A 55783-nucleotide genomic window follows, 5' to 3' on the forward strand; every position below is an offset into this window, starting at 1 on the left:
ACTCAGAACGTCCGGGAACCCTTGTCGGCGGGCTTGATATCCCTGCCGAGCCGTCGCTCCGGCGGAACGTCCTGGACGTCGCACAGGGCAAGCCAGACGTCGCGGGGGCTGTAGCCCGCTGCCAAGGCGTCGTCTGCCGTCCGTCCGCCGACGCCGGCCAATACAAGGGAGCTGCTGAGGACCCGGGAGTAGCCAGCCCCGAATTCATCGTCCATCAGCCGCCAGAAGTCACTGATCCGCACCAATAGAGTCTCTCATGGGAGCGGACTCTAGAATGGTTGTCATGAGCAACACTCCCGACGACGCGCCAGAGATGGTGGAGGTTGGCGACAACGTCGACGCCGCCCTCCAGCAGGTGGAACACCAGCTGAGCATGTTCTGGCGACGCGCACGATCGCTGTCCCACCAGTTGTCCCGCCAGGTCCATCCCGACATGGAACCAGCCGCCTACGGACTGCTGACGATCATCCGGAAAGAGGGGCCAATCCGCCTCACGGAGCTCGCCTCGTGCATCGGCGTCGGGAAGCCATCGGTGAGCCGCCAGATCGCGTTCCTGGAAAGCATCGGCATGGTCTACAAAGAGGCCGACCCTCAGGATGGCCGCGCACAATCCATCCGGCTCACCCCCAAGGGCGAAGAAAAGATGCACCAGGTCCAGGACGCACGCCGGCAGGTGTTCCGGGAACGCCTGGGTGAATGGCCGCTGGAAGAAATCCAGACGCTTGCTGACTACATTGAACGGCTCAACGCCGCGTATGGCGAAGGTATCGGCAAGGACTGACCTCGCCAGGCCACAAAAGCCCAAGAAGGAGGGCCTCCAGCTGGAGGCCCTCCTTCTTTACTTCAGGTCCTCCTAGCGGGCTCCGGAGAGCATGCCCTGGGTGAAGTCGTCGTTCAGTTCGGCGCTGAGCTCGCGATCGAGATCGCGGCCATAGCGCTGGGCGAATTCCTGCGGGACGGTGTCCGGAACAGCGACGCCTTCGGCGACGGCAACCCGGTCACTGACCTCGCGGAGCATGCCGGACAACGGAACGTCCAGGGCCGAGCAGATCGAGGACAGCAGCTCTGAGGATGCTTCCTTCTGGCCGCGTTCAACTTCGCTCAGGTAGCCAAGGGAAACGCGGGCGCTGTGCGAGACTTCGCGGAGCGTACGGCCCTGGCGCTGGCGGACATCGCGCAGGACATCACCAATTTCGTGACGCAGTACAACCATTTTGCGCTCCTTCTGTTCGCTCGGTGCCTTCTCGGCCAAGCCCACATCCTTCCAGCGGACAACGCCGTTTATGGATACGGGCTGCTTAACCATCTGTATCGCCTTGCTCCCTCGTGAGGCCGGTTCACCTTGCGGGTGCACCGGTTGTTTTTTACATCCTAGGCGCCCCGGCCATTCCGGGGCGACACAATGTAACAACTATTGGGCCGCTGTTTTTGTTCCCGGCTACTTTACGTGCGGTAAGTCGGCATGGACAAGGCACTCCAACAAGCGCTCCAGTGCGGCCGCGGTCGCCTGCGCACGGATACTTGGGCGATCTCCCCGAAAGGAGTAGGCATGGGCCGCAGCTCCGCCCTGCGTGGCGACGCCAATGAAGACGGTGCCAACCGGCTTCCCGTCATGCGGCAAAGGTCCCGCAACCCCCGTCGTGGAGACCCCGACGTCGGCCCCGCACGCGCGCCTGGCACCGTCGGCCATGGCCGCCGCCACTCCGGCGTCGACGGATCCGACGGCGGACAGCAACTCCTCGGAGACTCCCAGGATTCCGGCCTTGACGGCATTCTGATAGGCGACCACCCCGCCCTGGAGCATGCCTGACGCGCCGGGAGTATCGGCGAGGGTGGCGGCAACCATTCCGGCTGTCAGGGATTCTGCGGTAGCCACGGTAACGCCCCGCTCGATGGCGAGGGCGACGGCGGACGCAGCCGCCTCATCAGCGGTGGGGCTCATGCGCGCTTGCCCGCCGAGCGAAGCTTTGCGGCTTCGATCACATATTCGGCGCCGGTCCACACTGTAATGGCGAGTGCGACGATCATGACCCAGAAGGCCACGCTGACGAGCCACGGCGCGAAGGAATTCAGCGGCAGGATGTAGAGGAAGATCGCGACGGTCTGGATGACGGTCTTTAGCTTGCCGCCCCGCGAGGCCGGCATCACGCCATAGCGGATGACGAAGAAGCGCAAGGCGGTGATGCCCCATTCGCGCACGAGGATGAGGATCGTGATCCACCACGGCAGCTCCCCCAGCGCCGAGAGGAGAACGAGAGCCGATCCGATCAGCAGCTTGTCGGCAATCGGGTCCGCGATCTTGCCGAAGTTGGTGACGAGGTTGCGGCTCCGGGCGATGTCGCCGTCGAGCTTGTCCGTATAGATCGCCACAGCGAAGGCCACAACGGCGGCCCAGCGCCAAATGCCGTGCTGGCTGTTGTCCGCCAAGAGGAACCACACGAAGAACGGGACGAGGACAATTCGAAGCATCGTCAGGATGTTGGGCAGGTTCCAGATATCGGAGCTGCTGGAACCGGCTTTGCTGCCGTCGGATGTAGTCACCCCTCTAGGCTACCGTCCGGTCAATGACCAGGCGTCTTCACCGCCGTCGTCCTCGTCGTCGAGGCCATCTGCTCCGTCGTGGTACTCCGTGGCCTGCTTGCGGCGTTCGAGATCGGCGGCGACCAAGTCCTCGGCGTAGCCGCCGACGGCGATGTTCGCGTTCGCGTTGTCGCTCAGCGCCGCGGTGTGCGCGTCGGGGATAGCCGGAGCATCCTGCCCCTTCATGGCTGCCAGCACGGGAGCGAGGTCGTCGGGCTTGACCAGGACATCGCGGGCCTTGGAACCTTCGGACGGGCCCACGACGCCGCGCGACTCGAGCAGGTCCATGAGGCGGCCGGCCTTGGCGAAGCCGACGCGGAGCTTGCGCTGCAGCATCGAGGTTGAACCGAACTGCGTGGTGACCACCAGTTCGGTGGCCTGGAGCAGGACCTCGAGGTCGTCTCCGATGTCGTCGTCGATCTGCTTCTTCTGCGCCTCGGGTGCGACGTCGTCACGGTAGACAGCCTTGAGTTGGCCCTTGACGTGTTCCACCACGCGGTGGATTTCGGACTCGGTGACCCATGCGCCCTGCACGCGCATCGCCTTGGAAGCGCCCATCGGCAGGAAGAGGGCGTCACCCTGGCCAATGAGTTTTTCCGCGCCGGGCTGGTCCAGGACCACGCGGGAGTCGGTGACGGAGGACGTTGCGAACGCCATACGCGAAGGGACGTTGGCCTTGATCAGGCCGGTGACGACGTCAACGGACGGACGCTGGGTGGCGAGGACCAGGTGGATGCCGGCAGCACGGGCCAGTTGGGTGATGCGGACAATCGAGTCTTCGACGTCGCGCGGGGCCACCATCATGAGGTCGGCGAGCTCGTCCACGATCACCAGCAAGTACGGGTACGGCTTGATGACGCGCTTGGAGTCGACCGGCGGCAGAACCTTGCCGGCGCGGACCGCCTTGTTGAAGTCGTCGATGTGCTTGAAGCCGTAGTTGGCGAGGTCGTCGTAGCGGGCGTCCATTTCGCGCACCACCCACTGAAGTGCCTCGGCGGCCTTTTTGGGGTTGGTGATGATGGGCGTGATGAGGTGCGGAACGCCCTCATACGCGGTCAGTTCCACGCGCTTGGGGTCCACCATGACCATGCGGACCTCATCGGGTGTGGCACGCATCAGGATCGACGTGATCATGGAGTTCACGAACGACGACTTACCGGCACCTGTGGCACCGGCCACGAGCAAGTGCGGCATTTTGGCGAGGTTCGCGACGACGTAGCCGCCCTCGACGTCCTTGCCGACGCCCATCACCATGGGGTGGTCTGTCCGCCTGGCGTTCTGGCTGCGCAGGACATCGCCGAGGGACACGGTCTCGCGGTCCGTGTTGGGGATCTCGATGCCGATGGCCGACTTGCCCGGAATAGGGCTGAGGATACGGACATCACTCGATGCCACGGCGTAGGAGATGTTCTTGGACAAGGCAGTGACGCGCTCCACTTTGGTGCCGGGAGCAAGTTCGATCTCGTAGCGGGTCACGGTGGGTCCACGGCTGAATCCGGTGACAGTGGCGTCCACGTTGAACTGCTGCATCGTGTCCGTCAAGGCGGCCACGACGGCGTCGTTCGCTTCCGTGCGTTCCTTCGGGATGGAGCCCGGAGTCAGGTTGTCGGAGGACGGCAGCGTGTACGTGACGTCCCCGGCGAGCGAAAGTTGTTCGGTGCGCTGCGGGATCGGCGTCGGGGGCGGTGGTGGACTGACCGGTGCCGAAGGCACGATGACCGGTGGAACGGCGGCGGCCGGCGCGACCAAGGGGATCGCTTCGGTGGCGTTGTCCGCAACCGCCTTCGCGCTTCCGAGTCCCTGTGCACTTCCAAGACCTTGCGCGGCTTTGATCTTCTCGACGGCGATTTCAGCCTGGGTCGGCCTGCGCACGCCCGGCGGCACGGCGGGCCCGCCCTTCGCGGGAGGGGCATCGTCGTCGACGATTGCGTGCTCGAAGGCTTCGTCGCCCACATAACCCTCGAGTGTGGGGTCGTCGTCGTGGTCCTTGCCGAAGAAGCGCTTGCGGCGCTTCTTCTTTGGCTCCACGGCCGCCTCGTTTTCGTAAAGGTAGCTGCGGTCGTGGGAATCGTCGTGCTGCGCGCCGCCATCCACGAGATCGACGCCCATGAGGTGCTCGTAGGCGCCCCGGATACGCCGGGGAATGGAGCCGAAGGGCGTGGCCGTGACAATCAGGAGGGAGACGAACGCCAAGGCACCGTAGACCATGACTGGTACGGCGGGGTGGATGGCGGCAAGAGGCGATGCTGCGAGGAAACCGAGCATCCCGCCCGCACGCCGGAGGCCATCGAAGCCGTCGGCGACGGTCGGCTGGCCCCCGATGATGTGGGCCAAACCGGTGCCGGCGAACGTCATGATGAGGAAACCGATGCCCACGCGGTTGTTGCCGCGGCTGTCCCATGGCTGCCGGAAGAGCCGGAAGGCGCAGACGAAAAGCATGAGCGGCAGGAGCAGGGACACCCAACCGAAGGTTCCGTTCACGATGCTGTAGACAACGTCCGGGAACCAGCCTTTGAAGCCCCACCAGGCGAAGGTTGCGATGAAGACACCGAGAGCCAGGTTGAAGAGGGCGGCGCCGTCCCGGCGGTCGGCGGGATCAAGGTCACTGACGTCATGGCCGATCCGGCGGACCCCCGCACCCACGACGTGCCCGATTCCCAGCCAGACACCGGCAAGCACACGCAGGATCCAGGGCTGTTGGGGTTCGACGACGGCGGCCTGCTTGCCGCGGGCCGCGCCTGTGCCGCTCCTGCCGGTCTTGGCCGGGGTCCGGCCGCTGCCCGAGCCGCTGGTTTTGCTGTTGGAGCTGCCTCTAGGCGCGGAGGTAGTACGAGTCGCCATATCGGCCACGCTACCCCAAGCCGTCCGGAAAGCCGCGGATTTCAGGGGAACGGAGGAGCCATGTTGCCCCTGTAGAACAATCCGCGGACCTGGTTCCGCGGCGGGCTGGCCTTCAAACACGAACGGCCCGGTTCGCTTGAACCGGGCCGTTCGGAGTCTTCTCCGTCCGGGCTATGCTTCCAGAACCAACGGGATGATCATGGGGCGCCGGCGAAGCTTGCGGTTGACCCACGTGCCGATCACGCGGCGCACGACTTGCTGGAGCTGGTGGTTGGTGTGGTCCGCGTGGTGGAGCACCGCGTCTTCGAGGGCAGCATTGATCTTGGGGATGATTTCGTCGAACACGGAATCGTCTTCGGCCACGCCGCGGGCGTGGATTTCCGGGCCCGAGACGATCTTGCCGGTGGTCCGGTTGATCACGGTGATGACCGAGATGAAGCCCTCGTCGCCGAGGATCCTGCGGTCCTTGAGGTCGGCGTCGGTGATTTCACCCACGCTGGAGCCGTCCACATAGACGAAGCCCACTTCCACCTGGCCAACAACATTCGCTTTGTGGTCCCTGACGTCGATGACTGTGCCGTTGTCGCTGAGGATGACGCGGTCCGAGGGCACGCCGGAGTCCTCCGCCAGGTTGCCGTTGGCGATGAGGTGACGGGTTTCGCCGTGCACAGGCATAGCGTTCAGGGGCTTGAGGATGTTGTAGCAGTAGAGCAGTTCGCCCGCAGCGGCGTGTCCGGAGACATGCACTTTGGCGTTGCCCTTGTGCACGACGTCGGCGCCGAGCTTGAGCAACCCGTTGATGATCCGGTAGACCGCGTTCTCGTTGCCGGGGATGAGGCTCGAGGCCAGAATAACGGTGTCGCCCTGGCCCACCACCACGCGGTGGTCACCGTTGGCCATCCGGGACAGTGCCGCCATGGGTTCGCCCTGCGAGCCCGTGGACATGAGGACCACGCGGTGGTCCGGCAGGTTGTCGATGTTCTTGATGTCCACGAGGATTCCCGGCGGGACGTCAAGGTAGCCCAGTTTCGCGGCGATAGCCATGTTGCGCACCATGGACCGGCCCACGAAGGCGACATTGCGGCCATGCTGGGCGGCGGCGTCGAGCACTTGCTGCACCCGGTGCACGTGCGAGGAGAAGGAGGCAACGATGATCCGCTTCTTGGCCTGGCCGAACAAACGGTCCAAGGTGGGGCCGATCTCCTTTTCCGCCGTGGTGAAGCCGGGAACATCCGCGTTGGTGGAGTCGGCCATGAACAGGTCCACCCCTTCTTCACCCAGGCGGGCGAAGTGGCGCAGGTCCGTGATGCGGCCATCGAGGGGCAACTGGTCCATCTTGAAGTCGCCCGTGTGCAGGACGTTGCCGCCGGCAGTGCGGATGAAGACGGCCAAGGCATCCGGAATGGAGTGGTTGACGGCAACGAATTCGCATTCGAAGGGGCCGAACTGCTCCACCTGCCCTTCGGCGACCGTCAGCGTGTACGGCTTGATCCGGTGTTCCTGGAGCTTGGCCTCGACGAGGGCAAGCGTCAGCTGGGAACCGACCAACGGCAGGTCCGCGCGCAGGCGCAGAAGATACGGCACAGCGCCGATGTGGTCTTCGTGGCCGTGCGTCAGGACGATGGCAACTACGTCGTCCAGCCTGTCCTCGATGTACGAGAAATCGGGCAGGATCAGGTCGACACCCGGCTGTGTCTCTTCAGGGAAGAGCACGCCGCAGTCAACCACCAGCAGCTTGCCGTTGATTTCGAAAACGGCCATGTTGCGGCCGATCTCCCCCAGCCCGCCGAGGGGCACAATCCGGAGTGTTCCCTGCGGAAGTTTGGGCGGGGTGACAAGTCCGGGAAGGGCGGTTTGGGTCATAATGCGCTACTTTCCGGCGGAATCGTTCTAGACAGTGAAGTCCATTCCAGCTTCCGCCAAGTCCTCGCGGATGATTGCGATCTCGGCGGCGTCCGGCTCCACGAGGGGCAAACGGACAACCGAGTTGGGCAGGACTCCCTGCCATTTAAGAATTTGTTTGGCGGCGACGGCGCCTTGGACCCGGGTCATGGTTGCGCGGATCACGGGCTCGAGTTCGAAGTTGATCTTGCGTGCCGTGCCAAGGTCGTTCGAGTTGATGGCGTCGATCAGCTCACGGAAGCGGCGGGTGACAACGTGGGTGGTGACGCCAATCAGGCCCACCGCACCCATGGCCATCCACTGGAGGGTCAGTCCGTCGTCCCCCGAGTAGAAAAGAAGGTCGGTTTCCGCCATGACGCGTGTGGCCGCGGCGAAATCGGCCTTGGCATCCTTGACCGCAACGATGTTGGGGTGGGAGGCAAGGCCGATCATGGTCTCCGGCGCGATCTGGATGGAGGAACGCCCGGGAATGTCATAGAGCATGACAGGAAGCTCGGTGGCGGACGCAATGGCCTCGAAGTGGGCCCGGACGCCAGCCTGGCTCGGCTTGTTGTAGTACGGGGTGACGAGCAGGAGTCCGTCGACGCCGAGCTTCGCGGCTTCCTGGGAGAGGTGCACCGAGTGCGCGGTGTCATTGGTTCCCGTGCCCGCGATGATTGCCGCGCGACCGCCCACGGCTTCCTTCACGGCGCGGAACATGCCGAGGTTTTCCTCGTCGGTGAGCGTGGACGTCTCCCCCGTTGTTCCGGTGACCACCAGGCCATCGCAGCCGTCGTCAACAAGCTTGACTGCCAGTTCCGCTGCCTGCTTGTAGTCAACTTCGCCGTCCTTGGTGAACGGGGTGACCATGGCGGTCAGAAGGGTACCGAGAGCAGGAACGTTCGCACGAGAGTCAGACATATGAAAAACGTTACCCTGTCAGCTGCGGGTTAGGAGAATGGGGCCCGCGTGATTGTCGTCAAATTCAACGAAATGGGAGCACGGCCTCAGGCCGAAGCGTCGCTGTGGCGCCCGGGCGTCGCTGGCCTCTCCGGCGAGCAATACCGGGCAACCGCGGACTCCCGCAAGCGGTCCGCCCACGCTCCCAGCCGCTGTGCTGCCCGCACATAGTCGAACAATTCAACGGGGGTCAGCGATTCAACGTCGGTCTCCGCGAGCCGCCTGGCAAGTTCGGCGCCCGGTTGCTGTTCGCCCAGAACGGTTCCCTCTCGGCGCCACTGCACATCTTCAGGGGGTTCCCCTGCGACAAGCTGCCGGAAGAGGAAATCGACGACGCCCGGGCTCATCGCCTTCATGGGCCCATCCAGGCCTTGGGGATAGCCATTCGGCCGCTTCGAAGGATCGTTCATGCAGCCATGGTATTCGAACATATATTCGAATACAAGGTGTTCTCTCCGAGGGGCCGGCCGCTACCGCTCCGCTGCGGTGGGCTCAGCGCGGAAGAGTCGCACGGCGTCGCGCATGGATTCCCGCGCGCGCTTGCGGTCGCCGGCGGCATCGTAGGCGCAGCTGAGCCGGAACCAGGAACGCCAGTCCTCGGGGGCGGCCTCGGCCTCCACGCGGTACTTTTCAAACTCGGCGTCCGCGGCTGCACGCACGATGCGGCCTCCCGGCGTGCGCGGCAGGTTGTCCACCGGCAGCCCGCCTTCGGCTTCGAGCACCTTCGCCATCTTTTCCGTGCGCGCACCGAAAACAAGCTCGCGGATCAATGCCCACGCTCCAATGATCGGAAGCACCAGGTAGGCGGCTCCGATTCCCTTGGCGACCAGGTTCGCGTCACTGAGCAGCAGGATCGAGCGCTCGAAGGTAACCACGAGGTAGAGAACCAGCAACAGGGTGACGGCACCCACCCAGATCTTGGTGCGGTTCTCCTTGAATGCTTTCCAGAGCGAGCCCATGCGCCTACAGCCCCAGATCCAAATAGCCGTCCAGGCCGACGGTCAGCCCGGGGTGGGACGCCACATTGCGCAGTCCCAGCAGCACACCGGGCATGAAGGACGCCCGGTCGAAGGAATCGTGGCGGATGGTCAGTTGCTCTCCCGGGCCGCCGAGGAGCACTTCCTGATGCGCCACGAGTCCACGCAAACGGACGCTGTGGACGCGGACACCGTCCACGTCGCAACCGCGGGCACCGTCGAGGGCCGTGTTCGTGGCATCCGGGCTGGCCGGGACGCCGGCTTCTTCGCGGGCGGCGGCAATGAGCTGGGCGGTGCGGACGGCGGTGCCCGAAGGCGCGTCCACCTTGTTCGGGTGGTGCAGCTCGATGATTTCCACCGATTCGAAATACTTGGAAGCCTTGGCGGCGAAGGCCGAGGCAAGGACGGAGCCGAGGGCGAAGTTGGGGGCGATCAGGACGCCGGATTCCGGGTTCGCCGCAAGCAGGCCGCGCAAGGCCGCGAGCCGTGCAGCGTCCCAGCCGGTGGTGCCGACAACAGCGTGCATGCCGTGTTCGACGGCGAAGCGGACGTTCGCTTCGGTGCTGTCCGGAACGGTCAGGTCGACGACATACTTCGCACCGGCGTCGAGCAGGGTATCAAGGGAATCGCCGCGGCCGAGCGCCGCGACGAGCTTCATGTCGGCGGCTGCCTCCACCGCCTTGACGGCTTCGATACCCATGCGGCCCTGGGCGCCCAGAACGGCGACAGCAAGTTGTTCGGTCATGCCCTTAACCCTACCGGGCGGCGCGCCGGGTTTTTCGCCCCAACGTGGGGTCGCCGGGAAGCTACTCCCCTGCCCCGACCCACTCGACCGTGCCGTCGCTGAAGAACTGTTCCTTCCAGATGGGCACTTGCGCTTTGATCCTGTCCACGAGCTCCGAGCACACTGCGAAAGCCTGTCCTCTGTGTGCAGCAGCAACGGCGCAGACGAGCGCAGGTTCGCCAATCTCCAGCAGGCCGATCCTGTGCGCTGCCCAGATCCGTACAGGCTGGGCTGCCTCCCCCGAGTGCTCGGCCACGAGCTTCGCGACGACGTCGGCCATGACCTGGTGCGCCGTGGGGTGGGCGCTGTAGCTGAGCCTGTCGACGGGTTTACCGCCGTCGTGGTTCCGGACCACGCCGCTGAAGCTCACTACCGCTCCCGCCGTGTCCGATTCAACCGCCGCTATGGCCTGGTCGACGGAAATCGGCTCCGCGCTGAGGATCGCGCTGATGACTTCGAAGTCGGTTTCAGTGGTCATGGCTTCCCTCCAACTGATCGCATAGGTGGGCGATGACAGGATCAAGGACAGCAAGGCCGTCCATTACGCCCTTCGGTGAGCCCGGCAGGTTCACGATGAACGTCTTGCCGGCTGTACCTGCATGGCCCCGGCTCAACATCGCCATGGGGGTCTTGGCGGCACCGGCGCGCCGGATGCCTTCCATGAGCCCCGGTATTTCTCGGTCAAGCAAAGGCAAGGTGACTTCCGGAGTGCGGTCATCGGGGCTCAGACCGGTACCGCCGCTCGTAATGACGACGGCGGGTTCCAGGGTCAGCAGCGCCCGGATGGCGGCACCGACCGGCTCCCCATCCGGCACTACCATGACGGGGAAGGTCTCGTAGCCGTGTTCGACCAGCCAGTCCAGGATCACGGGGCCGCTCTTGTCCTCATAGATTCCTGCCGCGGCACGGTTGGAGGCGATGACCACGCCGGCCTTCCGCGGCCCACGGACGGGTTCGCAGGCGTTCATGCGCGCTCTCCTTCGCCGGGCGCGCCGGACGGGGCGGGAACGGCCCAGTCGCCGCTCTTTCCGCCGCTCTTGGCCAGCACCTGGATGCCGCTGATAACTGCGTGCTTGTCCACTGCCTTGATCATGTCGTAGACGCTCAAGGCGGCCACCGATGCCGCAGTCAACGCTTCCATTTCCACGCCCGTGACGCCCCTGGTCTTCACCGTTGCCAGGACAACCACCGTGTCCGGGCCAAGTTCGAAGTCCACGGTGACCTTGGAAATCGGCAGCGGGTGGCACAGCGGGATGAGTTCGGGCGTCTTCTTGGCTGCCATGATGCCCGCAACGCGCGCTACCGCGAGGGCGTCGCCTTTCGGAAGCTCACCGGCGCCGAGCAAGGAAAGCACCTCGGCGGTGCTGTGGACGGTGGCCGTGGCGGTCGCCTCCCGTGTGGTCACGGCCTTCCCGGAGACGTCGACCATTTGGGCTGTACCATCTTGGCGCAAATGCGTAAGGGCGCCGCCGACCATGCCGGCGGGTTCTGGAGTGTCGTTCACAACATCCATACTTCCACTTCCGCCCCGGCGTCGAGTTCCGTGACGGCCGCAGGCACCTGGACCAGCGCGTTCGAGTTGGCCAGCGCATGGATGAGATGGGAGCCGGCACCGCCCTCCAGCCGGACTGTTCCCCCCGGAAGCAGCGTTCCGCGGCGGACCTGGTGTTTTCCGGCGGGCGAAGTCAAAGACTCCGTAAGGCGGGCCTGCAGGCTGGGCCGCAAGGCGGGGCTTCCGACCACGGCGGCGAGCGCCGGGCGAAGGAACATTTCGAAGGACACGAGGCAGCTCACGGGATTGCCCGGGAATCCCAGGAAGGGCACGCCGTCGAACATTCCGATCCCCTGGGGGCCACCGGGTTGCATGGCCACCGACACGAATTCGACGGCGTGGCCCATCATCGCCTGCCGGACCACTTCGTAGGCTCCTTTGCTGACGCCCCCGGTGCTGACGATGAGATCGACGGTCCCGCTCCGGCCGCGGAGGAGCGCCAACAGCTCGGCGGGATCGTCGCCGCTGATTCCCGTCCGTGTGACGTGGAGGCCGGACTGCAGCATGGCGGCTTCGAGCAGGGTTCCGTTGGAATCGTAGATCTTGCCTGCCGGCAGGGACGTGCCGGGTTCCACGACTTCGTCGCCCGTGGTCACCAGGAGCACGCGCACCGGCGTGCGGACCTCGACGGCGGTCATCCCCAAGGCGGCGAGCAGCCCCAATTGCCCGGGCCCGAGGGCAGTTCCGGCGCGCAAGGCGACGGTTCCCGCGGTGATGTCGCTCCCGGCGTCGCGGACGAACGTTCCCGGCTCGGTGGTGGGAAGACGGACAGTTGCTGGCACGCCGGGGACGGGAAAGACATCTGGCAGGGCCTGTTCGATAGGCACGACGGCGTCGGCCCCCTCGGGCATCATGGCGCCCGTCATGATCGGGGCTGCGGTGCCCGGGATGAGTCGGACCGGTGCCGCGCCGGCCGGGACCGGGTCCACGACCGTCAGCTCCGCACCGGCGTCGCTCCCTGCGTGGGGGGCAAGGTCGGCTGAGCGGACGGCGAACCCGTCCATCTGGGAGTTGGCGAACGGCGGCAGGCTGAGCGGGGCCAGGACATCGGCGGCAAGTACCCGGCCGAGCGCCCCCATCAGCGGAAGCTCCTCGGTGCCCTTCGTTTCCGCGAGGCCGGACAGCAGCTCCTGGACGGCTTGGCGGTGTGCTGCGACGGATCGTGCCACGAGGGTTCCTCCCGGATTGGTTCGCTCAGACTTTCACAGCCTAATGTCAGTTGGCGATGACATGGATGGTGTGGAACCCCGTGGCGCCGTCCGGGGCGACGGGAGTTTGGGCTTCGGGCTGCGGCGTACCCGTGGCATCGGTGGCACGGACCTGGACTTCATGGTTCCCGGAGCCCAGCTCAAGGCCCAGCTGCCATTGGTACCACGTATCCGACGAGATCCCCGGCGCGAGCTTGGCTTCCTGCCACTTGCCGCGGTCGACGCGCAGCTCCACCCGGGAAACGCCGCGGTGTTGAGCCCACGCGACACCGCCGAACTGGACCGTTCCAGCCTTTACTGAGCGGCCGTCCCGGGGCACGTCGATGCGCGACTGGGTCTTGATGGGACCGTGGTCGCTCCAACCGCGAGGGACCCAGTAGCCCTGATCGTCGGCGAAACGCGTCACCTTCAGTTCGGTCAGCCATTTGGTGGCCGAAACATAGCCGTAGAGGCCCGGGACGACCATCCGGACGGGGAAGCCATGCTCCAGCGGCAGGGGTTCGCCGTTCATTCCGACGGCGAGGATCGCGTCCCGGTTGTCGGTGAGCGCCTCGAGGGGGGTTCCGGCGGTCCAGCCGTCAGTGCTGCGGGAGAGCACCATGTCCGCACCAGGCTTCGGTCCGGCCATGGCGAGGAGTTCGCGGACCGGCCAGCCCAGCCAGAGGGCGTTGCCGATCAGGTCTCCGCCGACTTCATTGGATACGCAAGCGATGGTCACGTGACGCTCGATCATCGGTTTCGTCACCAGGGTGGCGAAATCCAAGGTGACTTCGCGTTCCACCAGGCCAGTCACCTTGAGGGTCCAGTCCGGCGGATTCACGGCAGGCGGGATCAGCGCGGTGTCGATCCGGTAGAAGTCGGGGTTCGGCGTGACGAGCGGCTGCAGGCCCGCCAAGGTGAGGGCGGCACCGTCGGGAACCTTTTGCGGGGGCGTCACCGGGGCAGGAAGCGCCACCCCGCGGCGGAAATCGGATGCCACCGTTCCCGCCCTCCGCACGAGGGTCGTGACGATCCCCGCCGCCGCCGCTGCTATCGCGGTTCCACCCAGCAATTGCATAAAGCTTCGGCGCGCCAAGGGCATGTCGCTTGCAACGGGCACGGGTCGCCAGGTTTCCAGCCGCTGGATCAGGAGCCGGAGGAAAAGCATGGTGACGATCGTGGCCACGACGGGGGCAATTGCGGCTGTCGGCGCGGCTTGGGCACGGGTCAGCACTGCAGCCAGCCCCGCAGCTCCAGCGAGCAAGGCGAGCGCCAGCCCCGCTCCTTTTCGCCGATACTCCAGAAGTCCTGCTACCGCGGCGAGGACCAAGGTCACCAGGGCGATGCTGACAATCAGGGCAAGTTTGTCGGCGGTGCCGAAAAGGTTGACGGCCAGTTCCTTGGCCCAACCCGGCACGGCGTCGATGACCACACCGCCCAACGCGGTGACCGGTGAAACGGACGGGCTCAGGAACCCGGCCAGCAACTCGCCGGCCGCCACCCCGAACCCGATGGCCACCACGCCGCACGCCGCCGCCCACCGGACGGCCGTCCTGGTACCGGCTTTCTTCGAAGTGGTCCTGCTCATAATGTGCCTGCCTGTTTGGGGCTCTCTGACGGAACGGTTTCCGCGTGGACTGTCTGCTTCGGAAATACCTCGGCGTGGGCCGGGGCGGCCTGTGCACCCGACGGAAGGCGGAGCGTGAATCGGCAGCCCTCGCCGGTGTTCGCCACCGTGACCGTGCCGCCGTGAGCCTTCACGATGCCTGCCACCATGCTGAGCCCCACGCCTGCTCCGCTGTATCGCGGTGGACCCCCTTCGACAGGCTTCCCCGCTCCCCGGGAACGGTCCTTTTGCCAGCCGGTCTCGAAAACGTGGGCGAGATCCTCCTCGTCGATGCCTCCGCAGCTGTCCACGACGTCGACGACGGCGTCGCTCCCGTCGCGTCCGACGCGAACCATGACCCCGCCGTCGGGCCGGCTGTAGATGATCGCGTTGAGCAGCACGTTCCGGACGGCCCGTCCCAGGCTGGGGCCGTCCGCGACGGCCATGCACTCCCGGTCGCCGCCGCCGTCGAGCCGGATGCCGCGTTGGGCGGCGAGGGGCGCGAGATCGGCGATGGCGTCGCTCACGAGGTCGTAGAGGTCGAGGGATTCTGCGCTCAGGCGGAGCGTTCCCGCCTGGATTTTGGACAGTTCCAGGAGGTCGTTGACCATGACCGCCATCTGGTCCGTCTGGGCGATGATCTTGCGGTAGTACGCGGGGATGTCGGAGGCCATGCCATCTTCCAGCGCTTCGGCCATGGCCCGCATGCTGGCCAAAGGGGTCCGGAGGTCGTGCGAGATCCAGGAGACCAGTTCGCGGCGGGCGGTTTCGACGGCGGCTTCCCGTCGCCGGGATTCCTCAAGTTTGACGCTGCTCGCTTCGAGTTCCTGGGCTAGCTGGGCGAGCTCGGAGTTCATTGCCGGTCCGGCCCGCCGCGATCCCGATTGTGGCAGGAAGGAGCCATCGAGGGCTTCTCCGCTGCCGAGGCGCCGCGTTGCTGCGACGAGCCGGATCGCATTGCGGGACACCCCGGCCCCGAGGACCAGGGAAATCGCGATCGCCACGGCCGAGGCTACCCCGAGGATGTACCACATGACTTCGAGGTCCAGGGCGGAAATGAACATCGCATTGAAGGCGCTCACCATCCCTGCCACGAGGACGGCAACGGTGGCCACCACCACGAGGCAAATCTGGACGAGGATCGACGCGCCACGCAGGAAACGCAGCAAGGCAAGGGTCAAGGCGCCGATGAGGACAGCCCACAACAGCATCCAGCCCAGGATGGTGAACATTTCAGCCGGCTGCATGTCCACCTTCCTTCGCGTCAAAGCGGTAGCCGACTCCCCAGACCGTTTTGAGCAGCACCGGGGTGGTGGGGTTGTCTTCGATCTTTTCCCGCAAGCGACGCACGTGGACGGTCACAGTGGACAAATCCCCGAAGTCCCAACCCCACACTGCCTTGATGAGATCCTCGCGGCTGAACACCTGGTTGGGCCGGCGGAGGAGGAACGCCAGCAGATCGAACTCACGCACCGTAAGCATCAGGGGTTTGCCATCCTGGAGCACTGTGCGCGAGGCAGGATCCAATTCGAAGCCGGCGAGTTCGACTGGCGGTTCCGGGCTGAATTCCCGGATGCTCCGGCGCAGGACGGACTTCACGCGGAGGACCAACTCGCGGGGCGAGAAGGGCTTGGTGACATAGTCGTCCGCTCCGCTTTCCAATCCCAGGATCCGGTCGTCTTCCGTGCCGAGGGCGGTCACCATGATGATCGGTACGCTCATGGCCAGGCGGAGCCTGCGGCACACTTCCACGCCGTCGAGTCCGGGCAGCATCCGGTCCAGGATGACAAGGTCGGGCCGCCTGGCGGCCGCGAGGCTCAGCGCGGTGAAGCCGTCGCCCGCGAGATCGACTTGGAAGCCTGCCTGGACCAGGTAGTCCCGGACGACGTCGGCGATGGTCTGTTCGTCTTCGACCAGCAGGATGCGCCGATTGCCGACGTCGGCACCGTGCGGGGCGGGCTGCGTGTTCACACCTTCAGCATAGATTCGCGTGGTGCCCGCGGTACGTGTTCCGGGCGTCCACGGGCCAACCGTATGCATTCCGTAAGAAGTCACCTCTTGCGTTGCCTTCCACGGGAGCGGATGACGAACGTGACTGGTGGCCGATATCACGCTCGGGTCCTGCCTGGCGTAGCCTGAACCCATGAGTGTTCAGCTAGGCATGCCGTTGCCCCCTACGGGCGATGGGACGGGAAGCAGCGTGTCTGCTCCTCCGCCGCGCCCTGCCGGAACTCCTCCGGGCCTGTTCGACCGTTACGGACGCCGGGCCACCGACATGCGCTTGTCCCTGACCGACAAATGCAACCTCCGCTGCACCTACTGCATGCCGGCCGAAGGCCTCGAATGGTTGTCCAAACAAGCCGTGATGACCGCCGCCGAGATCGTCCGGCTGGTGCGGATCGGCGTCGAACACCTCGGGGTCCGCGAACTGCGCCTCACCGGAGGCGAGCCCCTGGTCCGCGCCGACCTGGTGGATATTATTTCGGCCCTCCGCGAGGCGCACCCCGATCTGCCGATCTCCATGACCACCAACGGCGTCGGACTCGACAAGAAAGCAGCAGCGCTCAAGCAAGCCGGACTCACCCGCATCAACGTCTCCCTCGACTCCCTCCACGAAGAAACCTTCGCGAAGCTGACCCGGCGGCCTTTCCTGGACAAGGTCCTGTCCGGCGTCGATGCCGCCTGGGCCGCAGGCCTGGGACCGGTCAAGATCAACGCCGTCCTCATGCGCGGAATCAACGACGCCGAGTCCCCCGAGCTCCTGGCCTGGGCAGTGGAGCGCGGCTATGAACTGCGCTTCATCGAACAAATGCCGCTGGACGCCGACCACGGCTGGACCCGGCGCGACATGATCACGGCAGCCGAGATCCGCGAACTGCTTTCCCGCGACTTCGTGCTGGCCCCGGACCCGCGCGAACGCGACGGCGCACCGGCGGAACGATTCGAAGTACGACGGCGGGACCCGGCATCCGTCCAAGCCACCGGTCCGCTCCTGGGCACCGTCGGCATCATCGCCTCCGTCACCGAACCGTTCTGCTCCGATTGCCGGCGCACAAGGATCACCGCCGAAGGCAAGATCATGAGCTGCCTGTTCTCCCGCGAAGAATTCGACCTCCTCGGCTTGCTCCGGGCCGGGGCCAGCGACCAGGAACTCGCCCAACGCTGGCAGGACGCCATGTGGATCAAACCCAAAGCACACGGCATGGACCACACCGGCCTCGGCGCACCCGACTTCGTCCAACCAGACCGCAGCATGAGCGCCATCGGAGGCTGAGGCTTTGCTCGTAAGATACTTCGCTGCCGCGCGCGCCGCGGCAGGCGTCGAAGAGGAACACCACGATCTCCCGGACGGAACCAGCTTGGACGGGCTGATCGCGGCCGTGCTCGCCGTCGAACGTCCGGAACCACCGGCCGGCACGCCGCCCCTGGCCCGGATCATTTCGCGCAGCAGCTTCCTGCGCAACGAGATAGCGGTCCGCGACCATTCGGCGGCCCTCGGTGCGGACGACGTCGTCGACGTCCTCCCGCCGTTTGCCGGGGGCTGAGCCGGCCACGGCCGGAGGGTGGCTCCCGGGGTCCAAGGAGCCTACGCTGTGCCTATCCGCGCAACAGCAAAGGAACAGCCATGTACACCCTCCTGATCGAACACGCCGTGAACGACTTCGACGCATGGAAGCGGTCGTTCGACTCGGATCCGGCAGATCGCGCCGGCTCCGGCGTTGTTTCGTACAGGGTCTCCAAGCCCGTGGACGATTCCCAGCGGGTCCTGATTGAGCTTGATTTCGCCGAGCGGGAGCGCGCTGAATCAATGCTGGACACCTTGCGGACACGGGTGTGGAGTGGACCTGGAAGGCCGGCCTCGCTCGACGGCATGCCGGATGCGCGGATCGTTGAGTCGTTGGAGGCCAAGGTCCTCTGAACGCTGTGCCTGCCGGACGTGTGCCTTAGACGCGCCTGCACACAGAGACCATGAACGGGCTGAACGTCGGGGCATCCCCGAGCCTCAGTTCCGCCGTGTGGGTCAGCACGCCGCCGTCCACCTTGAAGGTGTGGCGCGCGGTCCCGCGAGGACTACGCCGCTCAAGCCTGAGCGTGCCGTCCTCCCAATGCCCGCGGGCCGGAGCTTCCGGTGGCCGGCCCATGCTGTCCACGTAGTACCAGAGGGTCTCTCCGTGGTCCGGGTCAACGGTGAAGACACCGTGGCCCTCGAAATGGGTGCCGTCAGGCTCGATGTGCCGGTAGCTCTGCACCAAGGCGTAGCCTCCCGCCGCGCGCGAGAAGGTCACCTCGGCGTCGGCGGTCCGGGCGGGTCCCCAGGGCGAGGCCGCAAGCTCGGTGCTCCCCCGCCAATGACCCAGGAATGCCTCCAGCGCAGTGTGTGCATGACTCTTCAATGGCTCGTTCATGGCGACTCCTGCGCGGGACGATGGATACGTCACCATCATGTTCCCGATCGAGCAGGCGCGTCCAGCCTTCCCCACCCGGACGCGGGTTCAGAGGCCGAACGTCTCGGTTTCCTCAAAGGGCCCGACGACGGTTACGGTGCGGGGGGCTTCGGCGAGCACCCGGGCGAGTTCCTGGACCTGCTCGGCGGTGACGGCCTTGATGCGGTCCAGCGTTTCGTCGATGTCCTGGAATTCGCCGGAGACGAGCTCGGCGCGGCCGAGGCGGGACATCCGCGAACCGGTGTCTTCAAGGGCCAGGACGATTCCGCCGCACAATTGGCCGACGGCCTTGCGCAGTTCCTCGTCCGTGATTCCGTCGGCAGCGAGCTTGTCCAGCTCGGCGCCCAGGAGTTCCAGGACCTGCTTGACCTTCGACGGCGTGCAGCCGGCGTACATGCCGAAGTAGCCTGCGTCAGCATAGGCGGAGGCGAAGGAATAGGTGGAGTAGACGAGGCCCCGCTTTTCGCGGATCTCCTGGAAGAGGCGCGAAGACATGCCACCGCCAAGGACAGCGTTCAGGACGCTCATCACGAAGCGCCGATCGTCGGTGGCCACGATCGAGGGGCAACCCATGATGATGTTGGCCTGCTCCACGGGACGCTTGATCACATGCAGTCCTGCGGTACCCGTGATGTCCGCCCGCTCGGTGGAGCGGCGCTCAACGGGGGCAGCGGTCTCCTTCAGCTCCCACCCGGCCGTCCGCAAGGCATCGAGCACGAGGCGGCACACGATGTCGTGGTCCAGGCCGCCAGCGGCGGTGATGACAATTTCGTCCGGCCGGTAGTAGCGCTGGTAGTGTGCCCACACCGAATCGCGGGACACAGCCTTGATGGCGGCAGGGGTGCCCCCGATCGGTCGGCCCAGCGGATGCACACCGAGCACTGCGGCCACGAAGTTTTCATGTGCGACGTCGGTGGGGTCATCGCTGTCCATGGCGATTTCCTCAAGGATCACGTCGCGTTCCTGCTCAAGTTCCGCAGGATCCAGCACGGCGCCGGTGATCATGTCCGCGATGACGTCGATAGCCATCGGAAGATCTGTGTCCAGCACCCGCGCAAAGTAGCACGTGCTTTCCTTCGCGGTGGCCGCGTTCGATTCACCGCCGACCTCGTCGAAAGCGGACGCGATCTCCAGGGCTGTGCGCTTCTTGGTGCCTTTGAACAAGAGGTGCTCAAGGAAGTGGGTGGAGCCGTGCTGGCCGTCCGCCTCGTCCCGGGAACCGACACCCACCCAGAATCCGATGGTTGCGGATCGCTGCCCGGGCATGGCCTCTGTGAGCACCCGGACGCCTCCCGGAAGCACTGAACGCCGGACAACGGAGCCGCCTTCGGCGCCATGGATCAATTCGCCGCCGGGCACGGTCTGCGCCAATGGGAGGGGTACGACAGTCATCAAGACCTTTCAGTTCTGCGGGAAATCATGGGTGCCAAATCTGGCTGCAATCGTACCAGCGGGCGCATCGCCCCCGGGACGGGAATCCGTTGTTAAAACCGGGCAGGACCGGTGGACATGTCCACCGGTCCTGCCGCGTGTTTGCCGGTTCAGGCTACTCGGCGGAAACTTCAGCCTCTTCGGCGGGAGCTTCCTCGGAGACGGCGCCTTCTTCCTCGGCCACAACCGGGGAGAGGGAGAGCTTGCCGCGGTCGTCGATCTTGGTGATCTCGACCTGGATCTTCTGGCCCACGGAGACGACGTCGTCGACGTTGTCCACGCGCTTGCCGCTGGCCAGCTTGCGCAGCTCGGAGATGTGCAGCAGGCCGTCCTTGCCCGGGGTCAGGGAAACGAACGCACCGAAGGTGGTGGTCTTGACGACCGTGCCCAGGTAACGCTCACCGATTTCCGGGATCTGCGGGTTGGCAATGGCGTTGATCGCGGCGCGGGCTGCTTCAGCAGACGGACCGTTGGTGGCGCCGATGTAGACGGTGCCGTCGTCCTCGATGGAGATGTCGGCTCCGGTGTCTTCCTGGATCTGGTTGATCATCTTGCCCTTGGGGCCGATGACCTCACCGATCTTGTCAACGGGGATGTTGACGGCGATCACGCGCGGTGCGAACTCGGAGAGCTCGTCCGGGGTGTCGATGGCGGCGTTGATGACGTCCAGGATGTGCAGGCGGGCTTCGCGGGCCTGCTTCAGGGCTGCGGCCAGGACCGATGCGGGGATGCCGTCGAGCTTCGTGTCTAGCTGGATGGCCGTGACGAACTCGGAAGTACCGGCAACCTTGAAGTCCATGTCGCCGAAAGCGTCCTCGGCGCCGAGGATGTCGGTCAGGGCAGCGTAGCGGGTCTGACCGTCAACCTGGTCGGAAACCAGGCCCATGGCGATACCGGCAACGGCGGCCTTCAGCGGAACGCCTGCGTTGAGCAGGGACAGCGTGGAGGCACAGACGGAACCCATCGACGTCGAACCGTTGGAGCCGAGGGCCTCGGACACCTGGCGGATGGCGTACGGGAATTCCTCGCGGGACGGCAGAACCGGAACCAGGGCGCGCTCTGCGAGTGCACCGTGGCCGATTTCGCGGCGCTTCGGGGAGCCGACGCGGCCGGTTTCACCGGTGGAGTACGGCGGGAAGTTGTAGTTGTGCATGTAGCGCTTGCGCGTGACAGGAGACAGCGAGTCGATCTGCTGTTCCATCTTGAGCATGTTCAGCGTGGTGACACCCATGATCTGGGTTTCTCCACGCTCAAAGATGGCGGAACCGTGAACGCGGGGCAGGACCTCTACCTCGGCGGTCAGCTGGCGGATGTCCGTCAGACCGCGGCCGTCGATGCGGATCTGGTCCTTGAGGATGCGCTGGCGGACAACCTGCTTGGTCAAGGAGCGGAAGGCTGCGGACAGTTCCTTCTCGCGGCCCTCGAACTCGCCGGCGAGGGCGCCAAGGACTTCGTCCTTGAGTTCGTCGGAGGCGTTGTCGCGGTCCTGCTTGTCGGCGATCTGGAAGACAGCAGCAAGCTTCTCCGCAGCGGCGGCTTCAACAGCGGCGTAAACGTCGTCCTGGTAGTCCAGGAAGACCGGGAATTCAACCGTGGGCTTGGCAGCGCGGGCGGCCAGGTCAGCCTGGGCCTCGCACAGGGCCTTGATGAACGGCTTGGCAGCCTCGAGGCCCTCGGAAACGACCTCTTCGGTGGGAGCGGTGGCGCCCTGTTCCTTGATGAGGTTCCAGGAGTTGTCCGTGGCTTCGGCTTCAACCATCATGATGGCGACGTCGTCACCGGCGATGCGGCCGGCAACAACCATGTTGAAGACGGCGTTCTCGAGCTGTGAGTGCTTCGGGAAGGCAACCCATTCGGTGCCCTGTTCGTCGGCGATGAGGGCAACGCGGACGCCGCCGATCGGGCCGGAGAACGGGAGGCCGGAGAGCTGGGTGGACATGGACGAGGCGTTGATGGCCACGACGTCGTAGAGCTCGTCCGGGTTGATCGCCAGGACGGTCACGACGATCTGGACCTCGTTGCGCAGGCCCTTGACGAACGCGGGACGCAGCGGGCGGTCCATGAGGCGGCAAGCCAGGATGGCTTCGGTGGACGGGCGGCCTTCACGGCGGAAGAACGAGCCCGGGATGCGGCCGGCGGCGTACATGCGCTCTTCGACGTCGACGGTCAGCGGGAAGAAGTCGAAGCCTTCACGCGGGGACTTTCCTGCGGTGGTTGCGGACAGCAGTGCGGTGTCTTCGTCGATGTAGACCATCGCGGCGCCGGCTGCCTGCTTGGCGAGGCGGCCGGTTTCGAAGCGGATTACACGCTTGCCGAAGCGGCCGTTGTCGATGATGGCTTCTGAGAACTGGATTTCGGGACCCTCCATTGAGAGTCACCTCCGTTTCTTGTTTAGCGGAAGTCCTCCCGCATCGACCCAGGCCAGCGTCTGTTCCTGGCCTGTACGACACCCGGTCATCGATCGAGACCCACGGGCTGTGCCTTCATCACAGAAGGCTGCTCCCGGGGATCACTACCGAGGACCGCGAATGCGCGATGCGGTTGAACTCCTGTTAAGTGTTGGATTTAGTTATGGAGAAAAGGCGGCCCGTTCCGCGGAGGATCGGGCCGCCCGAAGTCAAACTAGCGGCGCAGGCCGAGGCGCTCGATGAGCGCACGGTAGCGGGCAATGTCAGTCTTCTTGAGGTAGCCCAGCATGCGCTTGCGACGACCAACCATGGCCAGCAGACCGCGCTGGGTGTGGAAGTCGTGCTTGTGCTCCTTCATGTGCTCAGTCAGATCCTTGATCCGCTGAGTCAGGACTGCAATCTGGACCTCCGGCGAACCAGTGTCGCCCTTGGACGTTGCGTATGCCTCGATGATGGACTGCTTAACAGCGGCTTCAAGTGCCACGTGAACTCCTAGAGTTGTGCCGTGCGTCCCGATTCAGCGCCTCGCTGCCGGGTTGTAATGCGCCGATGACCGCACACAAAACAGGTCCAGCCGCCACGGACTGCAGCCGGATCCATCCCTCAGTTTACCGGCAGCCCGGCAATCTTGTCGAAAGCTGCCGTGTGACCCTCATCAAAGCCTCGTCAACGACGGCCGCCGCTCACTGCCCGATCTCGGTCCGGACGGCGAAAAGCTCAGGGAAGAACGTCAAGTCAAGGGCCTTCTTCAGGAAGGACACACCGCTCGAGCCTCCGGTTCCGGTCTTCATGCCGATGGTCCGCTGCACCGTGCGGAGGTGCCGGAAGCGCCACAATTGGAAGTTGTCTTCCAAGTCCACCAGTTCCTCGCACGCTTCGTACGCCGCCCAGTTGTCTGCGGCATGTTCGTAGATGTGCTTGAAAAGAGGCAAGAGCTCGGGGGCGAACTCGTGGGCCTGGGTGACGTCCCGGTCCAGGACGGACCGCGGAACGTCGTAGCCATGCCGGTCCAGGTAAGCCAGGAATTCGTCGTAGATGCTCGGGGCATTCAGGAGCTCCTCCAGCATGGTCCGGGACTCCGGATCCGATTCGAACACTGGCAGCATTTTGGCGTTCTTGTTGCCGAGGATGAACTCGACCGCGCGGTATTGGCTCGACTGGAAGCCGGAGGCATTGCCCAGGAAGCCACGGAACTGGGAGTACTCGGTGGGGGTGAGCGTGGCGAGCACCGACCATTGCTCGGTGAGCGTCTTCTGGATGTGCTTGACCCGGGCGATGGCCTTGAGCGCGGAGCCGAGGTCGTCCTGGCGGAGCCAGGCGGCCGCGCTGCGGAGTTCGTGCAGGACCAGCTTTAGCCAGAGCTCGGTGGTTTGGTGCTGGATGATGAACAGGAGTTCGTCATGGTGTTCAGGCTGGCTGACAGGTTGCTGGGCGCTGAGCAGCACGGGCAGCTGCAGGTAGGAGGCGTAGCTCATGCGTGAGCTGAAGTCCTTGACGATGCCTTCGTCGAGTGGCCGGGTGTTCTTCTCAACGCTCACGGTAGGGGGCTACTTGTCCAGCAGAAGATGGTGGGCTTGGACGACGTCCAGCCGCATCTGTTCCACCAGGGCCTCAGGTCCGCGGTAGGCCACCATGCCTCGCAGCCGCGCCGTAAATTCCACCACGACGGTCTGGCCGTAGAGGTTGAAGTCCTCCACCGCCTCCTCGGGGCGGTCGATCACGTGCGCTTCCACCTGGCGGCTCACGCCGTCGAACGTGGGGTTGGAACCCACTGAAATCGCGGCTGGCCAGCGGGTTCCGGATTCGTCCACGAGCCAGCCGGCGTAGATTCCGTCCGCCGGTACGTAGCCCGTGGCGCCGTGGTCGAGGTTTGCGGTCGGAAAGCCCAGGGCGCGTCCGCGCGCAGCGCCATGGACCACTTCGCCGCGCATCCTGTGCGGGCGGCCGAGGACGGCGGACGCGGTCTCGACGTCGCCTTCGGCAAGGGCCTCGCGCACCCAGGTGGAGGAACAGCGGCGGTCCGTGCCGCCGTCGTCGTGTACTGGAAAGCCTTCCGCGCCGAACTCGTTGACCACGTGGACGCCGAATCCGAGTTCCTTGCCCAATTCCTGCATGGTGCCGACGTCGCCGGAATTTCCCACGCCGAAACGAAGATCGTGGCCCACAACGACATGTGCTGCGTGAAGCCCGTCCAGCAGGACCTTGACGACGAATTCCTCGGGCGTCATGGCGGCAAGCGTGAGGTTGTATTTCATGACGAGGACGGCGTCCACGCCCGTGCCGGCCAGGGCATCGAGCTTGTCCTGCAGCCCCATGAGGAGCTCCGGAGCGGAGTCGGGCCGATGGACCAGTGCCGGGTGGGGATCGAAGGTCACGACGACGGACCGCGCACCGTGCTGCTTTGCCGTGCGCAACAGTTGCGTCAGCACTTGCTGGTGTCCGCGATGGACGCCGTCAAAGTTGCCGATGGTCACGACGCTGGGACCGAAATCCTCGGGGACCTCGGTGGGATCGTTCCAGATGTGGACCATCAACCTCGCCTTTTACTGCTGGTATTCACTATGCCCGGTGCCTGCTCCGGCGCCGGAATTCTCTAAGGTTACCCGCTATCCCACGGCGCCCTTGCCCGGTGGCGGAGCTCCGATTTCTACTGCGTGAGTGGTGCCGGACGCCGACGGTAGAGCCACAGTAGTCCCAGGACCGGCAGGATCAACGGCACAAAGCCGTATCCACGTCCGAACAAGGACCACACAGTGTCGTGCGGGAAAGCCACCGGATCGAAAAGGCTGATGGCGCCAACCACCACCACGCCGACCATCTCAACAAGGACGGCCGCGAGGGACACCTTGAACCACGTGCGGCCTGGCTTCGCGAGGGAGACCGTCGCCACGATGTACACCACGGCGGCGAAAGCCGAGAGGATGTGGGCCAAGGGAGCATCCGAGAACTTGGTCAGGATCTGGTAGCCGGCACGGGCCGTGGCCGAGATCGCGAACACCGCGTAGACCGCAATCAGCAGCCTCCCGGGCCCCGTGTTGCGGGTGTCCCGGTTCTTCTTCCCGGTGGTTTCAACAGTCACTTCGTGTGCTTCTTCCAATGTCAGTACCAGATCTGGTTCATGCGGGCCGCCATGACCAATGCGGTGACGCCCACGGCGCCCATGACGAAATTGCTCCAACGGGTCCGCTCCAGGATGGACCAGTACACCGCGACGACGGGGAGGATCAGCGCCGTGATGATGTAGCCCCAGAATTCCCAGGGCTCCCCCGCGATCTTTTCACCCATCGCCACGCGGATGATCGATCCCACCAGATAGACCAGCAGGACGAGTTCGACGGCGGCAACCGACAGTATGGTGACGTCGTTGGGAGCCTTCTTCATGATGCCGGCCGCGACGCAAATGATGGTGGACAACAGGCCCACTATCAGGACAGCGTAAAAGTATCCGTCCATGGTTACTGTGCCTGCTTTTCGTTGTCGGGGGCGAACACCAGGACGGGCTTGGCGAAGCTCCCCGCATCGGCCAACAGCGCCACCAGCTCCCCTGACGGAGAGAACGCGGCAGCCGGGTTCTCGGCGGTGGCCGCGCCGGCCGTGCCGGCAGCGGGTCCCGCGGCGATCCTGCGGCCAAAGGAGATTTCGGTGGTTTCGGCGTCGCTCAGTTCCCGGTTGGGCATGAGCGCCCGGGCGGCGGCGGACATGTCGAGGACTTCCAGATCCTCGGCAAGCTGTTCGAGGGTGCGGGCTTGCTCCAGGGAGTACGGCCCCACGTGGGTGCGGCGCAGCGCCGTCAGATGGCCGCCGACGCCGAGAGCCTCGCCCAGGTCGCGTGCCAGCGCGCGGATGTAGGTGCCTGAGGAGCATTCGACGGTCACGTCGATGTCCACTATCCTGCCGTCGTCGACCCTCCGGATGGCGTGGATCTCGAAACGGTGGATGGTCACGGGCCGGGCGGCGAGCTTGACCTCTTGCCCCGAACGCACGCGCGCGTAGGACCGTTCGCCGTTGACCTTGATGGCGCTGACGCTGCTGGGGACCTGCTGGATCTCGCCGCTCAGCTGCGCGACGCCGGAACGGATGGCGTCCTCAGTGACTGCGGCGGCGCTGCGGCTTGCGGTGATGTCGCCCTCGGCATCGTCCGTGATGGTTGATTCACCGAGCCGGATGGTGGCGGAGTACGTCTTGGAGGTGCCCACGATGTAGGTCAGCAATCGCGTGGCCTTGTTGATGCCAAGCACAAGCACCCCCGTGGCCATGGGATCCAGGGTCCCCGCATGGCCCACTTTCCGGGTACCGGCCAGTCGCCGCATCCGTCCAACCACATCGTGGCTGGTCCATCCTTGCGGCTTGTCAACGATTACCAGTCCAGAAAGCACGCCTCCCAGTATATCCGCGCCGGGGCATGCATCCTGCGGCCCGCGGCTTCCCTGGACGCTCCGGGACCGCGGCTAAGATGGCTCCCATGCCTCAGCTTGCCGCACACGTCCGCGAAGTGCCCGTGAACCAGATCCGCGAGATCACCGAGGCGGCCTGGAGCACCCCCGGGGCGATCGTCCTCAGCATCGGCGAGCCGGGCTTCGCGCTGCCCCGGCACATCCTGGACGCGGGGATCGCTTGCCTGGACAGGGACGAGACCAACTACACCCCCAATGCCGGAATCCCGGCGCTGCGTGAAGCCTTCGCCGACCGCTTCCGTGCCCACAACCAGGTGGATATCGGGGCGGAGCGCGTATATGTCGTGGACGGAGCCCAGCAGGGACTGCACTTCGCCATGAGCCTGCTCCTCTCCCCCGGCGACGAGATCCTGATTCCCAATCCGGGCTACCCGACTTTTGCCATGACAAGCCATTTGTTGCACGCCGTCCCGGTGCAGTATCCGCTCTACCCGGAGCACGAGTTCCAACCCCGCATCGAGGACATCGAGGCCCTGATCACGCCGCGCACCAAGGTATTGGTCCTGAATTCGCCGTCCAATCCCCTGGGCGCAGTGATCTGCGAGGAAACGACGCGCGAGCTCGTGGAATTGGCCGTCAAACACGATCTGTGGATCATTTCGGATGAATGCTACGAAGCCTTCACCTTCGACGTTCCGCACACGAGTCCCGCCCGCTTCGACAGCGCCGTTCCCGGGGAGGCCCGGGTCTTCACGTCCCTGACCTTGTCCAAAACGTACGGGCTGACGGGACTGCGGATCGGCGCACTCATTTGCCCGCCGGGCCTCGAACGGAAGATGAACAACGTCATGGAAGCGATCGTTTCCTGCGTGGCTTCGCCGTCCCAGTACGCTGCCGTCGCGGCGCTGACCGGCCCGCAGGACTATGTGGACACGGCACGGGAGCACTACCGTTCCAACCGCGATGCCGCCTCGGCGGTGCTTGCCCGGAAGGGCATTCCCTTCCTGGGCGCCCAGGGAGCTTTCTACCTCTGGGCGGACGTCTCGCATGTGAGCGGCGGGGACGTGCGTGCCTGGGTGCGCACCTTCTTGGCGGACTCTGGAGTGGCCGTGGCACCGGGAACCGCGTTCGGTTCCATCGGCGAAGGATGGATCAGGATCGCTTTGTGCGGTGACCAGCAGCAACTGCTCGACGGCGTCGGGCGTCTCCCGGCGCGGACGTGAGCCTCAGTATTTGGTCCGGTTCTTGTGCCCGCGCCAGGCATCGAAGGGAGCCTCGGATGCAGGAACGTCAGTGTGTTGGACGGGCAGCAGGTCGGGCCTGTTGCCGTCGAAATATTCGTAGAACACGGCATCGTCGAAGCCTGCGGCCGCTGCCCCGTGCCGATCGGCGGCAAAGTAGACGCGGCTGACCCGGCCCCATAGGGCCGCCGAGAGGCACAAAGGGCACGGTTCGCAGCTTGAGTAGAGCACCGAGCCGCTGAGGTTGAAGCTCCCCAGTTCCGACGCGGCCCGCCGGATGGCCACTACTTCGGCGTGCGCTGTGGGGTCGTTGTCGCGGGTGACCCGGTTGACGCCGTCGTGGAGCCGTCCGTCCGGGGTGACCACGACGGCGCCGAAAGGGCCGCCGCCGTCGGCCACGTTTTGAACCGCGAGCCGCACGGCGTGTTCAAGGTAGTCTTCGGGACTCTGAGCTGCATCGTGGGCCGCCATGCTCCGATCTTAGCGACGGGCCAGCATTTTGGCCCGGCTTTTCACGGTTAAACACGCAGGACCGGATCCGGCAGTCGCGAGAACTGCGGATCCGGCCCCACCCGGGAAGCGCCGGACTATTTGCCGCCGTCTTCGTCGATGTCTTCATCGGCACGGAGGTCGATGTCTTCTTCGTCAAAATCGTCTTCGTCGATGTCCGCATCCTGCGGGGCATCGCTCTTGTACGGGTCTGCGTCGCCGGCGTGCTTGGCGCCGGCGGCCAGGGCGGCCACCTCGGCGTCGCGTTGCTTGGCGGTGCGCAAGAGCTCCTCAAGGTTCGAGGCGTTGACCGGGATGAGGTCGGCAACGAATTCCAAGGTCGGAGTCAGCCGCACGGTGATGTTGCGGCCCACTTCCTGGCGCAAAACACCCTTGGCCTTCTCCAACGCCCGAACAGCATCAGAATGGGCGGCTTCGTCGCCGAAGACGGTGTAATACACGGTGGCGTGCTGAAGATCGTTGGTGACGCGGGCATCCGTAATAGTGATGCCCTCAACCCGAGGATCCTTGATCCGCCGGCCCAGTGCCTCAGCAACAACAACCTTAATCCGCTGCGCCAACTTGGCAGCGCGTGCCGGATCAGCCATTTCTACTCCTAAAATTTGCGTACGACGGCGCGGTGGCGGCTCGCAATGTTGAGTCTGCATAAGCTGCCACGCACCTGAGGTGAGTCTATGACGATGCCGGAGAGTTGTGGGGGCGCCCGGGAGTGGCATCGGGCCTACCGGAGCTGGGCGGCTCAGGATCGTAGATCCCGGGCCGCCCAGCGTAGGGGCGGGGCGCCCCCACAATTCGGAGGCACCCCGCGCAAAAGCGAATACCTTAGACGCGCGGCTTTTCGCGCATCTCGAAGGTCTCGATGATGTCACCTTCGTTGATGTCGTTGTACGAGCCAAGACCGATACCACACTCGAAGTCCGTGCGGACCTCGGTGGCGTCGTCCTTGAAGCGCTTGAGCGTCTCAACGGTGAGGTTGTCGCCGATGACCTTGCCATCGCGGCTGACGCGGGCCTTCGTGTTACGGCGGATGATGCCCGAGCGCACGATCGAACCGGCGATGTTTCCGAACTTGGAAGAACGGAAGACTTCGCGGACCTCTGCGGTACCGAGCTGGACTTCCTCGTACTCCGGCTTGAGCATGCCCTTGAGGGCCAGCTCGATGTCATCGATTGCCGAGTAGATGACGGAGTAGAAGCGCATGTCCACGCCTTCACGATCGGCCAGTTCAGCCACGCGCTCGGCGGGCTTGACGTTGAAGCCGATGATGATGGCGTTGTCCACCGTGGCGAGGTTGACGTCGTTCTGCGTGATGGCACCCACACCGCGGTGGATGACGCGCAGTTGAACGTCTTCGTCGCCCACATCGATCTTGAGCAGGGCGTCTTCAAGGGCTTCGACCGCACCGGAAACGTCACCCTTGAGGATGAGGTTGAGGGTGTCGATCTTGCCTTCGGCCACAGCCTTGTCGAAGTCCTCGAGGCTGATGCGCTTGCGGCGCTTGGCCAGTGCCGCGTTGCGGTCGGCTGCCTCGCGCTTTTCAGCGATCTGGCGGGCCGTACGCTCGTCGGAGGTCACCAGGAAGGTGTCGCCTGCACGCGGTACGTTGGACAGGCCCAGGACCTGGACCGGACGGGACGGAAGCGCGACGTCGAGGGCGTTGCCGTCTTCGTCGAACATGGCACGGACGCGGCCGTGGGCCGTACCGGCCACGATCGTGTCACCGACGGCCAGGGTACCGGACTGGACCAGGACGGTGGCCACGGAGCCGCGGCCCTTGTCCAGGTTCGCTTCGATGGCAATGCCTCGAGCGTCCTTGTCCGGGTTGGCGCGCAGGTCCAAAGCGGCGTCTGCGGTCAGCAGCACGGCGTCGATCAGTTCGTCAATGTTGATGTTCTGGCGGGCAGAAACCTCAACGAACATGGTGTCGCCACCGTATTCTTCGGGAACCAGGCCGTACTCGGTGAGCTGGCCCTTGACCTTGTCCGGGTTCGCACCTTCCTTGTCGATCTTGTTGACCGCGACGACGATCGGCACGTTGGCCGCTTGTGCGTGGTTGAGTGCTTCCACCGTCTGCGGCATGACGCCGTCGTCGGCTGCGACAACCAAGATGGCGATGTCGGTGACCTTGGCACCACGTGCACGCATGGCGGTGAACGCCTCGTGACCCGGGGTGTCAATGAAGGTGATGTCGCGCGGAGTGCCTTCGTGGACGTGGCTGATCTGGTAGGCACCGATGTGCTGCGTGATGCCGCCGTGTTCGCCGGCAACCACGTTGGTCTTCCGGATAGCGTCGAGCAATCGGGTCTTACCGTGGTCAACGTGACCCATGACGGTGACAACCGGCGGACGCGGTTCGAGGACGTCGTCGCCTTCGGCTTCCAGTTCGGCATCGAGATCGATGTCGAACGAGTCGAGGAGCTCGCGCTCTTCGTCTTCCGGAGAGACAACCTGTACCTTGTAGCCGAGTTCGGCGCCGAGCAGGCCGAAGGTGTCCTCGTCCAGCGACTGCGTAGCCGTTGCCATTTCACCGAGGTGGAACAGCACGGTCACCAGTGCAGCGGGGTTCGCCTCGATCTTGTCGGCGAAGTCCGTGATGGACGAGCCACGACGGAGCCGGACTACGGTGTTGCCGTCGCCGCGGGGTACGGATACGCCACCCAGCGACGGAGCACTCATCTGCTCCAGTTCCTGACGCTTTGCACGCTTCGACTTGCGCTGCTTGCCGCGTCCTGCGCCACCCTTGCCGAAGGCACCTTGGGTACCGCCGCGTCCGCGGCCGCCCTTGCCGAAGCCACCGCCGGCGGGAGCTCCGCCACCGGTGCCTGCACCAGGAGCGCCACCCGGACGGCCGGGGCCGCCACCACCGGGACGGCCAGCGCCGCCCGGACGGCCTGCGCCACCGGGAGCGGGACGCTCGGTGCGGTTGGGCATCATGCCCGGGCTGGGACGGTTTCCTGCGGGGCCACCTGCCGGACGCGGAGCGCCCGGACGGGGAGCACCGGGGCGCGGAGCACCCGGACGCGGACCACCGGAACCGGCTGCGGGGCGGGGACCGCCTGCGCCGGCCGCGGGACGCGGACCGCCGGGACGCTCGCCGTCAGTGCGGCCACCGGAACGCGGCATGCCCTGCGAAGTTGCGAAGGGGTTGTTGCCCGGACGGGGAGGACGCTCGCCGTCGCCACGGCCGCGGGGCATGCCCTGCGAGGTCGCAAACGGGTTGTTGCCCGGACGGGGGCCGCCTGGCCGCGGTGCCTGGCTGCCCGGACGTGCCGGGGCAGGGGCTTCGGCCTTGGGTGCCGGACGGGCACCCGGTTTGGCGGAAACGGGGCTTGCTGCGGCTGCGGGAGCCGCAGGCGCCGCCGGGGCGGGGGTCTCAGCCTTGGGGGCTGGAACCGGAGCCTTGGGCGCAGCGGGGCCCGGAGCCGGGCGGGATGCTGCCGGTGCAGCAGGGGCAGCGGGTGCCGCGGGGGCTGCAACGCGAGGTGCTGCCGGGGCAACGGCCTTCGCAGCGCCGGCGCCCGGATAGGCGTCGCGAAGCTTCTTCACGACCGGTGCCTCAATTGTCGAAGAGGCGGAGCGAACGAATTCGCCCAATTCCTGCAGTTTTGTCACTGCATCTTTGGAAGTAATACCGAGCTCTTTGGCGAGCTCATGTACGCGGACCTTGGCCACATTTCTCCTGTCTCGGTCCGCACCGAGCCAGGCACGAACCGTCTAATTCTTACTGCGGGCCCCTGCCGCTAACGCGGCGGATAGGCCCTGTGCAGAGCGCAACAAAGTTGTCATCGTTGCGCACTCATCGCTGGGAACTCATCGGGTTTCCATCAGTTTTCTGACCCGCTTTCAGGTTTGGACGGTTTTCCTGCTTTCACGTGGGTGTCCGCAGGGGATATGACTGCCGCCAGGTAGCGTTCGACGGCGGTGACTTCACTTGCGCCCGCGAGGGCCCTAGCGAAAGCACGCCGTTTGCTTGCCAGCGTCAGGCATGTGGTGCTGGGGTGCAGCCACGCACCCCGGCCAGCCATCCGGCGTCGTTCATCCACCAGGACGACGGGTGACCCGCCGCCTTCGGCGACAAGCCGGATCAACTCGCTCCGCTTGCCTTGTTTCCGGCATCCGATGCAGGTGCGCACAGGCTGGTGCCTGGTGTGAAGCAGTTCAGTCACTGGGTGTATCAACCTGCCTCAGTGTCTTTGCCTGTCTTCTGCGGTTCTGCTTGGCTCGGCGCCCACCCTCGACTTGCCGGGATTATTGCCCCACAAGCCGCGAGCACGCCAAAGCGCACGGATACCGGGCATAGGCCCGGTTCCATCCATTCTAAGCCCCCGAGTGCCCGGCCACCGAATCCACAAGCTGCGGGGATCCGGGGCCGGGCACCGTTTGGTCTATTTAGTTGCCCTTGGCCGGAGTGGCGTCAGAGACGATGTCGATCCGCCAGCCGGTCAGCTTGGCTGCGAGGCGGGCGTTCTGGCCTTCCTTGCCGATGGCGAGGGAGAGCTGGTAGTCGGGAACAACCACGCGGGCCGAACGCGTGGCTTCGTCCGTGATAGTGACGGAATTCACGCGCGACGGCGAAAGGGAGTTGGCGATGAAGGTCGCCGGATCGTCGCTGAAGTCGACGATGTCGATCTTTTCGTCATTGAGTTCGGTCATGACCGCGCGGACGCGGGAACCCATTTCACCGATGCAGGCACCCTTGGCGTTGATGCCCGGGGTGTTGGCTTTGACGGCCATCTTGGTCCGGTGTCCGGCCTCGCGTGCCAATGCCACGATCTCGACGGATCGGTCCGCGATCTCCGGGACCTCCAGTTCGAAAAGCTTCCGGACAAGGCCCGGGTGTGAACGCGACAGCGTGATGGAGGGTCCCTTGGCGCCGCGGTGGACGTCCACCACAAACGCACGCAGGCGGTTGCCGTGGGTGTACTTCTCCCCCGGCACCTGCTCGGGCGGCGGCAACAGTGCTTCCACGGAACCGAGGTTCACCTGGATCATGTGCGGGTTGTTGCCCTGCTGGATCAGGCCGGCGACGAGTTCGCCTTCACGGCCCTTGAATTCGCCGAGGACGTTGTCGTCCTCGACGTCGCGCAGGCGCTGCAGGATGATTTGCCGCGCGGTGCTCGCCGCAATGCGGCCGAATCCGGCAGGAGTGTCCTCGAACTCGCCGATGGCTTCGCCGTCGTCGTCGATTTCCGTGGCCCAAATGGTCACGTGCCCGCTCTTGCGGTCCAGCTCCGCACGGGCCTTCTCGAAGGCGCCCGGCGTCTTGTGGTATGCCACCAGGAGCGCCTGCTCAATGGTGGGAATCAGGAGGTCCAGCGGGATTTCACGCTCACGCTCCAGGAGTCTCAGCGCACTCATGTCAATATCCATTAGGCCTCCTCGGAAGGTCCGTTGTACTCGTCTTCCAGCACGGCCTCGTTGAGGTGGCTGAACTCTATCTCGACTTTTCCTTGGCGGATCCTGTCGAAAGGAATCTTCACGGGTTCGCCCTGCTTGGGCTTCATGCCCTTCTTGACCTCTTGCTCGGGAACCAGCGTGACGCCGTCGTCGTCGACGGACTGGATGCGGCCCGTCAGGTTCTCACCCTGGATCACGTTGACCTTGACCATGCGTCCGCGGGCCCGGTGCCAGTGGCGGGGCTCCGTGAGGGGGCGCCCGACGCCGGGCGAGGAGACCTCGAGGTCGTAGGGGCGGCCGTCGGTGCGGGGATCGTTGTCCAGGATGTCCGAGAGCGCCCTGGAGATTTCCGCGATGACGTCCAGGCTGACGCCGCCGGTTTCCTCCTGGGGCAGGTCGATGACCACGTGGACTACCCGGTGCGAACCGGCAACGTGGATGGCAACATCCTCAAGATAGAGCCGGCTCGCCAGGACGGCAGGCTCCAGAAGGGCCTTCAGCCTGCTCTCCTCGGGGTTGCGGACCTCGTGTTGTGCTGGACTCGTCGGATCCGTTCCAGCCTGGTCTGTTGAAGTCGTGGCTTCCGAATGACTCACTGGCCAGCCGCCTCCCGATAGATGATGTTGTGACTACTAGCTTAACGACATTTGCGGCGGCGTGGTGCACGGGGTCCCTCCGCGGGGACGCAAGTTGCCTGTGGGCGTGACACCATAGTCTGTTGTGAACCACGAGACTGTTGAGAAACCACGGAGCCATGGCTGGATGAGGACCCTCCTGCTGGCTTTCCTCGCAGTCCTTGTCCTCGGAGTCGGCGCCGTGCTTGTCCCGCGGGACGTTGGAAAGCCCCAGGCGGTGCCGTTTTCCGAAACTGCCCGTTCCGAAGCGCTCTCTTCGGCCGAGACGCTCCTGGGCAGCGCATCGCTCCTGGAGAGCACCGACACTGTGATGTTGCTGACAAGCCAGGCGCAGGCGCTGCTGCAACCTTCCGGCTCGTCGGCGTCGAGCACTCCCACGGCTTCCGCCAGCCTCCGTGCCACGCAGGACCGCCCAACGCGGGCTGGCTTCGTCTCCGCGCTCTCCGCGAGCGCTTCCCGTCGCTTGGCGGACGCCGCGAATGCCGACGGCGGCATGGCCCGGCTGCTTGCCGCCGTCGGGACCGCCCAACTGCTTGAGTCATCGCGGCTTGCCACGAACTGGGGCTTGCCGCTACCAGCGACCCCGCCCGGGGCGAGTGCCGCCCCGGCACCGCCGCCGAGCTGCCCTGCCTCAACGGGCACCTCGACGACGGCGCCGACACCCGGAACGGCGCCCACCCAGGCCGATCTGCCCGGAGCCCTTGCCGCCGTCGTCAGCTCGGAACAGGAGGCGATCTATGCATACCAAGTGGCCCTGACCAAGCTGGACGCGAAGGCGTCGGCGACGGCAAGCACGTGGTTGGCGCGCCACCAGGAGCTGCTCCGCGGAGCGGAGGCCCGGGGCCGGCTGCACTGCATCGCCACGCCCCCGCGGGAAGCCGGCTATCGCCTGCCTGCGACTTTCGCCGCCAAACCCGGGCTGGCGCTCGGGAGCATGGAGTCCAGCTCGCTGACTGCCTACGCCGACCTCGTCGCGTTGTCGGAGGGCGAGACGCGCCAATGGGCGATCGACGGGCTCGTGGACGCCGCCAAACGCAGCCAGGCCTGGGGAACCCCGGTTGGTCCCTTCGCTGGCCTTGCGGTCGACGGCAAGGCGCTGCCCCCGCTGCCGAGCAGCACTCCGGGTCCATAGGAAAGCCTTTCTTTGCTGGCGGCAGCAGATTCCAAGTGCTTGGCTTGTACCATGGCTTCCATCGAAACTGCAGCCCTGCACGAGAACGAACCACACGCCAACGACCTCGCCCACCGGCTCAACTGGCTCCGGGCAGGCGTCCTTGGCGCCAATGACGGAATCGTCTCCGTCGCCGCCATCGTGGTGGGTGTCGCCGGCGCCACCACGAACACCGGCGCGATCCTCACTGCCGGAGCCGCCGGACTCGTGGGCGGCGCGGTGTCCATGGCACTCGGCGAGTACGTCTCCGTCAGCAGCCAAAGTGACAGCCAAAAGGCCCTCATCGAGAAGGAACGCCGGGAGCTCGCCGAGGAACCCGAAGAAGAGCTCGCGGAATTGACTGCGATCTATGAGGCCAAGGGACTGCGGCCTGAAACAGCGCGGAAAGTGGCCGCGGAGTTGACGGAGCATGACGCCTTGGCGGCCCACCTTTCCGCCGAATTGAACATCGACGAGGACGACATCGTGAGCCCTTGGCATGCGGCCTTCGCGTCCGCCATTGCCTTCACCCTCGGCGCGGTACTGCCGATGCTCGCGATCCTGCTCCCGCCTCCGGGACTGCGTGTACCGCTGACCTTCATTTCCGTGCTGCTCGCCTTGGCCATCACGGGAGCGATCGGGGCGTGGATCGGCGGCAGCTCGAAGACCCGCGCCGCCGTGCGGGTCGTCATCGGCGGAGCCCTTGCGCTTGCTGCGACGTTCTTCATCGGAAGCCTCCTGGGCTCCTCCGGAGTGGTCTGAACCATCCCCGGACCGGCTTGGGTAGGCTGACAGTGATGTCTACCTTCGTTTCGATCCCTGGCGACCTCCAGGCACGCTACTCCCGCACAGCGGAGGGGCGGGCGTGGCTCGCAGGGTTGCCCGGACTGATCAATGCCAGCTTGGAACGCTGGCGGCTGTCCGTTGACCTGGAACCCGGCGGGCAACCTTGGAATGGCCACGGCGGCATCGTCATTCCGGTCCTCTACAACGGCGCCCGTTCGGTGCTCAAGATAGCGTTCCCGCACGAGGAGGCCCTCGTTGAACGGCACGCGCTGGCCCTGTGGGGCGGCACCGGGGCCGTCAGGATGCTCGACGCCGATGCCGCGTCCTGCGCGATGCTCCTGGAGCGGCTCGACGCCGTCAGTTGGCTACAGGGCGCCCCGATGGACGAAGCCCGCGACGTGTGGGGATCGCTCGTGAAGGAACTCAGCATCGAACCCGACGAGCGGCCCGAGTGGAAAGAGTTTGAGCATATAGCGGCACGTGCCGAGCGCTGGAGCGATGAGTTGCCGGCGGACTGGGAGCACCTTGGCCAGCCCTTCCCCCGATGGCTCCTGGAAGCCGCATTGGAGGTGTGCCAGACCCGGGGCGCTGTCGGACGGCGGGCGGGCACGGACGTCCTGGTCCATTGCGACCTGCATTTCATGAACATCCTCCCCCACCTCAATGGCGCCCGGGCCGCCGGAAGGCGCGCATACGTGGCGATCGATCCGCAACCAAAGATCGGTGAGGCGGAGTTCGCCGTCGCCCCGATCTTGTGGAACCGTATCCGCGACCTCTCCACGACGGCCCCGGAGGTTGCGCTCCTGGAGCGTTGCGCGGATTTCAGCCGCGCGGCCGGCCTGGACGGCGAAGCGGCCCGCGAATGGAGCCTGGTTCGCGAGGTCGAAAACGCCCTGTGGTATGCCCGAAAGCCACGGCATGAGGGCGACCTTGCGCGCTCCTTGTGGGTGGCCAGCACCCTCGCAGGACGTCCCCTGGACGGCCTGCCCGCCGCACACGACCTGCCCGAGCCTGGACTGGCCGCCTCGAGCTAGCTTCAGGGCGCCGGAGGCCGTGCCGTTCAGCCGCCGCGCTTAGGCGGTGGCCGCCAGAGCATCCTTGATGGCCTGCACCGCGATATCCAGGTCTGCCGAGTCCGTGGACCAGTTGGTCACCGAGACTCGCAGGATATCCCTGCCCTGCCAGCGTGAACCGGACATCCAGACCCTCCCGTCGGCCATGATGAAGTCCGTCACGGCACGCGTCCTCTCGTCGGAACCGAAGGCCAGCGACAACTGCGTGAACACCACATCGTTGAGGACCTCGACGCCGGGCACCTCGGCAAGCCGCCTGGCCAGTTCCGCGGCACACTCGGCGCGCCCGGCGACAAGCTCCCGCACGCCATCCCCACCCAGGGAACGCAAGGCCGCCCATACCGGCACTCCCCTGGCCCGTCGGGAAAGCTCGGGTACCTTCTCCATGGGGTCGCCGGGGCCGTGGTCATCCTGCATCAAGTATTCGGCGTGCATGCCGATGGCGGATCGCAGGGCAGCAACGTCACGTACCACCACGATCCCGGCGTCGTACGGCACATTGAGGGTCTTGTGGGCATCGGTTCCCCACGAATCGGCCAATCCGACGCCCTCCGCCAGATGCCGCAGTCCCGGCACAGCGGCTGCCCACAGCCCGAAAGCCCCGTCAACATGGACCCACGCGCCATGATCCTTGGCAGCAGAAATCGCCTCGGGGAAAGGATCGAAGGCTCCGGAATGCAGGTTCCCGGCCTGGAGGCACACGATTGCCGGACCGGAACCGGACTCCAACGCAGTCCGAAGCGCGGCTGGGTCAATCCTTCCTTGATGGTCCCCCGCAACAACCTCCGGAGCCCCGAAGCCCAGGAAGCGCAAGGCCATGTCCAGGCTCTCGTGGCGCTCGGCCCCGACGAGGACACGAAGTTTCGGCGCGCCCTGGAGTCCGCCGGCGTTGACATCCCAGCCGACGGCGGCCAGCTGGCGCCATCGGGCCGCCGCGAGCGCCGTGAAGTTGGCCATGCTTGCGCCGGTCGCGAATCCGACGTCGGAGCCAACAGGTAGGCCGAGCAGCTCAAGGAGCCATTGCCCTGCCGCCTCTTCGATCCCGGCAGTGGCGGGTGTGGCAAAACGCAGTCCGGAGTTCTGGTCCCATGCGGAAACCATCCAGTCCGCAGCCATGCCTGCCGGCACCGTGCCGCCGATGACCCAACCGAAGAAACGCCCCGATTGCATGGCCATGAGCCCGGGCTCTGCATGTTCGGCAAGGAAATCAATGACCGAGGCCGCGTCCAGTCCGCTGGCCGGCAACGGTCCACCGAAGACTGCCGCGACGTCGTCAGCCGTGGTGCTTGGCCGTACCGGCCGCCCGGGCAAGGCCCTCAACCACTCACGCGTATGCTCCCATGCACGTTCCAGTGCCTGTTCATAGTCGCCGGAATCGACCCACATGAGTGCATGCTACGCCCGGGGCTTCCCTGCGGCCATCGCTTGCGACGTCCGGGGCGCTACCTGGCGAAGTAGTCGTTCCAGACGTCCACGCCGAGTTTGACGATCAACGCGCCGACCACGATCAGGAACACAATCCGCACAAACCCGCTGCCCTGTTTCACGGCTGTCCGGGCGCCCAGGTAGCCGCCGGCCATGTTGGACAAGCCCAGCACGGCGCCGACGCCCCACAGCAGTGATCCGTGCGGCAGGAAGAACAATAGGGCACCGGCGTTCGTGGCCATATTGACGATCTTCGCCTTGGCGCTGGCCTCAAGGAAGGCATAGCCCATCGCGGAGACGAGGGCGATCACCAGGAAGGAGCCTGTACCAGGACCTATCAGGCCGTCGTAGAACCCGATCACGCCGCCTATGGCGCAGGCCACCACGTAGTGCGTGTGGCCGTCATGACGCAGAGCGGTCAGCTCGCCTGCATTGGGGCGCAGCGCAGTGAAGAGCGCGACGGCGATGAGGGCCACCACGATGATGGGTTTGAAGACGCTCGAGGGAAGGTTGGCCGCCAGGACGGCTCCGCCGAAACTGCCCGCGAGGGCAATCACCGCCATGGGTATGGCCGTCTTGAGGTCAGGGCCAACCCGGCGGTAGTAGGTGACAGCGCTGGTTGTCGTCCCGAAAATGGAGCCCATCTTGTTGGTGGCCAGCGCCTGGACCGGGGTGATCCCCGGAACCAGGAGCAAGGCGGGGAGCTGGATCAGTCCCCCGCCGCCCACCACAGCATCGATCCAACCGGCCGCGAATCCAGCCACCGCGATCATGACGAGCGTGGTGAGCTGGACCGACTCGAAGCCGGAGATCACTTCTGGCGTACGGCGTTGACCACGTAGTCGGCAGCCTTCTCGACTGCCACGTTTTCGGCCTGGCCGGTGCGACGGTCCTTGATCTCCACAACGCCGTCCACCAAGCCACGGCCCACCGCCACGATGGTGGGGACGCCCACGAGCTCGGCGTCGCCGAACTTCACGCCGGGGGAAACCTTGGGGCGGTCGTCGTAAATCACGTCGAGGCCGGCGGCCTCGAGCTCGGCGGAGAGCTTCTCGGCCGCAGCGAAGATTTCCTCGCCGCGTCCGACGGCGACCACGTGGACGTCCGCGGGGGCCACGGAGCGCGGCCAGATCAAGCCCCGGTCGTCGTTGTTGGCCTCGGCCAGGGCGGCCACGGCACGTGTCACGCCGACACCGTAGGAGCCCATGGTGACCACAACCTGCTTGCCGTTCTGGTCAAGGACCTTCAGGTCGAGGGCCTCGGCATATTTGCGGCCGAGCTGGAAGATGTGTCCCATTTCGATGCCGCGGGCAGTCTCCAAGGGGCCGGAGCCGTCCGGGGCTTCGTCTCCCGCGCGGACCTCGGTGCATTCGATGACGCCATCCCAGGCGAAGTCGCGCCCGGCTACGAGACCGAACACGTGCTTTCCGTCTTCGTTCGCCCCGGTAACCCAGCTGGTACCCGAGACAACCCGGGGGTCGACAAGGAAGAGCAACTTGGACGTTCCTTCGAGCCCGAGAACGGCCTCGCCGAGGACAAGTCCGGGGCCGATGTAGCCCTTGACGAGTTCCGGAATCTTCTTGAGGTCGTCCTCGTTCGCAGCTTCGAGCCCGATTTCGCCGGCAATGGGCAGGAATGAACCGATGTTGGCTTCGACGCGCTTGAGGTCCACGGCGCGGTCACCGGGAACGCCGATGACCACGATCTGGCGTTCGCCCGTGGGCAGCGTGACGGCGAGGACCACGTTCTTGAGCGTGTCGGCGGCAGTCCAGGCGCCGCCGTCGGAATCGCTGCGCGGGGCGAGCTGGTTGGCAGCCGTCACGAGGGTGTCGATCGTGGGCGTGTCCGGGGTGTCCAGGACGCGTGCGGGAGGCGCGTTGCTGAAGTCGATCTCGGCCGGGGCCACGGTGGTCACGGCTTCGACGTTGGCGGCATAGCCGCCCGCCGAGCGCACGAAGGTGTCCTCGCCGATCTCGGTGGGGTGCAGGAATTCCTCGCTCTTGGATCCACCCATGGCGCCTGCCGTGGCGGCGACGGGGATGACCTCAAGGCCAAGTCGCTCGAAGATTTTCAGGTACGCGGCGCGGTGGGCCGCGTAGCTCGCGTCCAGGCCGGCGTCGTCGACGTCGAACGAGTAGGAATCCTTCATGATGAATTCGCGGCCGCGGAGGAGGCCTGCCCGGGGGCGTGCTTCATCTCGGTACTTGTTCTGGATCTGGTACAGGCTCAGCGGCAGGTCCTTGTACGAGGAGTACAGGTCCTTGACCAGGAGGGTGAACATTTCCTCGTGCGTGGGGGCGAGGAGGTAATCGGCACCCTTGCGGTCCTGGAGGCGGAACAGCCCCTCGCCGTATTCGGTCCAGCGGTTGGTCGCCTCGTACGGTTCGCGGGGCAGCAGTGCCGGGAAGTGGACTTCCTGGGCGCCGATAGCGGCCATTTCCTCGCGGATGATCTGCTCGACCTTGCGCAGGACGCTCAATCCCAAAGGCAGCCACGTGTAGATGCCCGGTGCGGCACGGCGGATATAGCCCGCACGGACCAGGAGTCTGTGGCTTGCGACTTCGGCGTCGACGGGATCTTCACGCAAGGTGCGCAGGAACAGCTGGGAGAGGCGAAGGACCACGGGTCAGAATCCGTTTCTATGGCAAGAGCTGGCAAAAACTACTGTGTACCAATCTACCGGCTTGCGGCCGGGGAACCTGCCGGGGCCGTCCCCCCGGATCCCTTCCCCGGGTTCTTCGGAAAGCAAAGCCGCCCCGAACGAACATGAGCCACGCCATGGTGCGAGGAAGCCCCTGGCCGCTGGGCGGCTGGTCATCCTGCCATGGCGTGGCTCAGCGGCTGGTCGGCCGCGGGCGTTGTCCTGGAGGCTTAGTCGGACTCGTCGAATGCCTTCGAAAGATCAACGCCTACAGCCATTTGGTTTTGTGTTTCCTCTCTGAAACCGTCCGCGCCCCAGCGACACGGCTGGTTCTGAATTTATGTGATGGTGGACACTTTTTTCAAGGGCTTGGACTAATCAATTCTGGCAACGAACAACGCGGGGTCAGTTAGCGCCCATCCGGAGGTCCGACATGGGCCGTAAGTGACCCCGCGTTGCAGGATCTGTCACCGAGGCTCACAGTTGACGCGCCTGTGTAATGGATTTACCTTTTATTCATCACCTGATGAATAAATCGGAGGCCGCGATGTCCCACAGTCCAGCGGGAAGTCCTGCACCAGGCATGTCCCCTGCGTCCCCTGCGGTCACGGTGGAGGGCCTGCACGTCACGCGCGGCCGCAAGAAGATTCTCCGTGGCGTGGACTTCGCCATGGAACCCGGACGGATCACGGGCCTGCTTGGACCCTCGGGGAGCGGCAAGACAACCCTCATGCGCTGCATCGTCGGCGTCCAGCGGCTGACAGCCGGCAGGGTGGACGTATTGGGCCGTCCGGCAGGTACTCCGTCATTGCGGCACGACGTCGGATACGTCACCCAGGCACCGAGCGTCTACACGGACCTCAGCGTCGAGGCGAACGTGAGGTATTTCGGAGCCATGCACGGCGTCTCGGCGGCCGACACCGCGGAGGCGATTGCCGCCGTCGGGCTCGAATCACTGGCACGGCGGAAGACGGCAGACCTATCCGGCGGTGAATTCAGCCGGGTCTCGCTGGCCTGCGCGCTCGTCTCGCATCCGAAGCTGCTGGTCCTCGACGAACCGACGGTTGGCTTGGATCCGGTACTGCGTGCCGAGCTGTGGGAACGGTTCGCCGCCTTGGCCAAAGCGGGCACCACCCTGCTGGTGTCCAGCCATGTCATGGAGGAGGCCTCGCACTGTTCCTCGTTGCTCCTGCTCCGCGATGGATTGCTGCTGGCGCAGCTCAGTCCGGCGGAACTGAGCGAGCGGGGACACAGCAACGACCTGGAACAGGCCTTCCTGCACATCATCCAGGAAGCGGGCGCCGCTTCGAGCCACCGGAGTGCCAATGAAAGCCAGGTGGCGTGATGAATCCACGGATGATGTTTGCCACCACCAGGCGGGTCCTGGAACAACTGCGGCACGACCACCGGAGCGTCGCGCTCATCATGGTGGTTCCGGCCCTGCTACTCACGGGCGTCTACTATCTGTTCGAGAACGAAACCCTGCCTCCCGGATTCCCCCGGACCTTTGACCGCGTGGGACTCATGATGCTGGCCATTTTCCCGTTTGTGGTGATGTTCCTGGTCACGTCGATCACGATGTTGCGCGAAAGGACGTCGGGGACGTTGGAACGGCTCCTGACGACGCCCATCCACAAAGCCGATCTCCTGTTCGGCTACGCGTTGGCGTTCTCCATCATGGCGGCCCTGCAGTCCCTTGTGGCAACCGCTGTGGCCTACTGGATCTTCAATCTGGATATCAAGGGCGGTCCCGGTTACGTCGTGATGATTGCCGTCATCAACGCAGTACTCGGTGTTGCGCTCGGCCTGTTGTGCTCGGCCTTTGCGAGGACCGAATTCCAGGCGGTGCAATTCATGCCGGTGGTGGTGATACCGCAGATCCTCTTGTGCGGACTCTTCGTGGCCAGGGACCACATGAACAGCCTCCTGGAGGGCATTTCCAATGTGCTGCCGTTGACGTTTTCGGTCGATGCGCTCCAGCAGATCGCCGACAACACCGAGGCGACGCAGGCCATGTGGCAGGATGCCGGGGTCATGGCGGCGATCGTTGTGGGGGTCTTGGTCCTGGCTTCGTTCACCCTCCGACGGCGGACCTCATGAGCGGCGGCGTGCCTCCCGTGCGGCGGGGACGCCGCAGCGGCGGGAGCGACTCCCGCGAGCTGATCCTCGCTACAGCGCGCCGGCTCTTCGCCGAACACGGCTTCGACGGCACGAGCCTGCGGCAAGTGGCCCGCGAAGCAGAGATGGACCCGGCCATGGTCCACCACTTCTTCAAGGGCAAGGACGAACTCTTCGCCCAGAGCATCGAACTCCCGGCTGATCCCGACGAGGTCCTGGCCGGCGTCGAATCGTTGGACCCGGCGCAACGCTCCGAAGCAATCGTCCGCGCCGTGTTGCGTCTGTGGGAAAGCCCGGCACAACACGGGCTTGTCGCGTTCGTCAGGGGAACGATCGGCTCCAAGGCCAAGACCGCCTTGCTGCGGGAGATGGTGGCGAGAACCATCCTGTCCAGGATCACAGCGGGTCTTCCCGGTTCCCCTGAGGAGGCGAAGATGCGCGGCACCCTCGTTGCCACCCAGGTGGTGGGGCTCATGCTGATGCGCTACGTGGTCCGGCTGGAGCCCCTGGCTTCGGCCTCCCAGGACGAGGTAGTGCGGCTCGTGGCCCCGAATGTCCAGCACTACCTCACCGGCGCGCTCACCCCTCCCAACTGACTCGCATTAGACGTCGTTGTGAGCCCTCAAAACGACATCTATTGCGAGTTAGTTGGGTTGCCTAGGACGGGGTTGATCAGTACAGCACCGTGGCGAAGGTTCCCAGGCGTTTGAACCCGACCCGCTCGTACGTGGCGCGCGCCCTGGTGTTGTACTCGTTGACGTAAAGGCTGGTGATCGGCGCGAACTGCTGGGCCAGGACAACCACTCCCGCCATGTACCCGGCACTGAGTCCTTGACCGCGGAACTCGGGGTTCATCCAGACGCCCTGCACTTGGGTGGCCTGCGCGGTGACCGCCCCGAGTTCGGCTTTGAACTTCACTTTCCCGCCGGCATCGATGTGCACCAGGGAATGGCCTTGCCGGATCAGTCCGGCCACCCGGCGGCTGTAGAAGTCCTCGCTCCCGAGGAAGGGAGAATACCCCACTTCCTCTTCGAACATGGCCGCGCACGCGGGCAGGATACGGTCGAAATCCGCGATGTTTCCGAAGCCGAGCTGCGGATTGGCTTCGATGGCGGGTGGCCCCGAGATGCCCAGAAGTGGCTGGTCGGCACGTACCTCGTGGGCGAAATGCCCCAGTTGCTCCAAGCGGGAATGCAGCGCCAGTACGGTCTCCGCCGGCCCGAAGATCGAGGCGTACCGGCGTCCTGCCCGGTGCGCAACAGCCGCAACGCGGGAAGCCAGCCCGGGGTCCAGCTGCACCGGAACCAGATTGGCGCCGGCCCAGCAGGCACCCACCAGGGCATCGCCGTCGAACACTCCAAAGACGCTCGCCCCACCGGACGTGGGTGCGGCGCTCCCCGACGAATCGAGATGCGCCAGAATGAAGACATTCGCTACAGGGTCTTCCATCGCGAGCACGCGAAGGGCCCGGGTGTCGGCAGCGCCGAGCACCCGGACGGACATCCCATCGGCGGCTGTCTCGCTACGAGACGCTAACCACGGGGCTACCCTTGACAGCATCTTCGCCATCGGCCTCCCCCATCTCTTCGGCGATACGCATGGCCTCTTCGATCAGTGTCTCAACAATCTGGCTCTCGGGGACAGTCTTAATGACTTCGCCCTTCACGAAGATCTGGCCCTTGCCGTTTCCGGAGGCCACACCGAGATCGGCTTCACGGGCCTCACCCGGGCCGTTCACCACGCAACCCATGACGGCGACGCGCAACGGAATCTCCATTCCCTCAAGCCCGGCCGTGACCTGCTCAGCCAGCGTGTAGACGTCCACCTGGGCGCGTCCGCATGAAGGGCAGGAGACGATTTCGAGCTTGCGGGGGCGCAGGTTGAGGGACTGCAGGATCTGGTTGCCGACCTTGATTTCCTCGACAGGCGGGGCGGAGAGGGACACGCGGATAGTGTCGCCGATGCCCCTGGACAGGAGCGCCCCGAAGGCCGTCGCGGACTTGATGGTGCCTTGGAAGGCGGGCCCGGCCTCGGTCACGCCGAGGTGCAGCGGCCAGTCGCCCTTTTCGGCAAGCATCTCGTAGGCCGCCACCATGATGACGGGATCGTTGTGCTTGACGGAGATCTTGAAATCGTGGAAGCCGTGTTCCTCGAACAACGACGCTTCCCACACAGCGGACTCGACGAGGGCCTCCGGGGTGGCCTTGCCGTACTTCTTCAGGATGCCGGGCTCCAGGGACCCGGCGTTGACGCCGATCCGGATGGACGTACCGTGATCGCGCGCTGCCGCCGCGATTTCCTTCACTTGGTCATCGAACTTGCGGATGTTGCCCGGATTGACGCGCACCGCGGCGCAACCGGCCTCGATCGCGGCGAAGACATACTTCGGCTGGAAGTGGATGTCCGCGATCACGGGAATCTGGGACTTGCGGGCGATGATCGGCAGTGCCTCGGCGTCGTCCGCGGAGGGGCAAGCGACACGCACGATGTCGCAGCCGGACGCCGTCAGCTCGGCGATCTGCTGCAGGGTGGCGTTGATGTCCGTGGTGGGGGTGGTGGTCATCGATTGCACGCTGATGGGTGAATCGGAGCCGACGCCGACCGAACCCACCTTGATCTGGCGGGTCTTGCGGCGGGGCGCGAGAACGGGGGGCGGGGCTGACGGCATTCCCAGGCTGACCGAGGTCACGTGGACTCCTTGGGTTGAAATGGGTGGATCGTAGGGCCGGGAACCCGGCCGGTCATGCTGCTAGGAAGCGTGGGCGGAGAGCATTCCGATGACGGGGTTCCACTCCGACGTCCGGATGCCTGCAATCCCCCGGACGGCGGCGAACGGATCCTCCTTCAACGTGGCGTTCAGCTCGGCCTCGTCGGCGGCCTCGAGCAGGAGCAGCGCACCCGCCCCGTCGGTGTAAGGGCCGCTCGCCAGCAGGGTTCCCTGCTCGGCGAGGCTGGCGAGCCAGGCGCGGTGGGCGGGGCGGTTCGCGTCGCGCACCTCGGCGGACTCGGCGTCGTAAACGTACTCAACAGCGAAAACAGTCATATGGATAGCCTATCCCCCCAGCCCAATCCGGATCAGCCGAAGAGGTTGACGGGCTTGACGATGTCCGCGTAGATCAGCAGCGCGCTCATGGCCATGAGGACGCTCGCCACGACGTAGGTGAGCGGCAGGAGCTTGGCGATGTCGAAAGCGCCGGGATCCGGTTTGCCGAACAGCTTGGCGAATCGACGCCGGGCTCCCTCGTAGAGCGCGCCCGCCACGTGTCCGCCGTCGAGCGGCAGGAGCGGAACCAGGTTGAAGACGGCGAGGGCGAAGTTCAGTCCGGCGAGGAGCCCCACGAGGGCGCTGATGCGCGATTGCAGCGGAACCTGATCCATGGCAGCCACTTCACCGGCCACCCGGCCAACGCCGACGACGCTGATAGGGCCATTGGGATCGCGCGGTTCGGAGCCGAAAGCCGCTTGTGCTACTCCGACTACCCTGGCGGGGAGGTTGAGGATGACTCCGGCGATCTGCTTGATGTTCTCGCCGGCCATCGGAAGAACGGTCGACGCCGGTTGGGGCACCATGGCGGTTTGCGCACCGATGCCGAGGAACCCGACCTCCTCGTACAGCGGCTTGCCGTCCGAGCCCTTGGCCTGCTGGCCGTTGTCGGCGATGACGGGGCGTGCGGACAGCACCGGGGTAACCTGCGTGGTGACGCTCTTGCCGCCACGGTCCACGGTGATTTGCACGGACTTGCCGGCGGATGCCCGGATCCAGCCGCTCATCTCGGCCCAGCTCGTCACAGGCTTGCCGTCAAAGCTGGTGACAACGTCGTTCGGCTGGAGCTTGGCCACCGCGGCCGGGGTCAGTTGGCAGTTCGGCGAGTTTGGATCGACGGTTTCGCCGGCCTTGACTTGGCACTTTGACACCTCGGCGATGGTGGTGGTGGCGGTGGACACTCCGAAGCCCATGAGCAGCACCGCTGTCAGCACCAGGCCGATGAGCAGGTTCATGGCCGGCCCACCCAGCATAATGATGACCTTTTTCCAGACCGGCAGCCTGTAGAAGACCCTGTTCTCGTCGCCGGTGCCCACTTCCTCGTGCGCCGCGGACCGGGCTTCGGTGGCGAGTGTCTGGAACATGCCGGTGCTGGACGGCCTGACGCTGCCATCTTCCTTGTTGGGCGGGTACATGCCGATCATGGCGACGTAGCCGCCCAGCGGGATCGCTTTGACGCCGTATTCGGTCTCGCCTCTCCGCGTGGACCACAGGGTAGGACCGAACCCGATCATGTACTTCGTGACGCGCACCTTGAAGAGCTTGGCGGGAAGCAAGTGCCCCACCTCGTGCAGCGCAATGGAGACGGCCACGCCGATCGCGACGAAGACGACTCCGAGAATGAACAGAATGACGGGATTCATGCCTTAAGTACTGCTTCCTAAAGGGTGCTGTTGGCTAAACGATCGTGGGTGCGCGTGCGTGCCCACCTCTCAGCATCCAACACCGAGTCCACCGTCAGCTCCAAGGATCCTGAATGTTCGCTGAGGACGGACTCCACCGTGTCCACGATGTCGGTGAAGCGGATCCTCCCGGCGTGGAAGGCTTCCACCGCTTCCTCGTTGGCCGCGTTGAAGACCGCTGGAAACGTGCTCCCCTGCTTCGCGGCGTCCTTGGCCAGTTCCACGGCCGGGAAAGCCACCGAGTCGAGGGGTTCGAACGTCCAACTGGTGGCCTTGGTCCAGTCGCAGGCCTTGGCGGCGCCGGGCACGCGGTCCGGCCACCCGAGGCCGAGGGCGATGGGCAGTCGCATGTCCGGCGGAGAAGCCTGGGCAATGATGGAGCCGTCCACGAACTCCACCATCGAGTGCACCACGGATTGCGGGTGCACCACGACGTCGATCCTGTCCAACGGGACGTCGAACAGCAGGTGCGCTTCGATGACCTCCAGGCCTTTGTTGACGAGGCTGGCCGAGTTGGTGGTGACCATGAGGCCCATGTCCCACGTGGGGTGCGCAAGGGCCTCGGCCGGGGTGACGTTGCGGAGTTGCTCCCGGCTGCGGCCCCGGAAAGGTCCGCCGGACGCCGTCAGGATGAGTTTCCCAACCTCTTTGTCGGTTCCTGCGCGGAGGCATTGGGCGATGGCCGAGTGCTCGGAATCCACGGGCACGATCTGGTCAACGGCGGCAGCGGCCTTCACCAGGGCACCGCCCACGATGAGGGATTCCTTGTTCGCCAAGGCCAGGATGGCACCGGACTTGAGTGCTGCCAGCGTGGGCGCCAGCCCGATGGACCCCGTGATGCCGTTGAGTACGACGTCCGCTTCGATCGCGGCAATCTTGGTGGACGCATCCGGCCCCGTGATGATCGCCGGATCGTAGTTCCGGAGTCCGGCGGCGGAGGCGGCAGCGCCGATGAGTCTGTGGAGTTCGTGGGCGTCGCCGTAGGCGATGCCGACTGCCTGTGCCTTGGTGTGGACTGCCTGCTGCGCGATGAGTTCCAGGTTCCCGCCACCCGCGCTCAGCGCCACGACCTCAAACAGGTGGGGGGCGGCGTCGACGACGTCAATCGCTTGAGTGCCAATTGAACCAGTGGACCCGAGGAGGATGATCTTGCGCGGCTGCATTGCTTAAGTATCCCGCACCCCAGGCGTAGCGTTGGTTTGTGGACTGGGTCTCGTGGTTCGAGGCGCCGGACTATGAATTCGCCCGGCAGGTGCTCCAGCGCGGCACGGCCGCGCTCTATTTCATCGCGTTCCTGTCCAGCCTCAACCAGTTTCCCGCACTCCTTGGCGAACATGGGCTCCTGCCTGTCCCGAGGTATGTGGACGGCCACAGGGTCTTGCGCAGGCCCAGCCTGTTCCGCTGGAAGTACTCGGACACGTTGCTCCGCGCCGTGTGCGCCGCAGGACTTGCCGTGTCCCTGACACTCGTGGGCGGGCTGCCGCAGCTTGGCCCGCCGTGGCTTCCCTTGGCCGCGTTCCTGGCCTTGTGGTTGCTCTACATGTCGATCGTCAACGTCGGCCAGACCTTCTACGGCTTCGGTTGGGAGATGCTGCTGCTGGAAATGGGCTTCACCGTCGGCTTCCTCGGTTCGGACCAGGTCCCCCCGCCCAGGACCATCCTCGTCCTGCTCGTGTGGTTGCTCTTCAGGCTGGAATTCGGCGCCGGCATGATCAAGATCCATGGCGGAAGCGAGTGGCGTGATTTAACCGCCCTGTACTACCACCACGAAACCCAGCCCATGCCCGGACCGTTGAGCCGCCAGGCGCATCTCCTGCCCAAAGCGATGCACCGCACGGAGGCGCTCGGCAACCACTTCGCCCAGCTGGTGGTGCCGTTCTTCCTGTTCGCCCCGCAGCCGCTGGCCACCATCGCCGCAGGAATTGTGGTCTTCACGCAGCTTTGGCTGGTGGGGAGCGGAAACTTCGCGTGGCTCAATTGGTCCGCGATCGTGCTCGCCTTCGCTGCGGTGAGCGACCCGGTTGCCCATGCTGTGCTGCCTTTCATCCCGCAACGGACCAACCCGGCAGCGGCGGTTCCGCAGACCCCGGTGTGGTGGCTCGCCGTCGTACTCGCGGTGACGGTGCTCCTTCTGGTGCTCAGCTATTGGCCCATCCGCAACCTGCTCTCGCGGGGGCAGCTCATGAACGCGAGCTTCAACCGATGGCAGTTGGTCAACACGTACGGGGCGTTCGGCACGGTGACGCGGCACCGCGTGGAAATCGTGGTGGAAGGCACCCAGGCAGACGTTCCCGTCGACGAGGCAGATTGGCGCGAATACGGCTTCAAGGGCAAGCCCGGCGACGTCCGCCGGCTCCCCCGGCAATGGGCGCCCTACCACTTGCGCCTCGACTGGCTGATGTGGTTCCTGCCCTTGCGCACTGTGCACGAGGAATGGTTCTACGCGTTCCTGGGCAAGCTGCTCGACGCCGATCCGCCCACCTTGCGCTTGTTGCGCCAGGACCCGTTCGACGGCGACCCGCCGCGTTGGGTGCGGGCCCGCAGCTTCCTGTACCGCTTCGCCACGAGGGCCGAGTTCCGGGAAACGGGTCAGCGCTGGATCCGGATGGAGCTCTACGAGGTCATCGCCCCGTTGTCGCTGCCGAAGCCACGACGGCGCGGTCAATAGACCCGGGGCGGCCCTTCAGGAAAGCCGTGCCCTGCGCAGCGTGGATTCGGCGTGTTTCAGGATGGGACCATCCACCATTTTGCCCTTGTGCTGGAACACACCGGTTCCGGCCGCAGCCGCAGCGTCAAGCAGTTCCCGCGCCACTGCGACGGCTTCGGGCGACGGTGCATAGGCTTCGCGGACAACGGCTACCTGGTTCGGGTGGATGCAGGCCTTGGCACCGAATCCGCTGGCCACGGCGTCGGCGGATTCCACGGCCAGCCCCGCAAGATCGGGAATGTCGACGTAGACCGAGTCGATGGCCTCCTTGCCTGCGGCTTTGGCCGCCAGCAGCACGGTGGACCGGGAGTGCGTTGCGACGGCTCGGTAGCCGCCATCGTCCTTGCGGCTGGAGGTGCCGCCCATCGAGGCGATCAAATCCTCGGCGCCCCACATGAGCCCGACGACGTTGGGAGCCTGGGCGATCTCAGCCGCGTTGACGATTCCCTTGGCCGTCTCGCACAGGGCGATGACGTGGTATCCCTCGAGTGCTTTCAACTGTTCGGCGGTCTCGGCCTTGGCCAGCATGATGGTGCGGTAAGGAGTATGCGCCAGGCAGTGCAGATCCTTCTCGAAATCCGGGGTGCCCACCGGATTGACGCGCACAATCGTGCGGCTGGGGTCGAGTTCGGCGGTCTCGCCGCCTGAGCCGAGCTGGGCGAGGATCGCGCCCCGGGCCCGCTTCTTATCTGCAGGCGCGACAGCATCCTCGAGGTCCACGATGACGGCGTCGGAACGCTCAGCGGCCTTTTGGAACCGTTCCGGCCGGTCGGCGGGGCAGAAAAGCAAAGCGGGGCCCATGGTGAAGGTCATGTATTGATTGTCCCCTGTTGCGCCTCCAGATGCGCTGTCCGGCTCCACATGAGGCAGGCCCGCGTCGCAAGTGCCACCACAGTGCCGTCCTGGTTGCGGCCGGTATGTTTCATGGTCACCACGCCTTGCCCGGGACGCGACGACGACTCCCGTTTCCCGATGATGACCGTCTCCGTGTAGAGGGTGTCGCCGTGGTAGAGGGGGTGCGGGAAGGAGACGTCCGTGAGGCCCAGTTGGGCAATGATGGTGCCCTGGGTCAGCTGGGTGACGGACTGTCCCACCATGGTGGACAGCGTGAACATCGAGTTCATGAGCCTCTGCCCGAAGGGCTGTTTGGCGCTCCACGCCGCGTCCAGGTGGAGGGCCTGGGTGTTCATGGTCAACGTGGTGAACAAGACGTTGTCCGTTTCGGTGACGGTCCGCCCGGGCCGGTGGGCGTACACAACGCCTTCCTCGAGTTCGTCGAAGTACATCCCCCGCTGCTCGACCACGCGGGGTTCAGCGTCCGCCGTCATACAGTCAGCTCCTGGTCCTCTTCGAAGAGCTCGACGCCGGTCGCTGCCGCCACGTCCTCGGCCGAGACATTCGGTGCCAGCTCGCGCAGCACGAGCCTCGAGGCCCCGCCTTCGGAGACGACGTCGATCACGGCGAGGTCGGTGATGATCCGATCCACGCAGCCTTTCCCCGTAACGGGCAACGAGCATTCCTTGACGATCTTGGGCTTGCCGTTGCGGTCCACGTGCTCCATCATCACGATCACCCGCTTGGCGCCGAAGACCAGGTCCATGGCGCCGCCCATGCCCTTGACCATTTTGCCGGGGATCATCCAATTGGCCAGGTCCCCGTTGGCCGCGACCTCCATGGCCCCCAGCACGGCGACATCCACATGGCCCCCGCGGATCATGCCGAACGAGGTAGCCGAGTCAAAGAACGCGGCGCCCGCGTTGACTGTGACCGTTTCCTTGCCGGCGTTGATCAGGTCCGGGTCCACGGCGTCCTCGGCCGGGTAGGGGCCGACGCCCAGTATCCCGTTCTCGGAATGCAGGATCACCTCGACGCCCTCGGGGATGTAGTTGGGGATCAGGGTGGGCATGCCGATCCCCAGGTTGACGTATTGCCCGTTGGTGAGTTCGCGGGCTACGCGGGCGGCGAGTTCGTTCCGCGTCCAGCCTTTGCCCTCGTGGTGCTCGGCGCCGGCGCGGCGGTACTCATGCCTGACCGCTTCGGGACGCGGCGGCACATCCTGGGTGATATTCGATTCCATGGCTACGCTCCTGCCTGCCGGGTCAACGCGACGGTCCGCTTCTCGATGCGCTTCTCGGTGTCCGGTGCCACGACGACCCGCTGGACGAAGATGCCCGGCGTGTGGATGTGTTGCGGATCGAGCTCGCCGGGTTCCACAAGCTCTTCCACCTCGGCGATGGTGATCCTGGCCGCCATGGCACACAGTGGATTGAAGTTCATAGCCGTCGCGTGGAAGACGAGGTTCCCGTGACGGTCCCCCTTCCAGGCGTGGACCAGTCCGAAATCGGGTGTCAGGGATTCCTCCAGGACATAGTCCGCCCCGTTGAAGGTGCGCACTTCCTTAGGTGAGGATGCGATCGCCACGTTGCCGTCGGCGTCGTACTTTTGCGGCAGACCGCCTTCCGAAACCTGCGTCCCGACGCCGGCCGCCGTGAAGAACGCGGGGATTCCGGCCCCGCCGGCGCGCAGTTTCTCGGCGAGGGTACCTTGCGGGGTGAGGACCACCTCGAGTTCACCGGCGAGGTACTGCCGCGCGAACTCCTTGTTCTCACCAACATAGGAACTGATGGTCCGGCGGATCCGTCCGTCCTTCAGCAGGATGCCCAGGCCCCAGTCGTCCACGCCGCAGTTGTTGCTGACTGTTTCAAGGTCCTTGGTGCCTTGATGGTGGAGCGCATCGATCAGCGCCACCGGGATACCGCACAGGCCGAACCCGCCGACGGCGAGAGAGGCGCCGTCGTGGATGTCCTTCACCGCTTCCGCGGCGCTGGCAACAACTTTGTCGATCATCGTTTACCTTCCCTGACGGTTAAAGGCCCAGCTCGCGGGCGATGAGCATCAACTGGACCTCGGTGGTGCCTTCCCCGACTTCCAGGATCTTGGAGTCGCGGTAGTGCCGTGCCACCGTGAATTCGTTGATGAAGCCATAGCCACCGAACACCTGGGTGGCGTCCCGTGCGTTGTCCATGGCTGCCTCGCCTGCGACCATCTTAGCGATGGCCGCTTCGGTCTTGAACGGCTTGCCGGCCAGCATCCTCGCGGCCGCATCGTAGTAGGCCAGGCGGGCTGTGTGGGCCCGTGCCTGCATGCGGGCGATCTTGAACTGGATGGCCTGGTACTTGCCGATGTTCTGTCCGAAGGCCACGCGTTCCTTGGCGTATTTCACGGACAAGTCGACGCAGCCCTGGGCCGCTCCGGTGGCAAGCGCGGCGATGGCGATGCGGCCTTCGTCCAGGATGGACAGGAAGTTGGCGTAGCCCCGTCCCCGGACACCGAGCAGGTTCTCTTCGGGAACCCGCACGTTGTTCAGTGTCAGCGGGTGGGTGTCGGAGGCGTTCCAGCCCACCTTGTTGTAGGCCTTTTCGGCGGTGAAACCGGGTGTGTCGGTGGGAACCAGGATGGTGGAGATTTCCTTCTTGATGCTCCCGTCCTTGCGTTCGTGCTGCCCGGTGACGGCGGTGACGGTGACGAGCCGGGTGATGTCGGTCCCGGAGTTGGTGATGAATTCCTTGTTGCCGTTGATGACCCAACGGCCGTCCTCGAGGTGCGCGTTCGTCTTGGTGCCACCGGCGTCCGAGCCGGCTTCCGGCTCGGTCAGACCGAAGCCTGCGAGCGCTTCGGCCGAGGTCAGCTGGGGCAGCCAGTGTTCCTTCTGCTCCTGGGTGCCGAAGCGGTACACGGGCATGGCGCCGAGCGAGACACCCGCCTCGAGGGTGATGGCCACGGACTGGTCCACCCGGCCCAGCTGTTCCAGCGCGAGCGCCAGGGCGAAGTAGTCCCCGCCCATTCCGCCGAACTCTTCAGGGAAGGGCAGGCCGAAAAGACCCATCTCACCCATCTGCTTGACTACCTCGTACGGGAAGCTGTGTTCCTCGTCGTGCTTGGTGGACACAGGGGCCACTACCTCGTCGGCGAATTCCCGGACGGAGTCGCTCAGGTCCTGGTATTCCTCGGTGAGTTCAAAACTTGCCATGGCTAGACTTCCTCGTCTTTCTGGTTTTCTGCTGAGACTTCTGGGGCGGGCTCCGCCGCCACGTGGATGGTGGCGAGGACTTGGTCAGCCTTGACGAGGTCCCCGGTCTTGCTGCTGAGGTGCACGGTGCCGGACACAGAGGCCACGAGCTGGTGTTCCATCTTCATGGCCTCTACTGCGAGGAGGACGTCGCCCGCTTCCACGTGGTCGCCGTTGTGCACCGAAACGGAGACGACGGTTCCCGGCATGGGAGACCGGACTTCGGGATCCGCGGCGCCTTCTTCGCGCTGGATGCCCGCGAGGATTCGTTGGAGCCGGGCTTCGCGGTCCAGAATCTCCAGCCGGCAGGACCAGCCGTCGCTGCCCAGCCAGAGTTCGCGCGTCCCAAGCTCCGAAGATGGTGAGCCGTGCGCGAAAGGGTGCTCGACGCCGTCGAGCACCAGCACCGCATGTCCCGAGGGTCCCGGCCGCATGACGGCAGAGTGCTCGACGCCGCTGTCCACGCGGGCGGTGAAGCCTGGCCCGTTCACTGTCAATCCCACGGTGGCCAGTCCGCCGTCGGGACGTCCGACTGTGGT

At 65.3% G+C, this 55783-nt stretch carries 58 protein-coding genes (1 of these 58 only partly in view); 12 read left to right on the forward strand and 46 right to left on the reverse strand.

Going from position 1 to position 55783, the window contains the following annotated elements; all coding sequences use genetic code 11:
• Positions 1–2 precede the first annotated feature (2 nt).
• Positions 3–242 carry a DUF3046 domain-containing protein gene (locus tag VLA65_RS17565; RefSeq protein WP_059387808.1) on the reverse strand — a complete coding sequence of 80 codons (240 nt, stop codon included), beginning with the start codon at positions 240–242 and terminating at the stop codon, positions 3–5.
• A 41-nt stretch (positions 243–283) separates the two neighbouring features.
• Between VLA65_RS17565 and VLA65_RS17570 the strand changes: the two genes are divergently transcribed.
• A complete protein-coding gene (locus VLA65_RS17570) occupies positions 284–781 on the forward strand; it encodes a MarR family winged helix-turn-helix transcriptional regulator (RefSeq protein ID WP_284989330.1) in 498 nt (165 codons plus the stop codon).
• Positions 782–853: 72 nt separating this feature from the next.
• Here VLA65_RS17570 and VLA65_RS17575 read toward each other — a convergent pair whose 3' ends face one another.
• The 16 genes from VLA65_RS17575 to VLA65_RS17650 all read right to left on the reverse strand — a co-directional run bounded on the left by VLA65_RS17575 (position 854) and on the right by VLA65_RS17650 (position 16339).
• Positions 854–1306, reverse strand: coding sequence for a helix-turn-helix domain-containing protein (locus VLA65_RS17575; protein ID WP_059387810.1), 453 nt, complete (start codon positions 1304–1306; stop codon positions 854–856).
• 132 nt (positions 1307–1438) lie between these two features.
• Positions 1439–1942 (reverse strand): CinA family protein, encoded by a 504-nt coding sequence (locus VLA65_RS17580; RefSeq protein ID WP_306962853.1) that lies wholly within the window; start codon positions 1940–1942, stop codon positions 1439–1441.
• The gene (pgsA, locus tag VLA65_RS17585) at positions 1939–2541 is read right to left on the reverse strand and encodes a CDP-diacylglycerol--glycerol-3-phosphate 3-phosphatidyltransferase (protein WP_284989332.1); all 603 of its coding nucleotides are present in this window, start codon (positions 2539–2541) and stop codon (positions 1939–1941) included. The genes VLA65_RS17580 and pgsA overlap by 4 nt, the downstream gene beginning before the upstream one ends.
• Positions 2542–2550: 9 nt before the next feature.
• Complete coding sequence (locus VLA65_RS17590; protein WP_332603258.1) at positions 2551–5421, reverse strand: FtsK/SpoIIIE family DNA translocase; 2871 nt, start codon at positions 5419–5421, stop codon at positions 2551–2553.
• Between the two features lie 171 nt (positions 5422–5592).
• Positions 5593–7284: a ribonuclease J gene (locus VLA65_RS17595; protein ID WP_332603259.1), complete on the reverse strand. Its 1692-nt coding sequence runs from the start codon at positions 7282–7284 to the stop codon at positions 5593–5595.
• A 27-nt stretch (positions 7285–7311) separates the two neighbouring features.
• The gene (dapA, locus tag VLA65_RS17600) at positions 7312–8223 is read right to left on the reverse strand and encodes a 4-hydroxy-tetrahydrodipicolinate synthase (protein WP_059387812.1); all 912 of its coding nucleotides are present in this window, start codon (positions 8221–8223) and stop codon (positions 7312–7314) included.
• Between the two features lie 86 nt (positions 8224–8309).
• Entirely contained in the window at positions 8310–8672 is a 363-nt protein-coding gene (locus VLA65_RS17605; protein ID WP_306962846.1) for a hypothetical protein, read from the reverse strand.
• Between the two features lie 60 nt (positions 8673–8732).
• A complete protein-coding gene (locus tag VLA65_RS17610) occupies positions 8733–9221 on the reverse strand; it encodes a hypothetical protein (protein ID WP_306962844.1) in 489 nt (162 codons plus the stop codon).
• A 4-nt stretch (positions 9222–9225) separates the two neighbouring features.
• Entirely contained in the window at positions 9226–9984 is a 759-nt protein-coding gene (gene dapB, locus VLA65_RS17615; RefSeq protein WP_332603260.1) for a 4-hydroxy-tetrahydrodipicolinate reductase, read from the reverse strand.
• A gap of 61 nt (positions 9985–10045) precedes the next feature.
• Complete coding sequence (locus VLA65_RS17620; protein ID WP_236816685.1) at positions 10046–10501, reverse strand: molybdenum cofactor biosynthesis protein MoaE; 456 nt, start codon at positions 10499–10501, stop codon at positions 10046–10048.
• Complete coding sequence (locus VLA65_RS17625; protein WP_306962839.1) at positions 10491–10991, reverse strand: MogA/MoaB family molybdenum cofactor biosynthesis protein; 501 nt, start codon at positions 10989–10991, stop codon at positions 10491–10493. The genes VLA65_RS17620 and VLA65_RS17625 overlap by 11 nt, the downstream gene beginning before the upstream one ends.
• The gene (gene moaC, locus VLA65_RS17630; RefSeq protein WP_307053501.1) at positions 10988–11536 is read right to left on the reverse strand and encodes a cyclic pyranopterin monophosphate synthase MoaC; all 549 of its coding nucleotides are present in this window, start codon (positions 11534–11536) and stop codon (positions 10988–10990) included. Before moaC ends, VLA65_RS17625 begins: the two co-directional genes overlap by 4 nt.
• Positions 11524–12744 (reverse strand): molybdopterin molybdotransferase MoeA, encoded by a 1221-nt coding sequence (locus VLA65_RS17635; protein ID WP_332603261.1) that lies wholly within the window; start codon positions 12742–12744, stop codon positions 11524–11526. The genes moaC and VLA65_RS17635 overlap by 13 nt, the downstream gene beginning before the upstream one ends.
• A gap of 46 nt (positions 12745–12790) precedes the next feature.
• Entirely contained in the window at positions 12791–14350 is a 1560-nt protein-coding gene (locus VLA65_RS17640; protein ID WP_332603262.1) for a molybdopterin-dependent oxidoreductase, read from the reverse strand.
• Complete coding sequence (locus VLA65_RS17645; protein ID WP_332603263.1) at positions 14347–15615, reverse strand: sensor histidine kinase; 1269 nt, start codon at positions 15613–15615, stop codon at positions 14347–14349. Before VLA65_RS17645 ends, VLA65_RS17640 begins: the two co-directional genes overlap by 4 nt.
• Positions 15602–16339 carry a response regulator transcription factor gene (locus VLA65_RS17650; protein ID WP_284989343.1) on the reverse strand — a complete coding sequence of 246 codons (738 nt, stop codon included), beginning with the start codon at positions 16337–16339 and terminating at the stop codon, positions 15602–15604. The genes VLA65_RS17645 and VLA65_RS17650 overlap by 14 nt, the downstream gene beginning before the upstream one ends.
• 172 nt (positions 16340–16511) lie before the next feature.
• On the opposite strand from VLA65_RS17650, the gene moaA reads away from it, so the two are divergent.
• The 3 genes from moaA to VLA65_RS17665 all read left to right on the forward strand — a co-directional run bounded on the left by moaA (position 16512) and on the right by VLA65_RS17665 (position 18287).
• Positions 16512–17642, forward strand: a complete 1131-nt coding sequence (gene moaA, locus VLA65_RS17655; RefSeq protein ID WP_332603264.1) for a GTP 3',8-cyclase MoaA — start codon at positions 16512–16514, stop codon at positions 17640–17642.
• A 4-nt stretch (positions 17643–17646) separates the two neighbouring features.
• Entirely contained in the window at positions 17647–17913 is a 267-nt protein-coding gene (locus tag VLA65_RS17660; RefSeq protein WP_284989345.1) for a MoaD/ThiS family protein, read from the forward strand.
• A gap of 80 nt (positions 17914–17993) precedes the next feature.
• Positions 17994–18287 (forward strand): hypothetical protein, encoded by a 294-nt coding sequence (locus VLA65_RS17665; protein ID WP_306962826.1) that lies wholly within the window; start codon positions 17994–17996, stop codon positions 18285–18287.
• Positions 18288–18312: 25 nt separating this feature from the next.
• On the opposite strand, the gene VLA65_RS17670 is transcribed toward VLA65_RS17665, so the two are convergent.
• From VLA65_RS17670 to truB, 9 genes are all read right to left on the reverse strand, one after another.
• Positions 18313–18774 carry a DUF1579 family protein gene (locus tag VLA65_RS17670; protein WP_284989347.1) on the reverse strand — a complete coding sequence of 154 codons (462 nt, stop codon included), beginning with the start codon at positions 18772–18774 and terminating at the stop codon, positions 18313–18315.
• 87 nt (positions 18775–18861) lie between these two features.
• Entirely contained in the window at positions 18862–20205 is a 1344-nt protein-coding gene (locus tag VLA65_RS17675; RefSeq protein WP_306962822.1) for a M16 family metallopeptidase, read from the reverse strand.
• A gap of 154 nt (positions 20206–20359) precedes the next feature.
• A complete protein-coding gene (locus VLA65_RS17680; protein ID WP_284989349.1) occupies positions 20360–22612 on the reverse strand; it encodes a polyribonucleotide nucleotidyltransferase in 2253 nt (750 codons plus the stop codon).
• 254 nt (positions 22613–22866) lie between these two features.
• Positions 22867–23136 carry a 30S ribosomal protein S15 gene (rpsO, locus tag VLA65_RS17685; protein ID WP_028266602.1) on the reverse strand — a complete coding sequence of 90 codons (270 nt, stop codon included), beginning with the start codon at positions 23134–23136 and terminating at the stop codon, positions 22867–22869.
• A gap of 199 nt (positions 23137–23335) precedes the next feature.
• On the reverse strand, positions 23336–24190 hold the full coding sequence (kynA, locus tag VLA65_RS17690) for a tryptophan 2,3-dioxygenase (RefSeq protein ID WP_332603265.1): 855 nt from the start codon (positions 24188–24190) through the stop codon (positions 23336–23338).
• Positions 24191–24199: 9 nt separating this feature from the next.
• Positions 24200–25183 carry a bifunctional riboflavin kinase/FAD synthetase gene (locus VLA65_RS17695; RefSeq protein ID WP_284989351.1) on the reverse strand — a complete coding sequence of 328 codons (984 nt, stop codon included), beginning with the start codon at positions 25181–25183 and terminating at the stop codon, positions 24200–24202.
• 116 nt (positions 25184–25299) lie between these two features.
• Positions 25300–25749 carry a hypothetical protein gene (locus tag VLA65_RS17700; protein ID WP_059387818.1) on the reverse strand — a complete coding sequence of 150 codons (450 nt, stop codon included), beginning with the start codon at positions 25747–25749 and terminating at the stop codon, positions 25300–25302.
• Positions 25750–25751: 2 nt separating this feature from the next.
• Entirely contained in the window at positions 25752–26105 is a 354-nt protein-coding gene (locus VLA65_RS17705; protein WP_284989353.1) for a hypothetical protein, read from the reverse strand.
• A gap of 2 nt (positions 26106–26107) precedes the next feature.
• Entirely contained in the window at positions 26108–27028 is a 921-nt protein-coding gene (truB, locus tag VLA65_RS17710) for a tRNA pseudouridine(55) synthase TruB (protein WP_332603266.1), read from the reverse strand.
• Between the two features lie 86 nt (positions 27029–27114).
• On the opposite strand from truB, the gene VLA65_RS17715 reads away from it, so the two are divergent.
• Positions 27115–28269, forward strand: coding sequence for a pyridoxal phosphate-dependent aminotransferase (locus tag VLA65_RS17715; RefSeq protein WP_332603267.1), 1155 nt, complete (start codon positions 27115–27117; stop codon positions 28267–28269).
• Between the two features lie 3 nt (positions 28270–28272).
• Here the strand turns inward: VLA65_RS17715 and VLA65_RS17720 are convergent, their stop codons facing one another.
• From VLA65_RS17720 to rimP, 6 genes are all read right to left on the reverse strand, one after another.
• On the reverse strand, positions 28273–28758 hold the full coding sequence (locus VLA65_RS17720) for a nucleoside deaminase (protein WP_284989356.1): 486 nt from the start codon (positions 28756–28758) through the stop codon (positions 28273–28275).
• Positions 28759–28874: 116 nt separating this feature from the next.
• Complete coding sequence (gene rbfA / locus VLA65_RS17725) at positions 28875–29384, reverse strand: 30S ribosome-binding factor RbfA (protein ID WP_236816645.1); 510 nt, start codon at positions 29382–29384, stop codon at positions 28875–28877.
• Between the two features lie 235 nt (positions 29385–29619).
• The gene (gene infB, locus VLA65_RS17730) at positions 29620–32469 is read right to left on the reverse strand and encodes a translation initiation factor IF-2 (RefSeq protein ID WP_332603268.1); all 2850 of its coding nucleotides are present in this window, start codon (positions 32467–32469) and stop codon (positions 29620–29622) included.
• Positions 32470–32621: 152 nt separating this feature from the next.
• Complete coding sequence (locus VLA65_RS17735) at positions 32622–32963, reverse strand: YlxR family protein (protein WP_332603269.1); 342 nt, start codon at positions 32961–32963, stop codon at positions 32622–32624.
• Between the two features lie 223 nt (positions 32964–33186).
• Positions 33187–34167 (reverse strand): transcription termination factor NusA, encoded by a 981-nt coding sequence (gene nusA, locus VLA65_RS17740; RefSeq protein WP_059387823.1) that lies wholly within the window; start codon positions 34165–34167, stop codon positions 33187–33189.
• Positions 34167–34790: a ribosome maturation factor RimP gene (rimP, locus tag VLA65_RS17745; protein ID WP_059387824.1), complete on the reverse strand. Its 624-nt coding sequence runs from the start codon at positions 34788–34790 to the stop codon at positions 34167–34169. The genes nusA and rimP overlap by 1 nt, the downstream gene beginning before the upstream one ends.
• 166 nt (positions 34791–34956) lie before the next feature.
• Between rimP and VLA65_RS17750 the strand changes: the two genes are divergently transcribed.
• From VLA65_RS17750 to VLA65_RS17760, 3 genes are read left to right on the forward strand one after another with little or no spacing between them, the layout of a single operon-like run.
• A complete protein-coding gene (locus VLA65_RS17750) occupies positions 34957–35961 on the forward strand; it encodes a DUF4439 domain-containing protein (RefSeq protein WP_332603270.1) in 1005 nt (334 codons plus the stop codon).
• 51 nt (positions 35962–36012) lie between these two features.
• Positions 36013–36741 (forward strand): VIT1/CCC1 transporter family protein, encoded by a 729-nt coding sequence (locus VLA65_RS17755; RefSeq protein WP_234753091.1) that lies wholly within the window; start codon positions 36013–36015, stop codon positions 36739–36741.
• A gap of 35 nt (positions 36742–36776) precedes the next feature.
• A complete protein-coding gene (locus VLA65_RS17760) occupies positions 36777–37799 on the forward strand; it encodes an aminoglycoside phosphotransferase family protein (protein WP_332603271.1) in 1023 nt (340 codons plus the stop codon).
• Between the two features lie 39 nt (positions 37800–37838).
• Here VLA65_RS17760 and VLA65_RS17765 read toward each other — a convergent pair whose 3' ends face one another.
• The 3 genes from VLA65_RS17765 to VLA65_RS17775 are packed head-to-tail and all read right to left on the reverse strand — an operon-like array spanning position 37839 to position 41886.
• Entirely contained in the window at positions 37839–39224 is a 1386-nt protein-coding gene (locus tag VLA65_RS17765; protein ID WP_332603272.1) for a pyridoxal phosphate-dependent decarboxylase family protein, read from the reverse strand.
• A 56-nt stretch (positions 39225–39280) separates the two neighbouring features.
• On the reverse strand, positions 39281–40078 hold the full coding sequence (locus VLA65_RS17770) for a sulfite exporter TauE/SafE family protein (RefSeq protein WP_332603273.1): 798 nt from the start codon (positions 40076–40078) through the stop codon (positions 39281–39283).
• Positions 40075–41886 (reverse strand): proline--tRNA ligase, encoded by a 1812-nt coding sequence (locus VLA65_RS17775; RefSeq protein WP_306962801.1) that lies wholly within the window; start codon positions 41884–41886, stop codon positions 40075–40077. The genes VLA65_RS17770 and VLA65_RS17775 overlap by 4 nt, the downstream gene beginning before the upstream one ends.
• Positions 41887–42487: 601 nt before the next feature.
• Between VLA65_RS17775 and VLA65_RS17780 the strand changes: the two genes are divergently transcribed.
• From VLA65_RS17780 to VLA65_RS17790, 3 genes are read left to right on the forward strand one after another with little or no spacing between them, the layout of a single operon-like run.
• On the forward strand, positions 42488–43249 hold the full coding sequence (locus tag VLA65_RS17780) for an ABC transporter ATP-binding protein (protein WP_332603279.1): 762 nt from the start codon (positions 42488–42490) through the stop codon (positions 43247–43249).
• A gap of 11 nt (positions 43250–43260) precedes the next feature.
• The gene (locus VLA65_RS17785) at positions 43261–44004 is read left to right on the forward strand and encodes an ABC transporter permease (RefSeq protein ID WP_307053541.1); all 744 of its coding nucleotides are present in this window, start codon (positions 43261–43263) and stop codon (positions 44002–44004) included.
• Positions 44001–44618, forward strand: a complete 618-nt coding sequence (locus tag VLA65_RS17790) for a TetR/AcrR family transcriptional regulator (protein ID WP_306962798.1) — start codon at positions 44001–44003, stop codon at positions 44616–44618. Before VLA65_RS17785 ends, VLA65_RS17790 begins: the two co-directional genes overlap by 4 nt.
• A gap of 76 nt (positions 44619–44694) precedes the next feature.
• On the opposite strand, the gene VLA65_RS17795 is transcribed toward VLA65_RS17790, so the two are convergent.
• The 5 genes from VLA65_RS17795 to dxr are packed head-to-tail and all read right to left on the reverse strand — an operon-like array spanning position 44695 to position 49631.
• A complete protein-coding gene (locus tag VLA65_RS17795; protein ID WP_332603280.1) occupies positions 44695–45582 on the reverse strand; it encodes a GNAT family N-acetyltransferase in 888 nt (295 codons plus the stop codon).
• A complete protein-coding gene (ispG, locus tag VLA65_RS17800; protein WP_013600504.1) occupies positions 45545–46711 on the reverse strand; it encodes a flavodoxin-dependent (E)-4-hydroxy-3-methylbut-2-enyl-diphosphate synthase in 1167 nt (388 codons plus the stop codon). Before ispG ends, VLA65_RS17795 begins: the two co-directional genes overlap by 38 nt.
• A gap of 60 nt (positions 46712–46771) precedes the next feature.
• On the reverse strand, positions 46772–47065 hold the full coding sequence (locus tag VLA65_RS17805) for a YciI family protein (RefSeq protein ID WP_284989364.1): 294 nt from the start codon (positions 47063–47065) through the stop codon (positions 46772–46774).
• Between the two features lie 32 nt (positions 47066–47097).
• Positions 47098–48429 (reverse strand): M50 family metallopeptidase, encoded by a 1332-nt coding sequence (locus VLA65_RS17810; RefSeq protein WP_332603274.1) that lies wholly within the window; start codon positions 48427–48429, stop codon positions 47098–47100.
• Between the two features lie 17 nt (positions 48430–48446).
• Positions 48447–49631 carry a 1-deoxy-D-xylulose-5-phosphate reductoisomerase gene (gene dxr / locus VLA65_RS17815; RefSeq protein WP_332603275.1) on the reverse strand — a complete coding sequence of 395 codons (1185 nt, stop codon included), beginning with the start codon at positions 49629–49631 and terminating at the stop codon, positions 48447–48449.
• A gap of 38 nt (positions 49632–49669) precedes the next feature.
• On the opposite strand from dxr, the gene VLA65_RS17820 reads away from it, so the two are divergent.
• Positions 49670–51136 carry a lipase maturation factor family protein gene (locus VLA65_RS17820; RefSeq protein WP_332603276.1) on the forward strand — a complete coding sequence of 489 codons (1467 nt, stop codon included), beginning with the start codon at positions 49670–49672 and terminating at the stop codon, positions 51134–51136.
• Positions 51137–51151: 15 nt separating this feature from the next.
• Here the strand turns inward: VLA65_RS17820 and VLA65_RS17825 are convergent, their stop codons facing one another.
• The 6 genes in view from VLA65_RS17825 to VLA65_RS17850 are tightly spaced (at most 19 nt apart) and all read right to left on the reverse strand, a layout consistent with a single transcriptional unit that may run on beyond the window.
• Positions 51152–51988 (reverse strand): HpcH/HpaI aldolase/citrate lyase family protein, encoded by an 837-nt coding sequence (locus VLA65_RS17825; RefSeq protein WP_306962790.1) that lies wholly within the window; start codon positions 51986–51988, stop codon positions 51152–51154.
• Positions 51985–52503, reverse strand: coding sequence for a MaoC family dehydratase (locus VLA65_RS17830; RefSeq protein WP_059387831.1), 519 nt, complete (start codon positions 52501–52503; stop codon positions 51985–51987). The genes VLA65_RS17825 and VLA65_RS17830 overlap by 4 nt, the downstream gene beginning before the upstream one ends.
• Positions 52500–53252, reverse strand: coding sequence for a CoA transferase subunit B (locus VLA65_RS17835; protein ID WP_284989369.1), 753 nt, complete (start codon positions 53250–53252; stop codon positions 52500–52502). The genes VLA65_RS17830 and VLA65_RS17835 overlap by 4 nt, the downstream gene beginning before the upstream one ends.
• A gap of 2 nt (positions 53253–53254) precedes the next feature.
• The gene (locus VLA65_RS17840; protein WP_284989370.1) at positions 53255–54022 is read right to left on the reverse strand and encodes a CoA transferase subunit A; all 768 of its coding nucleotides are present in this window, start codon (positions 54020–54022) and stop codon (positions 53255–53257) included.
• A 19-nt stretch (positions 54023–54041) separates the two neighbouring features.
• Entirely contained in the window at positions 54042–55205 is a 1164-nt protein-coding gene (locus tag VLA65_RS17845) for an acyl-CoA dehydrogenase family protein (protein WP_234753077.1), read from the reverse strand.
• A 2-nt stretch (positions 55206–55207) separates the two neighbouring features.
• Positions 55208–55783, reverse strand: partial view of an acetyl/propionyl/methylcrotonyl-CoA carboxylase subunit alpha gene (locus VLA65_RS17850; RefSeq protein ID WP_332603277.1) — the 3' end only. The gene runs 1518 nt beyond the window's last position; the window shows 576 of its 2094 coding nt (coding positions 1519–2094); its start codon lies beyond the right edge, outside the window — the gene reads right to left on this strand; it ends in the stop codon at positions 55208–55210.

This window comes from Arthrobacter sp. S2(2024), assembly GCF_036662515.1.
Lineage (GTDB): Bacteria > Actinomycetota > Actinomycetes > Actinomycetales > Micrococcaceae > Arthrobacter.

Bases quoted from the DNA above. Each gene is read 5' to 3' on its own strand.
- VLA65_RS17825 (WP_306962790.1), bottom strand. From the start codon at position 51,988: ATGACCTTCACCATGGGCCCCGCTTTGCTTTTCTGCCCCGCCGACCGG.
- VLA65_RS17705 (WP_284989353.1), bottom strand. From the start codon at position 26,105: ATGGACGGATACTTTTACGCTGTCCTGATAGTGGGCCTGTTGTCCACC.
- moaC (WP_307053501.1), bottom strand. From the start codon at position 11,536: ATGGATGTTGTGAACGACACTCCAGAACCCGCCGGCATGGTCGGCGGC.
- VLA65_RS17590 (WP_332603258.1), bottom strand. From the start codon at position 5,421: ATGGCGACTCGTACTACCTCCGCGCCTAGAGGCAGCTCCAACAGCAAA.
- VLA65_RS17845 (WP_234753077.1), bottom strand. From the start codon at position 55,205: ATGGCAAGTTTTGAACTCACCGAGGAATACCAGGACCTGAGCGACTCC.
- VLA65_RS17595 (WP_332603259.1), bottom strand. From the start codon at position 7,284: ATGACCCAAACCGCCCTTCCCGGACTTGTCACCCCGCCCAAACTTCCG.
- VLA65_RS17665 (WP_306962826.1), top strand. From the start codon at position 17,994: ATGTACACCCTCCTGATCGAACACGCCGTGAACGACTTCGACGCATGG.
- VLA65_RS17610 (WP_306962844.1), bottom strand. From the start codon at position 9,221: ATGGGCTCGCTCTGGAAAGCATTCAAGGAGAACCGCACCAAGATCTGG.
- VLA65_RS17790 (WP_306962798.1), top strand. From the start codon at position 44,001: ATGAGCGGCGGCGTGCCTCCCGTGCGGCGGGGACGCCGCAGCGGCGGG.
- VLA65_RS17605 (WP_306962846.1), bottom strand. From the start codon at position 8,672: ATGAACGATCCTTCGAAGCGGCCGAATGGCTATCCCCAAGGCCTGGAT.
- dapA (WP_059387812.1), bottom strand. From the start codon at position 8,223: ATGTCTGACTCTCGTGCGAACGTTCCTGCTCTCGGTACCCTTCTGACC.
- VLA65_RS17760 (WP_332603271.1), top strand. From the start codon at position 36,777: ATGTCTACCTTCGTTTCGATCCCTGGCGACCTCCAGGCACGCTACTCC.
- VLA65_RS17830 (WP_059387831.1), bottom strand. From the start codon at position 52,503: ATGACGGCGGACGCTGAACCCCGCGTGGTCGAGCAGCGGGGGATGTAC.
- VLA65_RS17840 (WP_284989370.1), bottom strand. From the start codon at position 54,022: ATGATCGACAAAGTTGTTGCCAGCGCCGCGGAAGCGGTGAAGGACATC.
- VLA65_RS17795 (WP_332603280.1), bottom strand. From the start codon at position 45,582: ATGCTGTCAAGGGTAGCCCCGTGGTTAGCGTCTCGTAGCGAGACAGCC.
- VLA65_RS17680 (WP_284989349.1), bottom strand. From the start codon at position 22,612: ATGGAGGGTCCCGAAATCCAGTTCTCAGAAGCCATCATCGACAACGGC.
- VLA65_RS17695 (WP_284989351.1), bottom strand. From the start codon at position 25,183: ATGGTCCACATCTGGAACGATCCCACCGAGGTCCCCGAGGATTTCGGT.
- nusA (WP_059387823.1), bottom strand. From the start codon at position 34,167: ATGGATATTGACATGAGTGCGCTGAGACTCCTGGAGCGTGAGCGTGAA.
- VLA65_RS17785 (WP_307053541.1), top strand. From the start codon at position 43,261: ATGATGTTTGCCACCACCAGGCGGGTCCTGGAACAACTGCGGCACGAC.
- VLA65_RS17765 (WP_332603272.1), bottom strand. From the start codon at position 39,224: ATGTGGGTCGATTCCGGCGACTATGAACAGGCACTGGAACGTGCATGG.
- VLA65_RS17835 (WP_284989369.1), bottom strand. From the start codon at position 53,252: ATGGAATCGAATATCACCCAGGATGTGCCGCCGCGTCCCGAAGCGGTC.
- VLA65_RS17570 (WP_284989330.1), top strand. From the start codon at position 284: ATGAGCAACACTCCCGACGACGCGCCAGAGATGGTGGAGGTTGGCGAC.
- VLA65_RS17670 (WP_284989347.1), bottom strand. From the start codon at position 18,774: ATGAACGAGCCATTGAAGAGTCATGCACACACTGCGCTGGAGGCATTC.
- VLA65_RS17620 (WP_236816685.1), bottom strand. From the start codon at position 10,501: ATGACCACTGAAACCGACTTCGAAGTCATCAGCGCGATCCTCAGCGCG.
- VLA65_RS17805 (WP_284989364.1), bottom strand. From the start codon at position 47,065: ATGACTGTTTTCGCTGTTGAGTACGTTTACGACGCCGAGTCCGCCGAG.
- VLA65_RS17810 (WP_332603274.1), bottom strand. From the start codon at position 48,429: ATGAATCCCGTCATTCTGTTCATTCTCGGAGTCGTCTTCGTCGCGATC.
- dapB (WP_332603260.1), bottom strand. From the start codon at position 9,984: ATGACCGAACAACTTGCTGTCGCCGTTCTGGGCGCCCAGGGCCGCATG.
- rbfA (WP_236816645.1), bottom strand. From the start codon at position 29,384: ATGGCTGATCCGGCACGCGCTGCCAAGTTGGCGCAGCGGATTAAGGTT.
- dxr (WP_332603275.1), bottom strand. From the start codon at position 49,631: ATGCAGCCGCGCAAGATCATCCTCCTCGGGTCCACTGGTTCAATTGGC.
- VLA65_RS17645 (WP_332603263.1), bottom strand. From the start codon at position 15,615: ATGCAGCCGGCTGAAATGTTCACCATCCTGGGCTGGATGCTGTTGTGG.
- VLA65_RS17580 (WP_306962853.1), bottom strand. From the start codon at position 1,942: ATGAGCCCCACCGCTGATGAGGCGGCTGCGTCCGCCGTCGCCCTCGCC.
- VLA65_RS17675 (WP_306962822.1), bottom strand. From the start codon at position 20,205: ATGACTGTCGTACCCCTCCCATTGGCGCAGACCGTGCCCGGCGGCGAA.
- VLA65_RS17640 (WP_332603262.1), bottom strand. From the start codon at position 14,350: ATGAGCAGGACCACTTCGAAGAAAGCCGGTACCAGGACGGCCGTCCGG.
- VLA65_RS17720 (WP_284989356.1), bottom strand. From the start codon at position 28,758: ATGGCGGCCCACGATGCAGCTCAGAGTCCCGAAGACTACCTTGAACAC.
- VLA65_RS17750 (WP_332603270.1), top strand. From the start codon at position 34,957: ATGAGGACCCTCCTGCTGGCTTTCCTCGCAGTCCTTGTCCTCGGAGTC.
- VLA65_RS17755 (WP_234753091.1), top strand. From the start codon at position 36,013: ATGGCTTCCATCGAAACTGCAGCCCTGCACGAGAACGAACCACACGCC.
- VLA65_RS17575 (WP_059387810.1), bottom strand. From the start codon at position 1,306: ATGGTTAAGCAGCCCGTATCCATAAACGGCGTTGTCCGCTGGAAGGAT.
- VLA65_RS17625 (WP_306962839.1), bottom strand. From the start codon at position 10,991: ATGAACGCCTGCGAACCCGTCCGTGGGCCGCGGAAGGCCGGCGTGGTC.
- moaA (WP_332603264.1), top strand. From the start codon at position 16,512: ATGAGTGTTCAGCTAGGCATGCCGTTGCCCCCTACGGGCGATGGGACG.
- VLA65_RS17780 (WP_332603279.1), top strand. From the start codon at position 42,488: ATGTCCCCTGCGTCCCCTGCGGTCACGGTGGAGGGCCTGCACGTCACG.
- VLA65_RS17715 (WP_332603267.1), top strand. From the start codon at position 27,115: ATGCCTCAGCTTGCCGCACACGTCCGCGAAGTGCCCGTGAACCAGATC.